General features: G+C 67.6%; 50 protein-coding genes and 1 tRNA gene (2 of these 51 running past the window's edge). 29 read left to right on the forward strand and 22 right to left on the reverse strand.

Annotated features, from left to right (window positions below):
* Position 1 carries a 1-nt sliver of a dienelactone hydrolase family protein gene (locus C265_RS05020; protein ID WP_010813648.1) on the forward strand. Its footprint begins 878 nt before the window's first position, so just 1 of its 879 coding nucleotides falls inside the window; the start codon falls outside the window, past its left edge; only part of the stop codon is in view: it crosses the left edge, with 1 base visible at position 1.
* Between the two features lie 121 nt (positions 2-122).
* Positions 123-1,013, forward strand: a complete 891-nt coding sequence (locus C265_RS05025; RefSeq protein ID WP_037023601.1) for a ZIP family metal transporter — start codon at positions 123-125, stop codon at positions 1,011-1,013.
* A gap of 2 nt (positions 1,014-1,015) precedes the next feature.
* On the opposite strand, the gene C265_RS05030 is transcribed toward C265_RS05025, so the two are convergent.
* The 3 genes from C265_RS05030 to C265_RS05040 form a co-directional block, all read right to left on the reverse strand.
* On the reverse strand, positions 1,016-1,873 hold the full coding sequence (locus C265_RS05030) for a sulfurtransferase (protein ID WP_010813646.1): 858 nt from the start codon (positions 1,871-1,873) through the stop codon (positions 1,016-1,018).
* Positions 1,874-1,922: 49 nt separating this feature from the next.
* Positions 1,923-2,846: a DMT family transporter gene (locus tag C265_RS05035; RefSeq protein WP_010813645.1), complete on the reverse strand. Its 924-nt coding sequence runs from the start codon at positions 2,844-2,846 to the stop codon at positions 1,923-1,925.
* A gap of 209 nt (positions 2,847-3,055) precedes the next feature.
* A complete protein-coding gene (locus C265_RS05040) occupies positions 3,056-4,159 on the reverse strand; it encodes an SRPBCC family protein (protein WP_010813644.1) in 1,104 nt (367 codons plus the stop codon).
* A gap of 380 nt (positions 4,160-4,539) precedes the next feature.
* On the opposite strand from C265_RS05040, the gene C265_RS05045 reads away from it, so the two are divergent.
* From C265_RS05045 to folE2, 4 genes are all read left to right on the forward strand, one after another.
* A complete protein-coding gene (locus tag C265_RS05045) occupies positions 4,540-4,848 on the forward strand; it encodes an exodeoxyribonuclease VII small subunit (protein ID WP_010813643.1) in 309 nt (102 codons plus the stop codon).
* Entirely contained in the window at positions 4,845-5,729 is an 885-nt protein-coding gene (locus C265_RS05050; RefSeq protein ID WP_010813642.1) for a polyprenyl synthetase family protein, read from the forward strand. The genes C265_RS05045 and C265_RS05050 overlap by 4 nt, the downstream gene beginning before the upstream one ends.
* Positions 5,730-5,754: 25 nt before the next feature.
* Complete coding sequence (gene dxs / locus C265_RS05055; RefSeq protein ID WP_010813641.1) at positions 5,755-7,671, forward strand: 1-deoxy-D-xylulose-5-phosphate synthase; 1,917 nt, start codon at positions 5,755-5,757, stop codon at positions 7,669-7,671.
* 217 nt (positions 7,672-7,888) lie between these two features.
* A complete protein-coding gene (gene folE2, locus C265_RS05060; protein ID WP_010813640.1) occupies positions 7,889-8,692 on the forward strand; it encodes a GTP cyclohydrolase FolE2 in 804 nt (267 codons plus the stop codon).
* A 60-nt stretch (positions 8,693-8,752) separates the two neighbouring features.
* Here folE2 and tsaD read toward each other — a convergent pair whose 3' ends face one another.
* Complete coding sequence (gene tsaD / locus C265_RS05065; protein WP_010813639.1) at positions 8,753-9,787, reverse strand: tRNA (adenosine(37)-N6)-threonylcarbamoyltransferase complex transferase subunit TsaD; 1,035 nt, start codon at positions 9,785-9,787, stop codon at positions 8,753-8,755.
* Between the two features lie 157 nt (positions 9,788-9,944).
* Between tsaD and C265_RS05070 the strand changes: the two genes are divergently transcribed.
* From C265_RS05070 to dnaG, 4 genes are all read left to right on the forward strand, one after another.
* The gene (locus tag C265_RS05070; protein ID WP_010813638.1) at positions 9,945-11,210 is read left to right on the forward strand and encodes an NAD(P)/FAD-dependent oxidoreductase; all 1,266 of its coding nucleotides are present in this window, start codon (positions 9,945-9,947) and stop codon (positions 11,208-11,210) included.
* A gap of 136 nt (positions 11,211-11,346) precedes the next feature.
* Positions 11,347-11,559, forward strand: a complete 213-nt coding sequence (gene rpsU, locus C265_RS05075; protein WP_010813637.1) for a 30S ribosomal protein S21 — start codon at positions 11,347-11,349, stop codon at positions 11,557-11,559.
* A 128-nt stretch (positions 11,560-11,687) separates the two neighbouring features.
* Complete coding sequence (locus C265_RS05080) at positions 11,688-12,137, forward strand: GatB/YqeY domain-containing protein (protein ID WP_010813636.1); 450 nt, start codon at positions 11,688-11,690, stop codon at positions 12,135-12,137.
* Between the two features lie 201 nt (positions 12,138-12,338).
* Complete coding sequence (gene dnaG / locus C265_RS05085) at positions 12,339-14,150, forward strand: DNA primase (protein ID WP_010813635.1); 1,812 nt, start codon at positions 12,339-12,341, stop codon at positions 14,148-14,150.
* A gap of 95 nt (positions 14,151-14,245) precedes the next feature.
* Here dnaG and C265_RS32760 read toward each other — a convergent pair whose 3' ends face one another.
* Positions 14,246-14,641, reverse strand: a complete 396-nt coding sequence (locus tag C265_RS32760) for a hypothetical protein (protein WP_231881360.1) — start codon at positions 14,639-14,641, stop codon at positions 14,246-14,248.
* On the opposite strand from C265_RS32760, the gene rpoD reads away from it, so the two are divergent.
* Positions 14,631-16,907: an RNA polymerase sigma factor RpoD gene (rpoD, locus tag C265_RS05095; protein ID WP_037023603.1), complete on the forward strand. Its 2,277-nt coding sequence runs from the start codon at positions 14,631-14,633 to the stop codon at positions 16,905-16,907. The two genes, C265_RS32760 and rpoD, sit on opposite strands and share 11 nt — an antisense overlap.
* A 10-nt stretch (positions 16,908-16,917) precedes the next feature.
* Positions 16,918-16,996 (forward strand) — tRNA-Ile (locus tag C265_RS05100).
* 61 nt (positions 16,997-17,057) lie between these two features.
* On the opposite strand, the gene C265_RS05105 is transcribed toward C265_RS05100, so the two are convergent.
* Entirely contained in the window at positions 17,058-19,304 is a 2,247-nt protein-coding gene (locus tag C265_RS05105; protein ID WP_010813632.1) for a phosphocholine-specific phospholipase C, read from the reverse strand.
* Between the two features lie 363 nt (positions 19,305-19,667).
* Positions 19,668-20,177, reverse strand: a complete 510-nt coding sequence (locus C265_RS05110; protein WP_010813631.1) for a nucleoside deaminase — start codon at positions 20,175-20,177, stop codon at positions 19,668-19,670.
* 292 nt (positions 20,178-20,469) lie between these two features.
* On the opposite strand from C265_RS05110, the gene C265_RS05115 reads away from it, so the two are divergent.
* Positions 20,470-21,387, forward strand: coding sequence for a LysR family transcriptional regulator (locus C265_RS05115; protein ID WP_010813629.1), 918 nt, complete (start codon positions 20,470-20,472; stop codon positions 21,385-21,387).
* A gap of 78 nt (positions 21,388-21,465) precedes the next feature.
* On the forward strand, positions 21,466-21,819 hold the full coding sequence (locus C265_RS05120; RefSeq protein ID WP_010813628.1) for a DUF1428 domain-containing protein: 354 nt from the start codon (positions 21,466-21,468) through the stop codon (positions 21,817-21,819).
* A 528-nt stretch (positions 21,820-22,347) separates the two neighbouring features.
* Here C265_RS05120 and C265_RS05125 read toward each other — a convergent pair.
* Positions 22,348-23,127 carry an IclR family transcriptional regulator C-terminal domain-containing protein gene (locus C265_RS05125; protein ID WP_010813626.1) on the reverse strand — a complete coding sequence of 260 codons (780 nt, stop codon included), beginning with the start codon at positions 23,125-23,127 and terminating at the stop codon, positions 22,348-22,350.
* Positions 23,128-23,307: 180 nt separating this feature from the next.
* Here C265_RS05125 and C265_RS05130 point away from each other — a divergent pair, with 180 nt between their 5' ends.
* Positions 23,308-24,936 carry an acyl CoA:acetate/3-ketoacid CoA transferase gene (locus C265_RS05130; protein ID WP_010813625.1) on the forward strand — a complete coding sequence of 543 codons (1,629 nt, stop codon included), beginning with the start codon at positions 23,308-23,310 and terminating at the stop codon, positions 24,934-24,936.
* 152 nt (positions 24,937-25,088) lie between these two features.
* On the opposite strand, the gene C265_RS32465 is transcribed toward C265_RS05130, so the two are convergent.
* On the reverse strand, positions 25,089-25,235 hold the full coding sequence (locus tag C265_RS32465; RefSeq protein ID WP_010813624.1) for a hypothetical protein: 147 nt from the start codon (positions 25,233-25,235) through the stop codon (positions 25,089-25,091).
* Positions 25,236-25,553: 318 nt separating this feature from the next.
* Between C265_RS32465 and C265_RS05135 the strand changes: the two genes are divergently transcribed.
* Positions 25,554-27,056 (forward strand): DEAD/DEAH box helicase, encoded by a 1,503-nt coding sequence (locus C265_RS05135; RefSeq protein WP_176844223.1) that lies wholly within the window; start codon positions 25,554-25,556, stop codon positions 27,054-27,056.
* 61 nt (positions 27,057-27,117) lie between these two features.
* Here the strand turns inward: C265_RS05135 and gluQRS are convergent, their stop codons facing one another.
* Together gluQRS and C265_RS05145 are read right to left on the reverse strand one after the other, a co-directional pair.
* On the reverse strand, positions 27,118-28,050 hold the full coding sequence (gluQRS, locus tag C265_RS05140) for a tRNA glutamyl-Q(34) synthetase GluQRS (protein ID WP_010813622.1): 933 nt from the start codon (positions 28,048-28,050) through the stop codon (positions 27,118-27,120).
* 11 nt (positions 28,051-28,061) lie between these two features.
* Positions 28,062-28,982 (reverse strand): LysR family transcriptional regulator, encoded by a 921-nt coding sequence (locus C265_RS05145; RefSeq protein ID WP_010813621.1) that lies wholly within the window; start codon positions 28,980-28,982, stop codon positions 28,062-28,064.
* A 152-nt stretch (positions 28,983-29,134) separates the two neighbouring features.
* Here C265_RS05145 and C265_RS05150 point away from each other — a divergent pair, with 152 nt between their 5' ends.
* Together C265_RS05150 and C265_RS05155 are read left to right on the forward strand one after the other, a co-directional pair.
* Positions 29,135-29,833, forward strand: coding sequence for a pirin family protein (locus tag C265_RS05150; RefSeq protein WP_010813620.1), 699 nt, complete (start codon positions 29,135-29,137; stop codon positions 29,831-29,833).
* Positions 29,834-30,011: 178 nt separating this feature from the next.
* The gene (locus tag C265_RS05155; protein ID WP_010813619.1) at positions 30,012-31,007 is read left to right on the forward strand and encodes a CobD/CbiB family protein; all 996 of its coding nucleotides are present in this window, start codon (positions 30,012-30,014) and stop codon (positions 31,005-31,007) included.
* Between the two features lie 25 nt (positions 31,008-31,032).
* Here the strand turns inward: C265_RS05155 and C265_RS05160 are convergent, their stop codons facing one another.
* From C265_RS05160 to C265_RS05170, 3 genes are read right to left on the reverse strand one after another with little or no spacing between them, the layout of a single operon-like run.
* Positions 31,033-31,338: a putative signal transducing protein gene (locus C265_RS05160; protein ID WP_010813618.1), complete on the reverse strand. Its 306-nt coding sequence runs from the start codon at positions 31,336-31,338 to the stop codon at positions 31,033-31,035.
* Positions 31,339-31,371: 33 nt separating this feature from the next.
* On the reverse strand, positions 31,372-32,343 hold the full coding sequence (rsgA, locus tag C265_RS05165; RefSeq protein WP_010813617.1) for a ribosome small subunit-dependent GTPase A: 972 nt from the start codon (positions 32,341-32,343) through the stop codon (positions 31,372-31,374).
* Positions 32,340-33,587: a M48 family metallopeptidase gene (locus C265_RS05170; RefSeq protein ID WP_010813616.1), complete on the reverse strand. Its 1,248-nt coding sequence runs from the start codon at positions 33,585-33,587 to the stop codon at positions 32,340-32,342. Before C265_RS05170 ends, rsgA begins: the two co-directional genes overlap by 4 nt.
* 227 nt (positions 33,588-33,814) lie before the next feature.
* On the opposite strand from C265_RS05170, the gene orn reads away from it, so the two are divergent.
* Both orn and C265_RS05180 read left to right on the forward strand, forming a co-directional pair.
* Entirely contained in the window at positions 33,815-34,441 is a 627-nt protein-coding gene (gene orn, locus C265_RS05175; RefSeq protein WP_010813615.1) for an oligoribonuclease, read from the forward strand.
* A 95-nt stretch (positions 34,442-34,536) separates the two neighbouring features.
* Entirely contained in the window at positions 34,537-35,418 is an 882-nt protein-coding gene (locus C265_RS05180) for an AEC family transporter (protein WP_010813614.1), read from the forward strand.
* A 48-nt stretch (positions 35,419-35,466) separates the two neighbouring features.
* Here C265_RS05180 and mog read toward each other — a convergent pair whose 3' ends face one another.
* Together mog and yjgA are read right to left on the reverse strand one after the other, a co-directional pair.
* Positions 35,467-36,105, reverse strand: a complete 639-nt coding sequence (mog, locus tag C265_RS05185; protein ID WP_010813613.1) for a molybdopterin adenylyltransferase — start codon at positions 36,103-36,105, stop codon at positions 35,467-35,469.
* Entirely contained in the window at positions 36,102-36,722 is a 621-nt protein-coding gene (gene yjgA / locus C265_RS05190; RefSeq protein ID WP_010813612.1) for a ribosome biogenesis factor YjgA, read from the reverse strand. Before yjgA ends, mog begins: the two co-directional genes overlap by 4 nt.
* A 49-nt stretch (positions 36,723-36,771) precedes the next feature.
* Between yjgA and pmbA the strand changes: the two genes are divergently transcribed.
* Positions 36,772-38,139 (forward strand): metalloprotease PmbA, encoded by a 1,368-nt coding sequence (pmbA, locus tag C265_RS05195; protein WP_010813611.1) that lies wholly within the window; start codon positions 36,772-36,774, stop codon positions 38,137-38,139.
* A gap of 66 nt (positions 38,140-38,205) precedes the next feature.
* Here pmbA and C265_RS05200 read toward each other — a convergent pair whose 3' ends face one another.
* The 3 genes from C265_RS05200 to C265_RS05210 all read right to left on the reverse strand — a co-directional run bounded on the left by C265_RS05200 (position 38,206) and on the right by C265_RS05210 (position 40,342).
* Complete coding sequence (locus C265_RS05200) at positions 38,206-38,706, reverse strand: dihydrofolate reductase (protein ID WP_010813610.1); 501 nt, start codon at positions 38,704-38,706, stop codon at positions 38,206-38,208.
* Complete coding sequence (locus C265_RS05205) at positions 38,703-39,497, reverse strand: thymidylate synthase (protein WP_010813609.1); 795 nt, start codon at positions 39,495-39,497, stop codon at positions 38,703-38,705. The genes C265_RS05200 and C265_RS05205 overlap by 4 nt, the downstream gene beginning before the upstream one ends.
* Before the next feature lie 143 nt (positions 39,498-39,640).
* Positions 39,641-40,342 carry a TerC family protein gene (locus tag C265_RS05210; RefSeq protein WP_010813608.1) on the reverse strand — a complete coding sequence of 234 codons (702 nt, stop codon included), beginning with the start codon at positions 40,340-40,342 and terminating at the stop codon, positions 39,641-39,643.
* 521 nt (positions 40,343-40,863) lie between these two features.
* On the opposite strand from C265_RS05210, the gene egtD reads away from it, so the two are divergent.
* A complete protein-coding gene (gene egtD / locus C265_RS05215) occupies positions 40,864-41,961 on the forward strand; it encodes an L-histidine N(alpha)-methyltransferase (protein WP_010813607.1) in 1,098 nt (365 codons plus the stop codon).
* Positions 41,962-42,105: 144 nt separating this feature from the next.
* On the forward strand, positions 42,106-43,362 hold the full coding sequence (locus C265_RS05220) for an SUMF1/EgtB/PvdO family nonheme iron enzyme (protein ID WP_010813606.1): 1,257 nt from the start codon (positions 42,106-42,108) through the stop codon (positions 43,360-43,362).
* Positions 43,363-43,443: 81 nt separating this feature from the next.
* Here C265_RS05220 and C265_RS05225 read toward each other — a convergent pair whose 3' ends face one another.
* Both C265_RS05225 and C265_RS05230 read right to left on the reverse strand, forming a co-directional pair.
* Positions 43,444-45,360 carry a DEAD/DEAH box helicase gene (locus tag C265_RS05225; RefSeq protein ID WP_010813605.1) on the reverse strand — a complete coding sequence of 639 codons (1,917 nt, stop codon included), beginning with the start codon at positions 45,358-45,360 and terminating at the stop codon, positions 43,444-43,446.
* Positions 45,361-46,180: 820 nt separating this feature from the next.
* On the reverse strand, positions 46,181-46,423 hold the full coding sequence (locus tag C265_RS05230) for a hypothetical protein (RefSeq protein ID WP_010813604.1): 243 nt from the start codon (positions 46,421-46,423) through the stop codon (positions 46,181-46,183).
* 475 nt (positions 46,424-46,898) lie between these two features.
* Here C265_RS05230 and C265_RS05235 point away from each other — a divergent pair, with 475 nt between their 5' ends.
* A complete protein-coding gene (locus C265_RS05235; protein ID WP_010813603.1) occupies positions 46,899-48,950 on the forward strand; it encodes a serine/threonine protein kinase in 2,052 nt (683 codons plus the stop codon).
* Between the two features lie 38 nt (positions 48,951-48,988).
* On the opposite strand, the gene C265_RS05240 is transcribed toward C265_RS05235, so the two are convergent.
* Positions 48,989-50,197, reverse strand: a complete 1,209-nt coding sequence (locus tag C265_RS05240; RefSeq protein ID WP_037023606.1) for a formylglycine-generating enzyme family protein — start codon at positions 50,195-50,197, stop codon at positions 48,989-48,991.
* Between the two features lie 294 nt (positions 50,198-50,491).
* On the opposite strand from C265_RS05240, the gene C265_RS05245 reads away from it, so the two are divergent.
* The 5 genes from C265_RS05245 to C265_RS05265 all read left to right on the forward strand — a co-directional run.
* Positions 50,492-50,917, forward strand: coding sequence for a DUF4399 domain-containing protein (locus C265_RS05245; RefSeq protein ID WP_010813601.1), 426 nt, complete (start codon positions 50,492-50,494; stop codon positions 50,915-50,917).
* A gap of 59 nt (positions 50,918-50,976) precedes the next feature.
* Positions 50,977-51,405 carry a DUF4399 domain-containing protein gene (locus C265_RS05250; RefSeq protein ID WP_010813600.1) on the forward strand — a complete coding sequence of 143 codons (429 nt, stop codon included), beginning with the start codon at positions 50,977-50,979 and terminating at the stop codon, positions 51,403-51,405.
* Positions 51,406-51,771: 366 nt separating this feature from the next.
* Positions 51,772-53,292: an efflux transporter outer membrane subunit gene (locus C265_RS05255; RefSeq protein WP_210401215.1), complete on the forward strand. Its 1,521-nt coding sequence runs from the start codon at positions 51,772-51,774 to the stop codon at positions 53,290-53,292.
* A gap of 227 nt (positions 53,293-53,519) precedes the next feature.
* Positions 53,520-56,132 (forward strand): FHA domain-containing protein, encoded by a 2,613-nt coding sequence (locus tag C265_RS05260; RefSeq protein ID WP_010813598.1) that lies wholly within the window; start codon positions 53,520-53,522, stop codon positions 56,130-56,132.
* Positions 56,129-56,533 carry the start of an HlyD family efflux transporter periplasmic adaptor subunit gene (locus C265_RS05265; protein ID WP_010813597.1) on the forward strand. It continues 975 nt past the right edge of the window, so the window shows 405 of its 1,380 coding nt (coding positions 1-405); the start codon lies at positions 56,129-56,131; its stop codon lies beyond the right edge, outside the window. The genes C265_RS05260 and C265_RS05265 overlap by 4 nt, the downstream gene beginning before the upstream one ends.

Below are 56,533 nucleotides of genomic sequence, written 5' to 3' on the forward strand. Positions count from 1 at the left end.
ATCCGGCCGTCCCGGCGCCGCGAGGCGCCTCTCGCCCGACAGCAGGATTGCAAAGTCCCGGCGGATACGTACAATGCGGCCTTTGAGTTATTGCAACATTGTTGCGTTAGCCGCCCGGCGCGATGCGGGCGGAACGGCGGGGCCGCCCGGTACCGCCACCCCGGGAGCCCATCATCCATTCGACGCTTTTGTATATCCTGCTCGCCGCCACGATCTCGGGGGTGGGCAGCATCTTCGGGGCGGCGCTGCTGTCGCTGACGGTGGCGTCCCGCGTGGTCGAGCGCATGGTGAGCTTTTCAGTGGGCGTGCTGCTGGCCACCGCGCTGCTGCATTCGCTGCCCGAGGCGTTCGAGTCCGGCGCCGACCCGCGCGCGCTGTTCGGCACGCTGCTGGCGGGGCTGCTCGGCTTCTTCCTGCTGGAAAAGATCTCGCTGCTGCGCCACTCGCACCACCACGAGGGCGACGGGCACCACCACCACCACGGCCATGACCGCGAGGAAGCGGGGCGCAGCGGCCTGACCATCCTGGTCGGCGACACCTTCCACAATTTTGCCGACGGCATCGTGATCGCGGCGGCCTTCCTGGCCGATCCGCATATCGGCGTGGTCACCGCGCTGGCGATCGCGGCGCACGAGATCCCGCAGGAAGTCGGCGACTTCATCGTGCTGCTCAATGCCGGCTTCTCCAAGGCCCGTGCCTTTGCCTTCAACCTGCTGTCGAGCCTGGCGGCCATCGCCGGCGGCGTGGTCGGGTATTTCCTGCTCGACCAGCTGAGCGGCTGGATTCCATACGTGCTGGTGATTGCCGCCAGCAGCTTCCTCTATATCGCGGTCAGCGACCTGATGCCCCAGATGCAGCGCAAGCCGCGCTGGCGCGAGTCGGCGATCCAGGTGGTGCTGGTGGCCGCGGGCATCTCGGCGATCGTCTTCATCACCAACGGCGTGCACGAGAGCCACAGCCACGGCGGGCACCGCCATATTGCGCCCGCCGCGCCCATTGCCTCGTCACGCTGACCTCAGGCGGCCCCGGTAGCGACCGGGCGCGCCGGATCGGCGCACCATTCGCTCCATGATCCCGGGTACAGCGCCGCGCCGCCCAGGCCGGCCGCTTCCAGCGCCAGCAGGTTGTGGCAGGCCGTGACACCGGAGCCGCACTGCATCACTGCCTGCGCCGGGGCGCGCGCACCCAGCACTGCGCCGAATTCCGCGCGCAGGGTCTCGGCCGGCTTGAAGCGGCCGTCCGCGCCCAGGTTGTCCTTGAAGAAGCGGTTGACCGCGCCGGGGATATGGCCGCCAACCGGGTCCAGCGTCTCGTTCTCGCCGCGGAAGCGGTCGGGCGCGCGCGCATCCACCACCAGCAGCGAGGCGCGCTCGAGGTTGTCCACCAGCGCGGCGGCGTCGACGGTCGGCGCCAGCGACTTGCGGCGTTGGAACTTGCCGGGCAATTCCGGCTCTTCCGTGGCATCGTGTTCGAGCGGCAGGCCGGCCTTGACCCAGGCGTCCTTGCCGCCGTCGAGCACGGCCACGGCATCGTGGCCGAGCCAGCGCAACAGCCACCACAGCCGCGCGGCGAACATGCCGCCCTGCGCATCGTAGGCCACTACCGGGGTGTCGTCGTCCACGCCCAGCGCCTGCAGGCGCGCCACCAGGTCGTCGGCGTCGGGCAGGGGGTGGCGGCCGTTGCTGCCGGTCTTGGGGCCGGACAGCTCGTTGTCCAGGTGCAGGTAGAAGGCGCCGGGCAGGTGGCCGGTGCGGTAGGCCTCGCGGCCGGCGGCCGGGTCGGCCAGGTCGAAGCTGCAGTCGATCACGACGCAGCCGCCGGGGGTGGCCAGCAGCGATTGCAGCGCGGTGACGGAAATCAGCGGTTTCTGCATGGGAATCCTGTTGCGATCGATGGAAAGGGGTCTAGTTCACCAGGGGATGCTACACCTCGGGATGGACTTCCGCCTCCGGCGACTTGACCGGCGTGGCCGGCGTGGGCTTGGCATCGGTGCCCTGGCGCGCGCGCATCAGCGTGGTGGCGATGCCGCTGGCGATGATCAGCCCCATGCCCAGCCACGACAGCCAGTTCAGCCGGTCGGACCAGATCAGCATGCCCCACACGCTGGAAAAGACGATGCCGGCGTATTGCAGGTTGGCGGTCAGCAGCGTGTTGCCGCGCTTGTAGGCGCGCGTCATCGCGGTCTGGCCCAGCGTGGCCAGGATGCCGATGGCCAGCAGCAGGCCGGCGCCGTACCAGGTATGCGCGCTGACGCCGCCCAGCAGCATCCACACCAGCCCGGCGATCATGCCGACCAGCGAGAAATAGAACACGATGCGGCCCTCGGGCTCGCCCAGCTGGCCGAGCTGGCGCACCTCGACATAGGCCAGCGCCGTGAACATGCCCGAGATCAGTCCGACCAGGCCGCCGGTCAGCTGGTCCTTGCCGACCGAAGGCTGCAGCAGGCAGATCACGCCGGCAAAGGACAGCAGGATCGCCAGCACCAGGCGCCGGTCGGCATTGCCGCCGGTGCCGGCCAGCGCCGCGCCGGCGCCCAGGATCAGCGCGATCCACACCGGCGACATGTAGTTCAGCGTCATCGCGGTGGCCAGCGGCAGCAGCGAGATCGAGGTGAACCACAGCATCAGCGCGGTCACGCCGAACACGCTGCGCTTGATGTGCGACAGCATGTAGGGCGTGCGCACCGGGATCCCGCGCGAGGACAGCAGCACCCACATGATGACCACGCTGATCAGGCCGCGGTAGAAGACGATCTCGCCGGTGGTGTAGAGATCGGATGCCAGCTTGACGCCAACCCCCATCAACGAGAAGGCGAAGGCGGCGAACAGCATCCAGAGCGATTGCATGGCGAGGGGCGCGGTGAAGCGAAACGAAGCGGGAAAGAGAGGCGTCCGGCGCGCGGGCGGGCTTCGTGTCTGGCCTCGTCGCGCAAGCGGTGTGGCTGCCGGCACCGGACAATGATTCTAGCAGCGCACTTCGCGTCCCAAAGGAAAGCGGACCGCCAGGGCGGTCCGTTCTTGCGTGCGTTGTGCGGTTATCGCACTAGTCCGCCGGACTAGCCGGCGTAAGCCATGGCGCGGCGATACCACTCATGGAAATGCTGCATGCCGTCTTCCATCGGCGACTGGTACGGTCCGACTTCGCTGGTGCCGCGCTTGAGCAGCGCCAGCCGGCCGGCATCCATGCGTTCGGCGATCTCGTCGTCCTCGATGCAGGTTTCCATGTAGGCGGCGCGCTCGGCCTCGACGAACTCGCGCTCGAACAGCGCGATTTCCTCGGGGTAGTAGAACTCCACCACATTGCGCGTCTTGCGCGGGCCGACCGGGTGCAGCGTCGAGATCACCAGCACGTTGGGGTACCACTCCACCATGATGTTGGGGTAGTAGGTCAGCCAGATCGCGCCGTGCTTGGGCAGCACGCCGTCGTTGAAGCGCAGCACCGCGTCGTGCCATTTCTGGTAGGTCGGGCTGCCGGGGCGCTTCAGGCCGGCATGCAGGCCCACGGTCTGCACGCTGTGCCACTCGCCGAACTCCCACTTGAGGTCGTCGCACGAGACGAAGCTGCCCAGCCCCGGGTGGAACGGCACGACGTGGTAGTCCTCCAGGTAGACCTCGATAAAGGTCTTCCAGTTGTAGTCGCACTCGTGCACCTCGACGTGGTCCAGCATGTAGCCGTCGAAGTTCAGGTCCTGGGCCACGCCCAGCCTGGCCAGGTCGGCGCGCACGTCGCGCTTGCCGTCGAACAGCAGCCCATTCCAGTTTTGCAGCGGCGAGCGCTTCAGGTGCAGGCAGGGTTGCTTGTCGAAATGCGGCGCGCCGAGCAGCTCGCCCTTCAGGTCGTAGGTCCAGCGGTGCAGGGGGCAGACGATGTTGTGCGCATTGCCGCGGCCGTTGAGCATGATGGCCTGGCGGTGGCGGCAGACGTTGGACATCAGTTCGATGCCGGCGGCGTTGCGTACCAGCATGCGGCCTTCGTCCTCTGCCCTGAGCGTGTGGTAGTCGCCGACTTCCGGAACCATCAGCTCGTGGCCGATATAGCCCGGGCCATTCCTGAACAGCAGTTCGAGTTCTTGTTGATGCAGCGCTTCGTCGAAATAGACGCCGACGGGCAGTTGCGAATCAGCCGGCGCCAGGTTGAGCGCGGTGCTGAGATTGGACATTATCCCCACTCCCAGATGAACAGGTGAAAGCAGTGAACAACCCAACCATCGAAAATTGAATCGATTTGGGAAAGACTTCCGCCAGGTCGGCAAGGTCCGGTAGCCCCCTGGCGGCGAGGGGGAGATTGTACCCGACCCAAAAAGTTAAGGGACTGATTTTTTTGCCTTTTTAGCGAAAAAGTCGACCCGGGTCGTCATCGGGGTGCCGTACCGGGCGCATTCGGAAAGACGACCCGAGCGCACAAGTCACTTCTGTGGTTTGTGCACCCCGATAGGTCCACGCCGACCGTGCGCAAGGATGGGGCAAGCTCCCGCTTTGGCGTAAAATCCGGGCTTCCCCATCCGGGTTTCCCCCGGGGTCCTTGATTCCAGGTCCTGATATGCCAAAAACGACGACCGCTCCGGTCCAGACCGACAACACCGCCGACACCAGCGCATCGGCGCCGCCCGCTTCCTACGAAGCGGCGATGGCCGAGCTGGAAACGCTGGTGGCCAGCATGGAAAGCGGCGAACTGCCGCTGGAGGCATCGCTGGCGGCCTACCGCCGCGGCGCCGAGCTGGTGCGCTACTGCCAGCAGAAGCTGGAGCGGGTCGAGCAGCAGGTCCGCGTGCTGGAAGGTGACGTGCTCAAGCCGCTGGCCGGCGAGGGCAATGGCGCCAACGGTGCACTGGGGGCGGACGAGGCATGAGTGACTTTGCCCAATGGATGCAGGCCCAGGGCGCCCGTACCGAGGCCGCCCTGCAGGCGGCGCTGCCCGCTGCCGAGACCGTGCCGCATACGCTGCACGAAGCCATGCGCTATGCTGCACTGAGCGGCGGCAAGCGCGTGCGGCCGCTGCTGGTGCATGCCGCCGGCGAGGTCAGCGGGGCGGCTCCGGCCGCCTGCGACGCGGCGGCCTGTGCGGTGGAGATGATCCACGCCTATTCGCTGGTGCACGACGACATGCCCTGCATGGACGACGACGACCTGCGCCGCGGCCGGCCCACCGTGCACAAGGCCTATGACGAGGCCACCGCATTGCTGGTTGGCGACGCGCTGCAGACCCAGGCCTTTATCGTGCTGGCCGGTGCCGGGGCGATCGCGCCCGCGGCGCGGCTGCAGCTGGTGGCCGAGCTGGCGCTGGCGTCGGGCTCGACCGGAATGGCCGGCGGCCAGGCGATCGACCTGCAGAACGTGGGCCGCGCCATGACGCGCGAGGCGCTCGAGGCCATGCATCGCATGAAGACCGGCGCGCTGTTGCGCGCCAGTGTGCGCATGGGTGCGCTATGTGGTGAAATCGACGCCGAGGGCCTGGCCGCGCTGGATCGCTATGCGGCGGCAGTGGGATTGGCGTTCCAGGTGGTTGACGATATTCTGGACGTCACTGCCGATACCGCCACGCTGGGCAAGACCGCCGGCAAGGACGCCGCCCATGACAAGCCGACCTATGTGTCGCTGATGGGGCTTGACCCGGCACGCGCACTGGCCGGGACGCTGCGCGCCGACGCACACGAGGCGCTGGCCGGCTTTGGCGAGCGCGCGGACCGCCTGCGGGACCTGGCGGACCTGATCGTGCTGCGCACACACTAAACAGAGAGCCGGCCGAACGGACATCATGACCTACGCACTCCTCAACAAGATTGACGCCCCCGCAGACCTGCGCAAGCTCGACCGGCGTGAGCTCCGGACCCTGGCGGACGAACTGCGCGCCTATGTGCTGGAGTCGGTCTCGCAGACCGGCGGCCACCTGTCGTCCAACCTGGGCACGGTCGAGCTGACCATCGCGCTGCACTACGTCTTCAACACCCCGGACGACCGGCTGGTGTGGGACGTGGGCCACCAGAGCTACCCGCACAAGATCCTGACCGGACGCCGCGAGCGCATGGGCACGCTGCGCCAGTGGGGCGGCATCTCTGGCTTCCCGCGCCGCAGCGAGAGCGAATACGACACCTTCGGCACGGCGCATTCGTCGACCTCGATCTCGGCCGCGCTGGGCATGGCGCTCGGTGCGCGCACGCTGGGCGAGAAGCGCGTCTCGGTGGCGGTGATCGGCGACGGCGCCATGACCGCGGGCATGGCCTTCGAGGCCCTGAACAACGCCGGCGTCTACAAGGACCTGCCGCTGGTGGTGGTGCTCAACGACAACGACATGTCGATCTCGCCGCCGGTGGGCGCGCTCAACCGCCACCTGGCGCGGCTCTTGAGCGGCCAGTTCTACGCGGCCACCAAGAAGGGCATCGAGAAGGTCCTGTCGGTGGCGCCGCCGGTGCTGGAGTTCGCCAAGCGCTTCGAGGAACATGCCAAGGGCATGATGGTGCCGGCCACGCTGTTCGAGGAATTCGGCTTCAACTACATCGGCCCGATCGACGGCCACGACCTGAACTCGCTGGTGCCGACGCTGCAGAATATCCGCGAGCGCGCGCTCGAGGGCGCCGGCCCGCAGTTCCTGCACGTGGTGACCAAGAAGGGCCAGGGCTACAAGCTGGCCGAGGCCGACCCGATCCTCTACCACGGCCCGGGCAAGTTCAACCCGGCCGAGGGCATCCGCCCGGCGGCCAAGCCGGCGCGCAAGACCTACACGCAGGTGTTCGGCGACTGGCTGTGCGACATGGCCGCGGCCGACAAGCGCCTGGTCGGCATTACCCCGGCGATGCGCGAGGGCTCGGGCATGGTCGAGTTCGAGCGGCGCTTCCCGGACCGCTACTACGACGTGGGCATCGCCGAGCAGCACGCCGTGACCTTTGCCGGCGGCCTGGCCTGCGAGGGTCTCAAGCCGGTGGTGGCGATCTACTCGACCTTCCTGCAGCGCGGCTACGACCAGCTGATCCACGACGTGGCGCTGCAGAACCTGCCGGTGGTGTTCGCGCTGGACCGTGCCGGCCTGGTCGGCGCCGACGGCGCCACGCACGCGGGTGCCTACGATATCGCCTACCTGCGCTGCATCCCAAACATGATGGTGATGACGCCGTCCGACGAGAACGAGTGCCGTCAGCTGCTGACCACGGCGTTCCACCAGGCGTGCCCGAGCGCCGTGCGCTATCCGCGCGGCTCCGGCCCGGGCGCGGCCATTGCCGCTGAGCTCACCACCGTGCCGGTCGGCAAGGGCGTGATGCGCCGCGAGGGAGGTGCGCGCGCGGGGCATCGCGTGGGCTTCCTGGCGTTCGGCTCGATGGTGCACCCGGCCCTGGGTGCCGCCGAGGCGCTGGATGCCGCGGTCGCCGACATGCGTTTCGTCAAGCCGCTCGACGTGGAGCTGGTCAAGCGCCTGGCCGCGGAGAACGACTACCTGGTGACCGTGGAAGAGGGCAGCGTGATGGGCGGCGCCGGCAGCGCCGTGCTGGAGGCACTGGCCGAGGCCGGCATCGACAAGCCGGTGCTGACGCTGGGCCTACCCGACCGCTTCGTCGACCACGGCGACCCGGCCTATCTGCTGCAGCAATGCGGCCTGGATGCGGCCGGCATCGAGCGCTCGGTGCGCGAGCGCTTCGGGCTGGACCAGCCCAAGGTCACGGTCGCCTCGCGCGTGGCCTGATCACCTGCTGTCCCGAAGGGGATTCGGCCCTCGCACCACGAGTGCGTCCGAATTCCCTTAAACTCCCCTTTTTTGTGTTCGCAGCTGCGGGCCGGCGTGCCACTTGCCGGATCCCGTGGTTTCACACTCGTTGCGCGGCATGGATGGACTGCGAAATTGCCGCGACCGTAAGGGCTCGTGCCGTCCCCCTTGGGCGCGACCCTGGAGGAAACCGTAGATGAATGACATCAATCCCGCCTTCGTCATGCCCGACGTCCAGTCGAGCCCCGACACCCGCCAGATCCCCATCCAGCGTGTCGGTGTCAAAGGCGTGCGTTACCCCGTGACCCTGAAGACCCCGGCCGGCATCATGCCGAGCGTGGGCACCTTCAATCTCGACGTGCACCTGCCGGCGGACCAGAAGGGCACGCATATGTCGCGCTTCGTCGCGCTGCTGGAAGAAGAGCGCGCACCGCTGGAGCTGTCCAGCTTCCGGCTGATGCTGGACAAGATGCTGGAAAAGCTGGAAGCCGAGGCCGGCCGCATCGAGGTCACCTTCCCGTACTTCATCAGCAAGACCGCGCCTGTGTCGGGCGTGGAGTCGCTGCTGGACTACGAGGTCACGCTGACCGGCGAAGTGCGCGACGGCGCCGCGCGCGTGTTCCTGAAGGCGCTGGTGCCGGTGACCAGCCTGTGCCCGTGCTCGAAGAAGATCTCGCAGTACGGCGCGCACAACCAGCGTTCGCATATCACCATGAACGTGGAACTGGCCGGCGAGCTGCCGGTGGAAGCGCTGGTGCGCATGGCCGAGGAAGAGGCCTCGTGCGAGCTGTGGGGCCTGCTCAAGCGCCCCGACGAGAAGTTCGTCACCGAGCGCGCCTATGAGAACCCCAAGTTCGTCGAGGACCTGGTGCGCGATATCGCCATGCGCCTGAATGCGGATGATCGCATCGTGGCCTATGTGCTGGAGGCGGAGAACTTTGAGTCGATCCACAACCACAGCGCGTATGCGGTGATCGAGCGGGACAAGCGGGTCGACTGACCGCGTTGTCGCTGCAATAGAAATAGCCACCGCATGCGGTGGCTATTTTTTTGGTCCGGTTCAGGCCGCCGAAGGCAGGCGGATATCCGCCAGGTCCCAGCGCGGCGTCACGCCGTAGCCATACTCGTGCCGCGCCAGTTCGGGCGCTGCCTGCAGGCGCATGGCGCCGGCAAACGCGATCATCGCGCCGTTGTCGGTGCAGAACGCCAGGTCCGGGTAATACACGTCGATCTTGCGCTGCTTGCCCATCTGGTCCAGCCGCTCGCGCAACTGGCGGTTGGCACCCACGCCTCCCGCCACCACCAGCCGCTTGTGGCCGGTCTGCTTGAGCGCTGCCATCGACTTGGCGGCCAGCACGTCGACAATGGCATCGACAAAGGCGCGCGCCAGGTTGGCGCGATCCTGCTCGCAGGTGTTGGCGAGCTTGCGTGTTTGCGTCAGCACCGCGGTCTTCAGTCCGGCGAAGGAGAAATCCAGGTTGCCCGAATGCAGCATCGGCCGCGGCAGCGCAAAGGCGCCGGGGATACCGAATTCGGCCAGCCGCGACACTTCGGGGCCGCCCGGATAGCCCAGGCCCAGCAGCTTGGCGGTCTTGTCGAAGGCTTCGCCGGCGGCGTCGTCCAGGGTTTCGCCCAGCAGCGTGTAGTCGCCGATGCCGCGCACTTCCATCAACTGCGTATGCCCGCCCGACACCAGCAACGCCACGAACGGGAAGGGCGGCGGCTCGCGCGTCAGCAGCGGCGACAGCAGGTGGCCTTCCAGGTGGTGCACGCCCACCATCGGCACGTTCAGCGCAAAGCCCAGTGCATTGGCCACCGAGGCGCCCACCAGCAGTGCGCCGGCCAGCCCGGGGCCCTGGGTGAAGGCGATGGCGTCGATGTCCTGGCGGGTACGGCCGGCATCGGCCAGCACCTGCTCCAGCAGCGGCAGCACGCGGCGGATATGGTCGCGCGACGCCAGTTCCGGCACCACGCCGCCGTAGTCGCGGTGCATGGCGATCTGCGAGTGCAGCGCGTGCGCGAGCAGGCCGGCGCCGGTGTCATAGAGGGCGAGGCCGGTTTCGTCGCAGGAGGATTCGATGCCGAGGACAAGCATGGGAAGCGCATAGGGCCGCCTCCGGTCAGGGAAACGGCTGTCGAAACAACAGGTTGCAGGAAGCGCGCAGGGTAGCACAGCAGCGCGCGGCGTGCTTTTCGCTACAATCTGCCCTTTCTCTGGCGGTGGCAATACACATGGATGCGCGAGGCGTGCAATGAGCGGGGCAACATCGGCCCGGACGGGCCGGTATGACGTGGCCGTGCTGGGTGCGGGCGCGGCCGGCATGATGTGTGCCGCCGTGGCCGGCCAGAACGGCGCGCGCGTGGTGCTGATCGACCATGCCACCAAGCTTGCCGAGAAGATCCGCATCTCGGGCGGCGGGCGCTGCAATTTCACCAACCTGCAGGCCGGGCCCGCCAACTACCTGTCGTCCAATCCGCACTTCTGCCGCTCGGCGCTGGCGCGCTACACGCCGCAGGATTTCCTTGGCCTGATGCGCCGCTACGGCATCGACTGGCACGAGAAACATCGTGGCCAGCTGTTCTGCAACGACAGCGCCGAAGACGTGATCGCCATGCTGCGCGCCGAATGCGACACCGGCCATGTGCGCTGGCACACCGGCTGCAGCGTGGCCGAGGTCCGGCGCGAGGGCGACGACTTCCTGCTGCTCACCGCTACCGGCACGGTGCGGGCCGGGGCGCTGGTGGTGGCCACCGGCGGCCTGTCGATCCCCAAGATCGGTGCCACCGACTTTGGCTATCGCATCGCCCGGCAGTTCGGGCTGGGCATCGTCGAAACCCGGCCGGCGCTGGTGCCGCTGACCTTCGATGGCAAGGACTGGGTGCCGTTCGCGCCGCTGGCCGGCGTGTCGCTGGAAGTGGATATCGCCACCGGCAACGGCAAGGCGGCCGGAGCCTTCCGCGAAGACCTGCTGTGGACCCATCGCGGCCTGTCCGGACCCGCCGTGCTGCAGATTTCCAGCTACTGGCGTCCCGGCACGCCGATCGCCATCGACCTGTTTGATGGAGAGGATGCCGCCGCCTGGCTGCTCGAGCAGAAGGCCGGCAGCCGCAAGCACCTGGGCAACCTGCTGGCGCAACGGTTGCCGGCGCGGCTGGCCGATGCCTGGTGCGCGGCCTCGGGCGTGGATGCCGCCATGCCGCTGCATGATGTGACCGACAAGGCCCTGCGCAAGCTTGGCGCCACGCTCAACGGCTGGCGCATCGTGCCGTCGGGCACCGAGGGCTACCGCAAGGCCGAGGTCACGCTTGGCGGGGTCGACACGCGGGCGCTGTCGTCAACCACCATGATGGCGCGCGAGGTGCCGGGCCTGTATTTCATCGGCGAGGTGGTGGACGTGACCGGCTGGCTGGGCGGCTACAACTTCCAGTGGGCGTGGGCGTCCGCGGTGGCGGCGGGGCAGGCCGCGGCTGAGGCATCGCGCACCGCTTCGGCAGGGCAATCGGTAGCCCAAGGGTAGACTGGCGAGAGCTGGAAGGGCGGTGGGCGGCACTCGGCAAGTGTCCGTTGCACGCCACTTCCGCGCTCGATTGTTGGTGCTACAATCCAGAACTTCGTAGAGCCGCTTATCCCGAAAATTCTCATTTTCTGGCCAAATGACCACGATCCGTCTCAAGGAAAACGAGCCTTTTGAAGTTGCCATGCGCCGTTTCAAGCGCACCATCGAGAAGAACGGGCTGCTCCCGGAATTGCGGGCACGCGAGTTTTACGAAAAGCCCACCGCCGCGCGCAAGCGCAGGAAGGCAGCCGCCGAAAAGCGCCATTACAAGCGCATCCGCAGCCAGATGCTGCCGAAGAAACTGTACTGACCCCGGCGCTCCCGCTTGTATCCGACCCGCTGTGGCCTACGCTTCGGCGGGTTTTTGCATTCTGGGCCTTGCAGCGGGCGGTCATCGCCGCCACCTGTGAGTGTCCACCCACTTTCTGGAAGATCACGATGTCCCTCAAAGCCCGTATCAGCGAAGACATGAAGACCGCCATGCGCGCGCGCGAAACGGAGCGCCTCGGCACCATCCGCCTGCTGCTGGCCGCCATCAAGCAGCGCGAGGTCGATGAGCGCGTGGAACTGGACGATACCGCCGTGCTGGCCGTGGTCGAGAAGCTGATCAAGCAGCGCAAGGATTCGATCTCGCAGTTCCGGCAGGCGGGCCGCAATGACCTGGCAGACAAGGAGTCGGCGGAAGTCGAAGTGCTGCAGGCCTACATGCCCGCAGCACTGTCGGACGAGGAAGTCGCCGCCGAGGTCCAGCAGGCCGTTGCCGCCACTGGTGCCGCCGGTCCGCAGGACATGGGCAAGGTCATGGGCGTGCTCAAGGGCAAGCTGGCCGGCCGTGCCGACATGACCGCCGTATCGGCCCTGGTCAAGGCGGCACTTGCAGCAAAGTAAATACTGATTTAATCGGTTGCTGGCAAGATAAGCACCGGATCCGCGTGGTTCGGTGCAGTTGCACGGAGATGTCACGTAGTCCGGGCGGCCCTATCACGCTGCACTACAATATTCCGATAGCAGCCGGGCGCCGCACCGGTCACGCATTCCTAAAAGAAGCCGCCCGCCGCGGGACGGCCATGCCTCAGGACGGTCAGTCGGGTGATTCCGCAATCCTTTATTCAGGACCTGCTCAACCGTGTCGACATTGTCGATGTGGTGGGCAAGTATGTGCAGCTGAAGAAGGGCGGCGCCAATTTCATGGGGCTGTGCCCCTTCCATAACGAGAAATCGCCGTCATTCACGGTGTCGCCGACCAAGCAGTTCTACCACTGCTTCGGATGTGGCGCCCACGGCTCGGCCATCGGCTTCCTGATGGAGTTTTCCGGCCAGTCCTACCCGGAAGCGGTGCGCGAGCTGGCCCAGTCGGTCGGCATGAGCGTGCCGGAAGAGCGCGACCGGCTGCCGCCCGGGCAGCGCGCGGAGCAGCAGGCCCGTTCGGTGGCGCTGTCCGACGCCATGACCCGCGCCACCGATTTCTACCGCCGCCAGCTGCGAAGCGCGCCGCAGGCGATCCAGTACCTGAAGGGCCGTGGCCTGACCGGCGAGATCGCCGCGAACTTTGGCCTGGGCTACGCGCCGGATGACTGGCAGGGCCTGGAGGCCGTATTCGGCAGCTATCGTGATGACAACGTGTCGGCGCCGCTGGTCGAGTGCGGCCTGCTGATCGAAAGCGACAAGCGCGATGCGGACGGCAAGCCGCGCCGCTACGACCGCTTCCGCGACCGCATCATGTTCCCTATCCGCAACACCAAGGGGGCCGTGATCGGCTTCGGCGGGCGCGTGATGGGGCAGGGCGAGCCCAAGTACCTGAACTCGCCCGAGACTCCGCTGTTCAGCAAGGGCACGGAGCTGTACGGGCTGTTCGAGGCCCGTCACGCGATCCGGGAAACCGGCTACGTGCTGGTGGTCGAAGGGTATATGGACGTCGTGGCGCTGGCCCAGCTCGGTTTTGCCAATGCCGTTGCCACCCTGGGCACGGCGTGCACCCCTGTGCACGTGCAGAAGCTGCTGCGCCAGACCGACGCCGTGGTGTTCTCGTTCGACGGCGACTCTGCCGGGCGCCGCGCGGCCCGGCGCGCGCTGGAAGCCTGCCTGCCGCATGTGGCGGACAACAAGACCATCCGCTTCCTGTTCCTGCCGGCCGAGCACGATCCGGACAGCTATGTGCGCGAAGAGGGCACCGAGGCCTTTGCCACCCAGGTGCGCAACGCCATGCCGCTGTCGCGCTTCCTGCTGCAGTCGGTCACCGAAGACCTGGACCTGCGCCAGCCCGAGGGCCGCGCCCGGGCCCAGTACGAGGCCAAGCCGCTGCTGCAGGCCATGCCCGCCGGCGGCCTGAGGCTACAGATTGTGCGCGAACTTGCCGATGCCACGGGAACGACACCCGCGGAGATCGAAGCCATCTGCGGCCTGCGCAGCGACCCGGCCCGCGTCGGCCGCTTCGCCCAGCCGCGCCCGCGCACGCGCCGCCAGGCCCCGACCGGGCTGGAGCAGCGGGTGATCCAGCTGCTGATGTGCTATCCGGCACTGTCGGCGAGGCTGGACGAGGATGCGCGCGCGCTGCTGCTGGGCGGCGAGAGCAGCGACAGTGAAGTGCTGGCGCACCTGGTGGAGGCGTGCGACAGCGTGCAGGGCGAGGTCAATTTTGCGGCCTTCAGCGAACACCTGGCCCAGTCGCCCTATGCCGAGGTGTATGCCGTGGCGCGTGCCGCGGTGCTGCGAGAAGAGATCGAAGAGGCACCCGCAATACAGGATTTCGATGCGGCCATTACCAAGCTGCTGGCCGAGCCGCTGCGGCGCGAGCTCGACGGCCTGCAGGCGGAGGTAGTGGCCGGCACGGCCGATGAAGCGGCCAAGCAGCGCATGCGCTGGCTGGTGGGCGAAATCCACCGGCGGCGCCAATTTGGCTGAGGTGCCTGTGTGCGCCCTGGTCATCAACCAGGAGGTGGCAGTAAGCGTTGGATAAGGGACTGGGCCCGGCCCCGCCGAGCTTAAGCCTTGATTTTTCAGGTGAAAACCTCACCTGATAGGGAGCCGGCTATGCGTGGCGTGCTACAATAGCCGGTTTGGATTGCGAAATCTTTCTCTCCAGTTCTGGTGAAAGTGAGCGTGCCAATGGCAAAGGCCAAAGCAACCGAAAGGGTTACCTCTAAAGCTCCCCAATCAGGGAGCGGCAAGGCGTCTGTGAAAACAACGGCGGCGAAGACATCGACCGCGTCAGTCAAGACACCAGCCCGGTCTGCGCCATCAAAGTCCGTGCGTAGCGCGCAAGCGCCCGCCGTGACGACTCCCGCCAGGACTCGCACATCCGAAAAGACAAAGGCCTCGACTTCGGCACGCGAGAGCGGCAAGAGCGCCAGTACGAGCGGCAAGGTCGCCGCATCTGCACCAGTGAAAGGCAAGAGTATCACCGTGGCGAAACAGCAGAATACCGAAGTCGAGAGCAAGCGAGCGGCAGCCGCCGGCGCCAAGAGTGGGGAAGCCAAGGCTGGCACCACCACTACGGCAACCAAGGCGCGTGCCGCGACACCTGCATCCGTTGCATCCGAGCGTCCCGCTGCGCCGGCAATCAAGCCGGAGCCGAAAAAGCGTGGCCGCAAGCCCAAGGCCGAGATGCAGCACGACGACAGCACAACAGACGACGTGACTGAAGAGTTTTACGAGAACGATGCGCGCCCGGCGGCAACCCCGGCCGCGGCGCCGAAGACCGAAAAGCAGAAAGCCAAGGACCGCAAGGCCAAGGAAAAGGCCCTGCTCAAGGAGTTCGCCTCGACCCAGCAGGGTACCGAGGAAGAGCTTGAGCTGCGTCGCCAGAAACTCAAGGCGCTGATCAAGCTGGGCAAGTCGCGCGGCTACCTGACCTACGCGGAAATCAACGATCACCTGCCGGACGACATGGTCGATTCGGAAACGATCGACACGCTGGTCGCCACGCTGAACGACATCGGCATCGCTGTCTACGAACAGGCGCCGGATGCCGAGACGCTGCTGCTCAACGACAACGCCCCGTCCGCCACCAGCGAGGAAGAAGCCGAGGAAGAGGCCGAAGCGGCCCTGTCCACGGTGGACTCCGAGTTCGGCCGCACCACCGACCCGGTGCGCATGTACATGCGCGAAATGGGCACGGTCGAGCTGCTCACGCGCGAAGGCGAAATCGAGATCGCCAAGCGCATCGAGGCCGGCCTGAAGGACATGGTGATGGCGATTTCGGCTTGCCCGGTCACCATCTCCGAGATCCTGGCCCATGCCGAGCGCGTGGCCAACGACGAGATCAAGATCGACGAATTCGTCGACGGCCTGATCGACCCGAACGCCGACGAAGCCCCGGAAGCGCCCGCAGCCCCGGCTGCAGCGGCCGACGACGAGGATATCGAGTCCGACGACGAAGAGGAAGGCGACGAGGACGATGACGACGAAGGCGGCGCCGGCGCCGGTGCCTCCGCGCGCCAGCTGGAAGAACTGAAGCAGAACGCGCTGGAGAAATTCCGCGTGATCGCCGAGCAGTTCGACAAGATGCGCCGCGCGTTCGAAAAGGAAGGCTACAACTCCAAGCCCTACGTCAAGGCGCAGGAAGCCATCCAGGCCGAGCTGATGGGCATCCGCTTCACCGCCCGCAATGTCGAGCGCCTGTGCGACACGCTGCGCGGCCAGGTCGACGAAGTGCGCAAGCTCGAACGCTCGATCCTGAACATCGTGGTCGACAAGTGCGGCATGCCGCGCTCGGAATTCGTCGCCCGCTTCCCGGGCAACGAGACCAACCTCGAGTGGGTCCACACCATCGTCGCCGACGGCAAGGGCTACAGCACCATCGTCGAGCGCAACGTGCCGGCCGTGCATGAGCTGCAGCAGAAGCTGATCGACCTGCAGTCGCGCGTGGTGCTGCCGCTGAAGGAACTGAAGGGCGTCAACCGCAAGATGGCCGAGGGCGAGCGTCGTGCCCGCGAAGCCAAGCGCGAGATGACCGAGGCCAACCTGCGTCTGGTGATTTCGATCGCCAAGAAGTACACGAATCGCGGCCTGCAGTTCCTCGACCTGATCCAGGAAGGCAACATCGGCCTGATGAAGGCGGTGGACAAGTTCGAATACCGCCGCGGCTACAAGTTCTCGACCTACGCCACGTGGTGGATCCGCCAGGCCATCACGCGCTCGATCGCCGACCAGGCGCGCACCATCCGTATCCCGGTGCACATGATCGAGACCATCAACAAGATGAACCGCATCTCGCGCCAGATCCTGCAGGAAACCGGCAACGAGCCGGATCCGGCAACGCTGGCCGAGAAGATGGAGATGCCGGAAGACAAGATCCGCAAGATCATGAAGATCGCCAAAGAGCCGATCTCCATGGAAACGCCGATCGGTGACGACGACGACTCCCATCTGGGCGACTTCATCGAGGACACCAACACGCTGGCCCCGGCCGAAGCCGCGCTGCACGGCTCCATGCGCGACGTCGTCAAGGACGTGCTGGACTCGCTCACGCCGCGCGAAGCCAAGGTGCTGCGCATGCGCTTCGGCATCGAAATGAGCACCGACCACACGCTGGAAGAGGTCGGCAAGCAGTTCGACGTCACGCGTGAACGGATCCGCCAGATCGAGGCCAAGGCACTGCGCAAGCTGCGCCACCCGAGCCGCTCGGACAAGCTGAAGAGCTTCCTGGAAGGCAACTAAACGCTTCCAAGGGCCTCTAGCTCATGCCTGGTTAGAGCAGCGGACTCATAATCCGTTGGTGCCGTGTTCGACTCACGGGAGGCCCACCAATGTGAAAAGGGACTGCAGGTTGATACCTGCAGTCCTTTTTTTTTTGCCTCGAACTACCGCTCAATCCTGCGCCGTCACCATCCCCATCGCCGGATCGCTAACCGTATGCCTGCCGTTCTCCACCCGCCCCGCAAAGCGGCGATAGAACGCCGGGTCGCTGTCGCACGTCACCGCGAAGTCATACCACTGCCCGCTTTCCTCCAGCGACCAATGCACGGACTTGCTGTCATTGGCGCCGACAGTGACCGGCCACGGGCCATCGGTTCGGTACGCGAGCGCCTGGATGCTGAAGTGGCAGGCCTTGCGGCCGGCGTTGATCAGGTCGACATAGACGTCGCCATTGGCAATGTCGTAGCAGACGCGGATCTCCGGTGCGATACCGGTGTCGCCGATGCGGTTGGTATCGCCGCGGAAATGGCGGTGGAAGCCGTTGGGGCCCAGTACCCACAGGTCGTATTGCCCGGCGTTGTCCTGGAACACGTTCCAGGTGTCGCTCAGGGACTTGCGGGCTTCCACGACATAGCGGCGCGGAATGCGGCCCAGCTGGTGGCGGTCGTAGACGTGGAACACCGCGGCTTGCGTGCCGGTGTTGGCGAATACCAGTTCGACCTGCCCCACGGCGCTGCAGCGCGCGCTGGTGTGCAGCTCGTACGGCAGCGCGCGTGACGGGCGGGTGCCGGTGGCTTGCAGCGGCAATTGCATGTCGACCGGCAGCGGCACCGCGGGCAGTGCCTGCTGGGCCTGGCGCAGCTGGTCGGCGCCGCTGCGCGTGGTGCGGCCACTCAGCGTGGGCAGGGCTTCCGAGTTGGGCGTCTTGAAGTTGAACGCGCTGGTCAGGTCGCCGCAGACGGCACGGCGGAACGGGCTGATGTTGGGTTCGGCCACGCCGAACCGCGCTTCCAGGAAGCGCAGCACGGAGGTGTGGTCGAACACCTGGGAATTGATCCAGCCGCCGCGGCTCCACGGCGAGATCGCGTAAAGCGGCACGCGCGGCCCGGGACCGTAGACGCGGCCGTCAGCAGCGGGCTGGGTCCGGCTGCCCGGTGGCGCCGGATGGTTGAAGTATTCGGCCTGCATCTCGGCATCGCTCAGCGTCGCCTTGCCGGCCAGCGTCTTGTCGGGGTTCACCGACGGCGCCGAGGGGGAAGGGACGTGGTCGAAGTAGCCGTCGTTCTCGTCGAAGTTGACCAGCAGCACGGTCTTGCTCCAGACCTCGGGCACGGCGGTCAGCGCGTCCAGCACTTCCTGCAGGAACCACGCGCCCTGAACCGGGCTGGACGGGCCGGGATGCTCGCAGTAGATCGACGGTGCATTGATCCACGATACCTGCGGCAGCCTGCCTTCCTTGATGTCGCGGCGGAAGGCGTCGAGGTATTCCTCGGGTCTGGTGCCGGGCAGGGTGTTGGCCACGCCCTTGTACAGCGGATTGGCGGCATTGTCGGTGGCCGCATCGTAGGCGTGGTACGGCAGTGGCTGGCCGGTGTTGGCATAGGGCGCGCCCGGCGCGCCGCCGCTGGATACCGGAAAGCCCGAGGCCAGGTTGGCCTTGCGGAACTGCTGGAACGCGCCCAGCATGTTGTCGCCCCATTCGTCCGGCATGTTCTGGTAGCAGATCCAGCTGATGCCGGCTGCTTCCAGCCGCTCGGCATAGGTCTTCCAGGTGTAGCCGGTGTTGGCCGAGGCGGGCAGGCCGTCGATCGCGTCCCACTCATTGTTGACGAAGGCGACGTTGGCTGCGGTCGGGCCGTTGGTGCCGGTCAGGTGGAATGAACGGTTCGCGTCAGTGCCCGTATGCATCGAGCAGTGGTACGCGTCGCACAGCGTAAACGCATTGGCCAGTGCGAACTGGAACGGGATCTCCTTCTCCTTGAAGTAGCCCATCGAGGTATTGGTCTTGTACGTCGGCCAACTGGCCATGCGGCCGTGGTCCCAGGCCTGCTGGCTGTCCACCCACGCATGCGGCGTGCCGGCCGCGCGCTGCGCGTTGTTGTTGGTGCCATCCAGGTGATACGGGGTCAGCACGGCGCCGTTGGAGCGCTGTTGCTGCCATACCTTGCGCGCATTGGGCAGCGGGATGGTGAAGCGGTCGCCGAACCCGCGCACACCCTTGAGCGTGCCGAAGTAGTGGTCGAAGGAACGGTTCTCCTGCATCAGGATCACCACATGCTCGACATCCTTGATGGTGCCGGTGGCATTGTTGGCCGGGATGGCCAGGGCCTTGCGGATGCTGGGCGGGAACGCGGCCAGTGCGGCGGCGGCGAAGCCGGTGCCGGCTGCGGCTTGCAGGAAGTTGCGGCGAGAGACCATGGTCTTGTCGGATGGCGTCGGGACTTGCGTTGTCAGGGGGCGCAGCGGATCACGGGGTCGGGCCGCCGGTCCGGCTTCTTGCCCGGCTGTTCCGGTTGTGCGTTCGGCGTGACAGTCGCACTCGGCGACAGGTTGCCGCCGCCGTCATCGCCACCGCATGCGGTGAGCAATGCCGCCGCGATCAGGGTCGCGGCCAGGGTTCTTGGAAGTTTGCAGGGGAGCATCGGGTTCGCCTGGCTGGGTGGGTGTGGCGGCTGCTGGGAGCCGGAGCCAGGCGAGTGTAGGAAGGCGGGGTGACGTGTCGATGACAGAATGTCCAACGCCGATCGGTGCCGTCCGTCGGGCGGACGGCAGGCAGGATGGCTACTTCCAGAAGCCCGCGTGCGGTGCCGCGGCTTCGTCCTCGAGCACCGGCCCGACCACATCCACCTGGCGCTGCCCGCGCGCGAACACTTCGCGGCAAGGCAGCGAGAGGGTGGGGTTCTCCGGGTGGTCGCCGGTCAGGCCCAGCAGCTTGTGTTCTGACAGCGCATAGACCACGCGCCCGATGCCGGTCCAGTAGATCGCGCCGGCGCACATGCAGCACGGCTCCGCGCTGGTGTAGAGGGTGCAGTCGGCCAGTTGCTCCGGCGGCAGCGCACGCGCGGCCTGCGCGGCGGCGACCAGTTCGGCGTGCTGGGTCGGGTCGCCCTCCGGCGGCATCGAGTTGTTGCCGGCGCTGGCGATGATATTGCCGGCCTGGTCGGCCACCAGCGCGGCGAACGGATGGCGGCCGCGAGCCCTGGATGCATCGGACAGCGCGATCGACTGGCGCAGCAGTTCCAGGTCGAGCGGCGACAGTTCAGCGCCGGACGGGTTTGTGATTCGGGTCATGCTTGGGGTCTCCGGTTGGGGAAAGGGATCAGGGCGTGCTGCAGGCCGAAGCTCGCCAGCTGGCGCAGCGGCAGGATTTCATCGACCGGGTGTACCGGTGTCGGGGTCTTCATGGGCTTGTCTCCTTTTTCGATGGAAGCCGCTTCCGCCTCTGGCAGGGCGGATTGGGCAGCGCCGGCCGGGATTGCCGGGATTTGTGATCCCTCGGCCGTTGCGGCATCATCTCCGCAACTTCATCGGTACAACAAATCAATACCTATCGATCCAGTCGATGGGTCGCGGGAGGGTGGCCATGCGTTTTTCGCTGGACCAGTTGCAGGTATTCGCACTGGTGGTTGAGACAGGCTCCTTTTCCGCTGCCGCGCGGCGCCTGGGCAAGACCCAGTCCACGGTCAGTGCGGCGGTGGCCAACCTGGAGATCGACCTCGGCGTGCCGCTGTTCGACCGCAGCAGCCGCAATCCGGCGCTGACCGGGGCCGGCCGCAAGCTGCTGACCGAGGCCGAAGCCGTGCTGGAGCGTTGCCTGTTGCTGCAGGCCCATGCCGCCAGCCTGGCCGATGCCAACCCGCCCGGGCTGACGCTGGCGATCGAAATCCCGTACCACGCGGTGATGCCGGTGCTGGCCGAATTCGAGCGGGAGTTTCCGTATGTCGACCTGACCATTCGCAATCCGGTCTACGGCGATGTCAGCGAACTGGTGCTGCAGGGCGAGGCCGAGCTCGGCATCGCCTTCGCGCAGCCGCACTACGCGCCGGAACTCGCCTTCGTGCAGTTGGGCAAGCTGATCATGGTGCATGTGGTGCACCCGGGACACCCGCTGGCCGGGCGCGAACAGGTCTCGTTTGCCGACCTGCACGCCTATCGGCGCCTGGCCTTCAGCGTGCATGCCGACAAGCTGCCCACCAGCGAATACCTGCGCGCGGCGCGGGTGTGGCGCGCCGAAAGCTACCTGGCGCTGGTCGAAATGGTGAAAAGCGGGCTGGGCTGGGCCACACTGCCGCGGCAACTGGTGCGCGCGGCGCTGGAGCGCGGCGAACTGGTGGAACTGGACCTGGCGGCCTATCCGTACACGGACTGGCTGGTCAGCGTCGACCTGATCTGGGCGAAGTCGGGCCGGCCGCAGGGCCGGGCCGAGCAGTGGCTACGGCAGCGCTTCCGGGAAAACATGGTGTTCGAGGTCGACCGGCGCGGGCAGCGGACCACCCGCTGAGGGCGCGGCGATGGACTATGGTAGTCATCGCGCGTTTGATCCGATTCGCACGATTCAATCTGACCAGGAGTGAAGCCCATGTCCTATATCGACGGATTTGTACTGGCCGTTCCCCAGGCCACTCGCGAGACCTATCGCCAGGTGGCGCAGAAGGCAGCCGCGGTGTTCAAGGAGCACGGCGCGCTGAAGGTGGTGGAATGCTGGGGTGACGATGTGCCGGAAGGCAAGGTCACGTCCTTTACGATGGCGGTGCAGCGCAAGGAGGATGAGGCGGTGGTGTTCTCGTGGATCCTGTGGCCGTCACGCGAGAAGCGCGACACTGGCATGAAGGCGGCGATGGCCGACCCGCGCCTGAAGGAAGGCATGGATCCGATGCCGTTCGACGGCCAGCGGATGATCTTTGGCGGCTTCGAGGTGATTGTCGACGAGTGAGCGCGCCGGGCGCCGGCGTGGCAGCGCCGGCGCGCAGCAAGCGAGTTCAGATCAGGTGGAAGACCATGCCCAGGGCAATCGCGCCACCCAGGGTTTCCACTGCTGCGAGGGCGAGAAGGTTCTTCAGTACGAAAGCGTCTTCTTTCTTCGTCACCATGGTCTGTCTCCCGGTCATTGGACTTGTTCTGAGGCACCATCGGCTGCGGCGATCCGGCGTTTGCGGTGCCAGGCCGTCGATGTGAGTCCAGTAGACCGCATCCGGACGTTGGCCGGAAGCTGGCGAAAACCCGCTCGGCGAAAACCCGGATTCCTTCAGGAATGTGACAGGGCCATGATTGACAGGCTTCGCAGGGCGCGTTTGCGGCCTGCCGGCAACGCGGCATGGCAATGGCCCACATTTGGGGGATGTCCGCCGTGGCGCGATGCGCCAGGATCAAGGCGTGGGTGGTCGAGCAGATTGCCCCGCTACCATTTGAGCCCCGCTGCCTCCCCGGCATGCGGGGCTTTTCTACATGGGCCGCGGGCGCCTCAGCGCGCCTGCAGGATGGTTTCGATGCGGGCGGCGGCCTCGCGCAGCGGCCCCAGGAAGCGCGTCTCCAGCTGGGCCTGGTCGCGGCTGCCCAGCACCATGCTGAAGCCCAGCCCGGCCACCGCCTTGCCGGCCTGGTCGCGCAACGGCACCGAGATCCCGGCGTAGCCGTCCACCAGCTCGCTCACCAGCACACAGTAGCCGTCGGTGCGCACCTGCCGCAGCGTGCGCGCCAGCGCCGTGCGCGAGCTGACCGTGAACGGCGTCAGCTTGCGCAGCGTGGCGCCTGCCAGGTAGGCCTCGAGCGCGTCATCGTCCAGGCCGGCCAGCAGCACGCGGCCAAGCGAATGCGCATAGGCCGGCATGCGCCGTCCCAGCGCCATGTCCACGCGCAGCAGCTGGCGCGGCTCCTCGCGCGCCACCAGCACCACGGATTCCGCATCGAGCACGCCCACCGAGCAGCTTTCGCCCAGGGACTCGCACAGCCCCTGCAGGTAGGGCCGCGCCACCTGCGGCAGGCTCATCGAGGCAAAGTAGGCATAGCCGAGCTCTATCACCCGCGGCGTCAGCGCAAAGTGGCGGCCGTCCTGCGCCACGTAGCCGTTGTGCTCCAGGGTCAGCAGCAGCCGGCGCGCGGCGGCGCGGGTCACGTCGAGCTGCTCGGCGACGTCCTGCATGGTCAGGCGTTCCGCGCCGCCGGCGAACAGGCGCAGCAGCGCCAGGCCCTTGCTCAGCGATTCCAGCAGTTCGTCTTTCTTGGCGGCTTCGGCTTGCGGCATTTCGGCTTAATACGGGGAAATGAAGGGGAGATCATATGGTTCTCCATGCCGCGCCGGACTTGCGCCAGCGGCCGGCATGTCCGTATGATAGCGTTTTCCGAACAAATGTTCGCAAAACAAAATTCACGGAAAAACGTGCCGCCACCGATGCGGGACGGCACAACGAAACCGGAGACAGCAATGAAGGTGATCACCGCACGCGAAGCGGCGGCACTGGTGCAGGACGGCTGGACCGTGGCCAGCGCGGGCTTTGTCGGCGCCGGCCATGCCGAGGCCGTGACCGAGGCGCTGGAGCAGCGCTTCCTGCAGAGCGGGCTGCCGCGCGACCTGACGCTGGTGTACTCGGCCGGGCAGGGCGACCGCGGCGCGCGCGGCGTGAACCACTTCGGCAATGCCGGCATGACCGCCAGCATCGTCGGCGGCCACTGGCGCTCGGCCACGCGGCTGGCCACGCTGGCCATGGCCGAGCAGTGCGAGGGCTACAACCTGCCGCAGGGCGTGCTGACGCACCTATACCGCGCCATCGCCGGCGGCAAGCCCGGCGTGATGACCAAGATCGGCCTGCACACCTTCGTCGACCCGCGCACCGCGCAGGATGCGCGCTACCACGGCGGCGCCGTCAACGAGCGCGCGCGCCAGGCCATTGCCGAGGGCAAGGCATGCTGGGTCGATGCGGTCGACTTCCGCGGCGACGAATACCTGTTCTACCCGAGCTTCCCGATCCACTGCGCGCTGATCCGCTGCACCGCGGCCGACGCCCGCGGCAACCTCAGCACCCATCGCGAAGCCTTCCACCATGAGCTGCTGGCGATGGCGCAGGCGGCCCACAACTCGGGCGGCATCGTGATCGCGCAGGTGGAAAGCCTGGTCGACCACCACGAGATCCTGCAGGCCATCCACGTGCCCGGCATCCTGGTCGACTACGTGGTGGTCTGCGACAACCCCGCCAACCACCAGATGACGTTTGCCGAATCCTACAACCCGGCCTACGTGACGCCATGGCAGGGCGAGGCAGCAGTGGCCGAAGCGGAAGCGGCGCCGGTGGCTGCCGGCCCGCTCGACGCGCGCACCATCGTGCAGCGCCGTGCGGTGATGGAACTGGCGCGCCGTGCGCCGCGCGTGGTCAACCTGGGCGTGGGCATGCCGGCAGCGGTCGGCATGCTGGCGCACCAGGCCGGGCTGGACGGCTTCACGCTGACCGTCGAGGCCGGCCCCATCGGCGGCACGCCCGCGGATGGCCTCAGCTTCGGTGCCTCGGCCTACCCGGAGGCGGTGGTGGATCAGCCCGCGCAGTTCGATTTCTACGAGGGCGGCGGCATCGACCTGGCCATCCTCGGCCTGGCCGAGCTGGATGGCCACGGCAACGTCAATGTCAGCAAGTTCGGCGAAGGCGAGGGCGCATCGATTGCCGGCGTCGGCGGCTTTATCAACATCACGCAGAGCGCGCGCGCGGTGGTGTTCATGGGCACGCTGACGGCGGGCGGGCTGGAAGTCCGCGCCGGCGACGGCGGCCTGCAGATCGTGCGCGAAGGCCGCGTGAAGAAGATCGTGCCTGAGGTGTCGCACCTGAGCTTCAACGGGCCCTATGTGGCGTCGCTCGGCATCCCGGTGCTGTACATCACCGAGCGCGCGGTGTTCGAGATGCGCGCTGGCGCAGACGGCGAAGCCCGCCTCACGCTGGTCGAGATCGCCCCCGGCGTGGACCTGCAGCGCGACGTGCTCGACCAGTGCTCGACGCCCATCGCCGTTGCGCAGGACCTGCGCGAAATGGATGCGCGGCTGTTCCAGGCCGGGCCCCTGCACCTGTAATCCTGTCATTCGCGGCCGGCCGGGCAAGCACCGCCGCCATATGCATCAGTCAGACGGGCCGGCCATGACCGGTTCGCGAGGAGGCTCGCCACGATCTGTCATGACATTACTGAACCGCTGTCGCTTCATCCCGGCGCGGCACTGAGCCGCGCTCAGGCGGGCTGCTGCCCTTGCGCCTGGCTGGCCGGCAGCGCCGGCAAGGGCAGCGCCGGCTGGCAGGCGGCCGCGGCCAGGCCAAGGAACTGGCTGGAGGTGCGCAGGAACTGCTGGCAGGTCTGGCGGAAAAGCTCGAAGTCCATGTAGGTCTCGGTGAGTTGGGGTGGCGCGGTCCGGCCGTGGCCGCCGCGCCGCCGGCATCTTGCGTGGTGGATATGACAGTTTCTTGAAATCCCGCCAGCCTGTGCCGCCATCTGTCGCGCCAGTCGCACGGCGCTGCCAGAATGCCCACTGTGCTGGCAGAGGTGCTAAAATGTAAGTCTTTGATTCTCTTGGCCAAATGCTGCAGCCAGCATGGCCGTGCCGGAACCCTCCCGGCGCCAGGCGAGAGTCAGGGCGAGATGAGTTCCAGACGCGTATCCGTTTGTGCCGGGTTCGCCTCCCGCCAGACACCGATACCCATGACCACTACGAACGCACCAGAAGCCACTACCGCGGGGCAGACCGCCGTGCAGACATTCGACAGCTTTGGCCTGGACGCGCGCATCCTGCGCGCCTTGTCCGAGCAGGGCTACACCACGCCCACCCCGATCCAGGCACAGGCCATCCCGGTCGTGCTGATAGGCAAGGACATGATGGGCGCCGCGCAGACCGGCACCGGCAAGACCGCGGGCTTCGCGCTGCCGATCATCCAGCGCCTGCTGCCGCTGGCCAATGCCAGCGCCTCGCCGGCGCGCCACCCGGTGCGCGCGCTGATGCTGACCCCCACGCGCGAACTGGCCGACCAGGTCTATGACAACGTCGCGCGCTACGCCAAGCACACCGACCTGCGCAGCACCGTGGTGTTCGGCGGCGTCGACATGAACCCGCAGACCGACGCCCTGCGCCGCGGCGTGGAGATCCTGGTGGCAACGCCCGGCCGCCTGCTGGACCACGTGCAGCAGAAGTCGGTCAACCTGTCGCAGGTGCAGATGCTGGTGCTGGACGAAGCCGACCGCATGCTCGACATGGGCTTCCTGCCGGACCTGCAGCGCATCATCAACCTGCTGCCGGCGCATCGCCAGACGCTGCTGTTCTCGGCTACGTTCTCGCCGGAAATCAAGCGGCTTGCCTCCAGCTACCTGAAGCACCCGGTCACGATCGAAGTGGCACGCAGCAACTCGACCAACGAGAACGTGCGCCAGATGGTGTACCTGGTCGAAGACGGCCACAAGCAGGCGGCGGTCGTGCACCTGCTCAAGCAGCGCGCCGAGCAGGGGCTGTCGCGCCAGTGCATCGTCTTCGTCAACAGCAAGATCGGCTGCTCGCGCCTGGCGCGCCATTTGGAGCGCGAGGGCATCAACGCCGCCGCCATCCACGGCGACAAGACCCAGACCGAGCGCATGCAGACGCTGGAAGGGTTCAAGAGCGGCACCATCGACGCGCTGGTCGCCACCGACGTGGCCGCGCGCGGGCTGGATATTCCCGACATGCCGTGCGTGGTCAACTTCGACGTGCCGTACAGTGCCGAAGACTATGTGCACCGCATCGGCCGTACCGGCCGGGCCGGCGCCAGCGGCGATGCGCTGTCGATCTACGTGCCGGGCAATGACGAGCGCCTGCTGTCCGATATCGAGAAGCTGATCAAGCGCAGCATCCCGCGCGGCAAGCTGGAAGGCTTCGACCCGACCGGCGAGCGCGCCCGCCAGGGCGATACCGAGCGCCGCCGCGAGCGTAGCGACGTGCGTCGCGCGCGCGGCAACGGCGAGGGCGAAGAGCGTCCGCGCCGCCACGAGCACAGCGCCAACCGCCAGGTGTTCCGTGCCTCGGATGATCCGTTCTTCTCGCGCCCGTACGAGCCCAGCGCCGCCAGCGTCGCCCAGGCCAAGGCGGCCGATGAAGTGGCTGCCGCGCTGAGCCGCGGCCGCCAGGCGCCCAAGCGGCCGGTGGCTGCCCTGCTGGGCGGCGTGCCGCGCAAGTCCTGATCTGATCCTGCCGTAGCTGAAAATGGCCCGCCTGCGCGGGCCATTTGCTTTTGGGGGGGCGCTATCCGTGCGGGGGTCGCGGCAGATCGGCCAGCAACTGGCGCCACCCGTCGGTGGCGCGCGCAAGCCAGTCCTTCACATTTTCCGCGCGGTTCGACAGCCCCAGGTGAGTGCCGGCTTCGCGCAGCGCGTCCAGCGGTGCGGTGGTGTCGATTGCCTGCGCACCGCTTTGCTTGCTCAGCTTCTCGCCGGTTTCGTTGACCACCACTGGCACGTGCAGGTACGCCGGCGTGGGCAGGCCCAGCAGGTGCTGCAGGTGGATCTGGCGCGGCGTGGAGTCGAGCAGGTCGGCGCCGCGCACGATATGCGTGATGCCCTGCAAGCCGTCATCCACCACTACCGCCAGTTGATACGCCCACAGCCCGTCCGCGCGGCGCAGCACGAAGTCGCCCAGCTCGGTTTCCAGGTCCTGGCACTGGCGGCCCTGCCAGCGGTCGTCGAAGCACAGGGTGGCGGCCGGGCCGTCCGGCACGCGCACGCGCCAGGCGCGCGGCAGCTTGCCGTTCAGGCCGTGGCGGCAGGTGCCGGGATAGCCCAGGGTCTGGTGCCGCTCGCGCACGTGCACCAGTGAGTCGGCGATCTCCTTGCGCGAACAGCCGCACGGGTAGAGCTGCCCGGCGGCGTCGAGGCGGCGCAGCGCATCGGCATAGAACGGCTCACGCCGGCTCTGCCATACCGGCGGCTCGTCCGGCGCCATGCCCAGGCGTTCCAGCGTGAGCAGGATGTCGTCGTCCGCGCCGCGCACGCAGCGCGGCATGTCGATGTCCTCGATGCGCACCAGCCACTGGCCGCCGTGCGCGCGCGCGTCCAGCCAGCTCGCCAGCGCGGTGACCAGCGAGCCCATATGCAGCGGCCCGGTGGGCGAGGGGGCGAAGCGGCCGCGATAGCCGGTCGCGGCAACCGTCGTTGCTGCCGTCGTTGCTGTCACTGCCATGAGACCTGCCCTCAGCCGGCGAAGTCGGGTTGCTGCAGCAGTGCCTGCGCCAGGCGCGGGTCTTCCAGCTTGCTGGCCCACCACTGCAGCGCCTTGCCGCGGTTGCTGGTGCGCCAGGCTACCTTGAAGTTGCCGGGCGCGCGCACCTCGACGGTCTCGCGCGCCTGCAGCACGCCGCTTTCGATATGGGGTTGCGCCATCGGCGCCGGCAGCCAGCCGCAGCCCAGCCCACGGATCTGTGCCTCGAGCTTGTCGCGCATGGTGGGCACCACCAGCACGTCTTGCCCGGCCAGCACGCCATGGGTACGCGCCGGCAGGTTGCGCGAGGTGTCGCCCACCGCGACGATGCGGTGCCTGGCGATCTGGATGGTGGTGAGCGGGCCTTCCTCGGTGGCCAGCGGATGGTGCGCGGCAACCGCGAACACGAACGGCATCGAGCCCAGTGGCCGGATCTGGAAGCCCTGCGTGCTGGGCGCATCGTAGGCGCCGCCGATCACCAGGTCGGCGCGGTTGTTGACCAGCGCATCCCAGGCGCCGCCCAGCACTTCCTTGGAAAAGCGCAGCCGGGTGGCGGTGTTCTCGGCGTAGAAGTCGTGGATCACCGGCAGCAGCGCGCGGAAGTTGATCAGGTCGTCGACCACGATGGTGAGGGTAGCCTCCCAGCCGGTGGCCAGGCGCTTGACGCGCCGTGCCAGGTCATCGGCGGCATGCAGCAGGTGGCGGCCCTCATCGAGCAGGGCGCGTCCGGCCGGCGTCAGCTCGGCGCGGTGGCGGCGCCGGTCGAACAGCAGCACGTCCAGGTCTTCTTCCAGCTTGCGCACCACGTAGGTCAGCGCGGAAGGGACCTTGCCCATCTCGTGGGCGGCGGCGGCAAAGCTGCCCTTGCGTTCGATGGCGTCGAGGACTTCGAGGGATTCTAGCGAGAGGGCCATGTTCAGAAATTCTGAATGACTGCTTCTAAGTCGATCCCCGTAAATATACGCCTCAAGCCCTAAACTTCCTAGCATCAAAGCGAAAACGTATGCCGCGACACGGTTACCAAGCCAGTGCTTGCGGGCAAACAGGCTCAAGGAGGGCCATCAAAATGATTGAAATCAGAAAGTCTGCAGAGCGTGGTTACGCCGATCATGGCTGGCTGAAGTCCTTTCATTCGTTCTCGTTCGCCGACTACTATGACCCGCGGCATGTGCAGTTTGGGCCACTGCGAGTGATCAACGAGGACCGCGTCGCGCCGGGCATGGGCTTTGGCACGCACGGCCACCGCGACATGGAGATCATCAGCTACGTGCTTGAGGGCGAACTGGCCCACAAGGACAGCATCGGCAACGGCAGCGTGATCCGCCCTGGCGATGTGCAGCGCATGAGCGCCGGCACCGGCGTGCGCCATTCGGAGTACAACCACGCCGCGCACGACACCACCCACTTCCTGCAGATCTGGATCATGCCGGCCGAGAACGGCATCGAGCCCGGCTACGAGGAAAAGCATTTCGACGCAGCCGACAAGCGTGGCCAGCTGCGCCTGGTGGCCAGCGCCGATGGTGCCGAGGGCTCGGTGGTGGTCCACCAGGACGTGCGCCTGTACGCCGGCCTGTTCGATGGCGACGAGGCTGCCACGCTGGCGCTTGCGCCGGGCCGCCGCGCCTATATCCACGTGGCGCGCGGTCGGGTGACGGTCAACGGCAAGGCGCTTGAAGCCGGCGACGCGGCGAAGCTGGAAGCCGAGGGCGAGGTCGCGCTGTCCGGCGGCGATGGCGCCGAAGTGCTGGTGTTCGACCTGCCCTGAGCATCGTTCATTGCCGCATGCGAGAGCCCGCCTTCGGCGGGCTTTTGCTTTTTGCATTGCGCGCCGGGCTCCGGCAGGTACCGCTGTGCTATCTTCTCGCTATGCATTGCGCCTGCGCCGGCACATCGCCGGCAAGCCCGGAAGGGCCAGGCGTGCCCTTGGAACACCCCGTACCAAGATGACCTTTGTTTCCATTCTCCTGGCGCTGATCGCTGAACAATTCCGCGCCCTGGGCCGCAACAACCCGATCCACGAGATCGTGCGCGCACTCGGCGACCGCGCGGAACACGCCTTCGACACCGGCCGCCCGCGCGATGCCGCGCTGGCCTGGCTGACCGTGGTCCTGCCGCTGACCCTGGCGGTGATCGTGGTGCACTACCTGCTGGCCTCGATCAGCGTGGCGCTGACGCTCGCCTGGAATGTGCTGGTGCTGTACATGACGCTGGGCTTTCGTCAGTTCAGCCACTACTTCACCGACATCCACGAGGCCCTCAACCGCGATGACGTCCATACCGCGCGCACGCTGCTGCACGAGTGGACCGGCCTGGACACCGTCGAGATGCCGGTCTCCGAGATCGTGCGGCACACGCTGGAGGCGGCCATCATCGCCGTGCACCGGCATGTGTTTGGCGTGTTCTTCTGGTTCCTGGTGCCGGTCGGCCCCGGCGGGGTGGTGCTGTACCGCACCGCCGAATACCTGAGCCGCCACTGGAACCAGCCCTCGACCGAGCGCAGCCCCGCGCTGGGCCGCTTTGCGGCGCGCGCCTTCTATTTGCTGGACTGGATTCCGTCGCGGCTGACGGCGATCGGCTTTGCCATCGTCGGCAACTTCGAGGACGCGGTCTACGCCTGGCGCAACCATGCGCGCAAGTGGAACGATGCCGTCAACGGCATCCTGCTTGCCAGTGGGGGCGGGGCGCTGGGCGTGCGCCTGGGCACGCCGCTGGCCGAGGATGATTCCACCGTGGTGCTGCGCGCCAGCGTGGCTGGCCCGGCCGTGGACTATGCGCCCGGCATGGAAGAGGAAAACGGCGGCCCGGAACCGGTGCCGCCCGAATTCGGCACCGAGCCCGGCGTGCGCACGCTGCAGTCGGCCGTGGGCCTGGTATGGCGCGCGGTGGTGCTGTGGATGCTGCTGCTGGCGATGCTGTCGCTGGCGCTCTGGGTCGGCTGACCAGCGTTAAAAAGGGGGCGGCGCGCTAGTCGCGGGCCGCGCCGCAGCGCCAGCAGGCCCCGAACTGGGCCTCGTGCCACTCCAGGCAGTGGCGGCATTGCCAGCTCGGCCCCGGCGCCGGGTTGGCGGCGGCATTGAGCACCGCCCACGCCTGCGCTTCCATCTCGTCATCGACCAGCCACACCTGTGGCGCACTCTCCCGGAACGGGATCTCGCCGGTCGCGCCGGCCAGCCAGGTATTGCGCAATTCCGCCCGGATGCCGGCCGCCCGCAGGACGTTCCGGCAATGGGCTGCATGGACGAGGGAAGTGGCGGACAGCAGCAGTTTCATGGCAGCGCACCGGGTAACCCAGGTGCGCTTACCTTACCACGGCTTCTGCTGGTTGGATTCGTGCAGCAACTGCATGTAGAGCTGGTGGCGGCGCTCGGAGATCGCTCCCGAGGCGACCGCGGCCAGCACGCCGCAGCCGGGCTCGTTGACGTGGTGGCAGTTGTAGAAGCGGCACCCGGTCAGCAGCGGGCGGAACTCCGGGAAGGCGCGCTCCAGCATGCCCTCGCTCAGGTGGTACAGGCCGAATTCCTGGAAGCCCGGCGAATCGATCAGCGCACCCTGATGGCCGTCCACGGTGCCCCATTCGGCCGGCAGGTGATAGAGCCGCGTGAAGGTGGTGGTGTGCTTGCCGGAGTCGAGCTTGGCCGAGATCTCGCGGGTCTGCGCATCCACGCCCGGGATCAGCAGGTTCAGCAGCGACGACTTGCCCATGCCCGATTGCCCGATCAGGATGCTGGCCAGCCCCGCCAGGCGCGGCTTGAGCGCGGCCAGCGCCTGCGCCGGGTCGGCGCGCACCGACAGCTCCAGCGTGTCGTAGCCCAGCCCGCGGTACAGCGCCAGGCGCCCTCGCGCTTCTTCGAGCCGGTCGGGCAGGTCGGTCTTGTTGAGCACGATCAGCGGCCGGATCTCCATGGCCTCGGCCGACACCAGTGCGCGGCCGAGCAGGTCTTCGGAGAAGCCCGGCTCGGTTGCCAGCACGATCACGACCTGGTCGATATTGGCGGCCAGCAGCTTGGACTTGAACTGGTCGGAGCGGTGCAGCAGGTTCTTGCGCGGCGAGGCCGCGGTGATCACGCACTGGTCGGCGGCGGCGCGTTCCACGCTGACATGGTCGCCCACCGCGCAGTCGCTCTTCTTGCCGCGCGGGAAGGCATGCATGCGCGTGCCGTCGCCCAGCTCGACCACGTAGTGGCGGCCATGGGCGGCGATGATCAGCGCGGATTCGGTGGCCGTGCCGGCATGGCTGCCGCCGCCGGCGTTGCGGTGACGCGTGGCGCGGCTCATGCGTGCGCCAGCAGGCGGTCGATCCGCTGCGCGGCGGGCGGATGCGAGTAGTAGAAGGCGCTGTAGAGCGGATCCGGCGTCAGCGTCGAGGCGTTGTCCTTGTACAGCTTCACCAGCGCCGACACCAGGTTGCCGGCATCGGTCTGGTCGGCGGCAAAGGCGTCGGCCTCGAACTCATGGCGGCGCGACGACAGGCTCGACAGCGGCCCCAGCAGGAAGGTGAACACCGGCAGCGCCAGGAAGAACAGCACCAGCGCCAGCGCGTTGTTGGACACGCCCAGGTTGGGCACCACGCCCAGCCCGGTGTAGAACCAGCTGCGCGTGGCCAGCCAGCCCAGCAGCGCCAGGAACACCAGGCTCAGCGCAAAGGTGACGACGATGCGCTTGGTCACGTGGCGGCGCTTGAAGTGGCCCAGCTCATGTGCCAGCACCGCCTCGATCTCGTCGCCCGACAGGCGCTCCAGCAGCGTGTCGAAGAAGACAATGCGCTTGGCCGCGCCGAAGCCGGTGAAATACGCATTGCCGTGGGCGCTGCGCTTGCTGCCGTCCATCACGAACAGGCCCTTGCTGGCAAAGCCGCAGCGCTTCATCAGGGCCTCGATGCGCTGGCGCAGCGATTCGTCGGTGAGCGGCTCGAACTTGTTGAACAGCGGTGCGATAAAGGTCGGGAACACCACCAGCAGGAACAGGTTGAAGGCCATCCACACCAGCCAGGTCCAGACCCACCACAGCGAGCCGGCGCGCTCCATCAGCCACAGCACCGCCAGCAGCAGCGGCAGGCCCAGCGCGCAGGCCACCACCAGCATCTTGGCCATGTCGGCCAGCCACAGGCCGAACGTCATCTTGTTGAAGCCGAAGCGCTGCTCGATGCCGAACTGGCCGTACAGCGAGAACGGCAGGTCCACCAGCCCGCCGATCAGCGCCACGCTGGCCACCAGCGCCACGCCATAGGCATAGCCTGGGCCGAAAGTGTCCAGCCAGGACTGGTTGAGCCACTGCAGCCCGCCCAGCATGGTGAAGCCGATCAGCACCGCGGCCCCGGCCAGCACCTCGAGCATCGACAGCCGGGTGCGGGCGATGGTGTAGTCCGCGGCCTTCTGGTGCGAGGCCAGGCTGATGGTGTCGGCAAAGCGCGGCGGCACCGCATTGCGGTGCTGCGCCACATGCCGGACCTGGCGGGCGGCCAGCCAGAGCCTGGTCAGCACCATCAGCACCAGGGCGGCGAGAAAGACAATCGTGAACATCGGCAAGAGCCTTGTTGTGGGTGCGGGCGCCCCGCATTGTGCGCGGCGGGCGTCCGTTGGAACCGCCGAGCCCCGGGGTGGGGCAGGCGGTGGTCCGGGATATCCGGAAAACACCCCGGCGCTGGTGCGCAAACGGCCATTCCGGACGGATATGCGAGAATTATAAATTGTTCGCGCCCGCCCCCGCCGCGGCCGCTTCCCTGAAATCCCTATCTTCCGCAGTCCCGATGACAAGCCAAGCCACCGCCAAATCCGTCAAAAGCGAAAACAACCTGATCTGGCTGGACATGGAAATGACCGGCCTGCAGCCGGATACCGATCGCATCATCGAAATCGCGATCGTCGTTACCGACTCCGAACTCAATATCCTGGCGGAAGGCCCGGTGCTGGTGATCCACCAGAGCGACGCCGTGCTCGATGGCATGGACAACTGGAACAAGGGCACCCACGGCCGCTCGGGCCTGATCGACAAGGTCAAGGCATCGACCCTGACCGAAGAGCAGGCCGAGGCCGAGCTGCTGGCCTTCCTCAAGCGCTGGGTGCCGGCCAGCAAGTCGCCGATGTGCGGCAACTCGATCTGCCAGGACCGCCGCTTCATGGCGCGCTACATGCCCAAGCTGGAGGCCTTCTTCCACTACCGCAACCTGGACGTGTCCACGCTGAAGGAGCTGTGCAAGCGCTGGGAGCCGGCCATCCACAAGGGCTTTATCAAGCGCCAGCTGCATACGGCGCTGGCCGACATCCTGGAATCGGTCGAAGAACTGCGCTACTACCGCACGCACTTTATCCGGCACACCGCGCCGGGCGCCGCACCGGCAGCGGACGCGCCGGCCGCCGGCACGCCCGCGCAATAAGCGGGGCCGGCTGCTCCCGGAACAACAACCCACTGCAAGCGACGGGCCGCCCGCACGGGGCGGCCGCCGCCGGGGCGCGTCCCGCCCGCCTGCCCATGCTTGAGCGCATCGTCTCCATCATCACGCCGGTCATCCTGATCATCCTGGTCGGGTGGCTGTACGGGCGCAAGGCCCATCCGGACATGGCCGGCATCAACCGCGCCACGCTGGACGTGATCGCACCGCTGCTGGTGGTGTCGGCCTTCGTCAGCAAGGATTTCGTGCTGGCCGACCAGCTGGTGCTGCTGGGCTGCGCGGTGGCGGTGGTGCTGGGCTCCGGCGTGCTGGCGTGGGCGCTGGCGCGGCTGCTGAAGGCCGATCCGCGCACCTTCGTGCCGCCGATGATGTTCAACAACTGCGGCAACATGGGGCTGCCGCTGTCGGTATTTGCCTTCGGTCCGGCGGGGCTGGCGCCGGCGGTGGCGCTGTTCGCGGCATCGAACCTGATGCACTTCACCATCGGCATGAAGATCGTCAACCGCCATGCGTCGATGGCGCAGATCGCGCGCAACCCCATGGTGCTGGCCACCGTGGCGGGCGTGGCGCTGGCGCTGGCGCGGCCATGGTTCACGCTGCCGGACCCGGTATACCAGTCGGTCAAGCTGCTGGGCGACGCCACCGTGCCGCTGATGCTGTTTGCGCTGGGCGTGCGCATGAAGGACGTGAGCCTGCGCAACTGGGGCATGGGCCTGGTCGGCGCCGCGGCCTGCCCGCTGACGGGAATCGCGGTGGCGCTGCTGCTGGCGCAGTGGGTGCCGCTGACCGAATTGCAGCGCGGCCTGCTCTTTGTGTTTGCCGCGCTGCCGCCGGCGGTGCTGAACTTCCTGGTGGCGGACCATTTCCGGCAGGAGCCGGACCAGGTGGCGTCGATCGTGCTGCTGGGCAACATCGCCGCGGTGGTGTTCGTGCCGGTGGGGTTGTATCTGGGCTTGCGCTGAGGCGCGGGGAAGGGGAGCCCGCAGGCGCGCGCCTGCGGGGATTGGCGATTACGCCGCGGGCTTGGCCCGCACGGCGTTCTTCGGGCGCCAGGCCTTGACCACGGCCTCATCGGTTTCCATGTAGGGGCCGCCGATCAGGTCGATGCAATACGGCACCGCAGCAAAGATCCCTTGCGCCACGGCCTTGCCATCGGCATCGCGCAGGCCCTCCAGGGTCTCGCGGATGGCGCGCGGCTGGCCGGGCAGGTTGACGATCAGCGCGGCGCGGCTGGCGGTCTCGCGGATCACCGCCACCTGGCGCGACAGGATCGCGGTCGGCACGAAATGCAGGCTGACCTGGCGCATCTGCTCGCCGAAGCCGGGCATTTCCTTGGTGCCCACGGCCAGCGTGGCCTCGGGCGTCACGTCGCGGCGCGCCGGGCCGGTGCCGCCGGTGGTCAGCACCAGGTCGCAGCCGGCCACGTCGACCAGGTCGATCAGGGTGCGCGAGATCTGCGCCTGCTCGTCCGGGATCAGCCGCTCCACCGCCTGCCAGGGCGTGGTCAGCGTGCGCCCGAACCACTCGCGCAGCGCCGGGATGCCTTCGTCCTGGTAGGTGCCGGCCGAGGCGCGGTCCGAGATCGAAACGAAGCCGACAACGAGTTCATCGGGATGGTTGCGGACTACCGGCTGCGTGGTCTGGGTCATGCCTCGGGCTCCGGGGTAGGGGGTTGGTCCGCGGCGGCGCCGGCCTTGCCGTCCTTCGCATCCAGCGCCGTCTTGATCGCCTGGAACAGCTCGCGGAAATAGCGCGGCGGCTTGCCTTGCTCCTTTTCCTTGCGCGCGTTGCGGATGGTATTGCGCAGCGCCTGCACGTCGATGCCGGGGTGCTCGGCGAGGAAGCGCGTCAGCGCCGCGTCGTCGGCCAGCAGCAGCTCGCGCCAGCGCTCGATCAGGTGCATGCGGGCGGTTTCGGCCTTGCTGGTGCCCTTGAAGCCCTCCAGCGCTTGCCGGATCACCTCGACCTCTTCGTCGTCGAGGCCGCGCATGATCTTGCCCACGAACTGCATCTGGCGGCGCTTGCCCTCGTGGCTGTTGATGCGGCGGGCCTGGTGGATGGCGTCGGCGAGCGCTTCGGGCATGGGCACGCGCGCCAGGCGGTCCTTGGCCAGGGCTTCGAGCTCGGCGCCAAGGTCCTGCAGGGCGGTCATTTCGCGCTTGCGCTGCGACTTGCTTTTCGGTTCGTCGTCTTCCGGTTCGGGCGCAAAGCCTCCGGGAAAGCGCGAGCCATTCGGATTACGGGAATTTCGCGTCATGCCCGGCATTTTATCTTGCTATGATTGCCGCTTGGACTTTTGATGACACCCGCCCAGCATGGACCAGATCGCAGAACAGACCGCGCACTTCACCTACACCCAGGCCCAGCTCAGCGAGATGGCCGCCGATGTGCTGCGCGTTGCACGCGAACTTGGGGCGACCGACGCCGCCACCGAGATCTCCGAAGGCAGCGGCCTGTCGGTATCGGTACGCAAGGGGCAGGTGGAAACCATCGAGCAGAACCGCGACAAGGTGGTCGGGGTCACGGTCATGATCGGCAAGCGCCGCGGCAATGCCAGCACCTCGGACTTCTCGCCGGCCGCGCTGCGCGCCACTGCCGAGGCCGCCTACAACATCGCCCGCTTCACGGCCGAGGACGATTGCGCCGGCCTGGCCGAGGAAGAACTGCTGGAACGCGCGCCGCAGGACCTGGAACTGTTCCACCCGTGGGCGCTGGACGCCGAGCGCGCCATCGACATTGCCACCCGCGCCGAGGCCGCCGCCTTCGCGGTGTCGCCGCGCATCCGCAACAGCGACGGCGCCAGCGTGTCGGCGCAGCATTCGCAGTTCGTGCTGGCGACCACGCGCGGCTTCTCGGGCGGCTACCCGTATTCGCGCCATTTCATCTCGTGCGCGCCGATCGCCGGCAGCGGCAGCGGCATGCAGCGCGATGACTGGTACTCGTCCAAGCGCTCGCCGCTGGCGCTGGCCGCGCCCGAGGACATCGGCCGCTACGCCGCCGAGCGCGCGCTGGCGCGGCTGCAGGCGCGCCAGCTATCCACGCGCCGCTGCCCGGTGCTGTTCGAGGCGCCGCTTGCCGCGGGGCTGCTGGGCGCCTTCGTGCAGGCGGTGTCGGGCGGCGCGCTGTACCGCAAATCCACGTTCCTGTGCGATTCGCTGGGCCAGGCCGTGTTTGCGCCGCATATCCAGATCCATGAGCAGCCGCACACCCCCGGCGCCATGGGCAGCGCCCCGTTCGACGAGGAAGGCGTGCGCACCCGTGCCCGCGACGTGGTCCGCGACGGCGTGGTGCAGGGCTATTTCCTGTCGACCTATTCCGCGCGCAAGCTCGGCATGCAGACCACCGGCAACGCCGGCGGCTCGCACAACCTGACACTGACCAGCTCGCTGACCGAGCCCGGCGACGACTTCCCGGCGATGCTGCGCAAGCTCGGCACCGGCCTGCTGGTGACCGAGCTGATGGGGCAGGGCGTCAACTACGTGACCGGCGACTATTCGCGCGGCGCCTCGGGCTACTGGGTCGAGAACGGCGTGATCCAGTACCCGGTGGAGGAAATCACCATCGCCGGCAATATGGCCGAGATGTTCCAGCAGATCGTCGCCATCGGCGCGGACTCGCTGGTGCGCGGCACCAAGGAAACCGGCTCGATCCTGCTCGAGCAGATGACGATTGCCGGCACCTGAGCGGCGCGCGCCACCCAATAAAAAAGCAGGCCTGACGGCCTGCTTTTTTATTGCCCGCGCAACGGCTTACGACTCGTCCGACGGCGGCCGCTCGTACGTGACGAACGCATAGTCGAAGCCATTGGCCTCCGAATGATGCGTCTCGCGCGCGGTCTCCACCCATTGGGTGCGGTCGATCGCCGGGAAGAAGGCATCGCCTTCCACATCCGCATCGATCTCGGTCACCACCAGCCGGTCCGCGCATGGCATGGCCTCGGCGTAGAGCTGCGCGCCGCCGATCAGGAAGATCTGCTCCGCGCCCACGCACAGGCGCTGGGCATCTTCCAGCGAGGCCGCCACCTCGGCGCCCTCGATGCGCAGGTCCGGGTTGCGGCTGACCACGATATTGCGGCGCCCCGGCAGCGGGCGGCCGATCGAGTCCCAGGTCTTGCGGCCCATGATCACGGGCGCGCCCATGGTGGTGCGCTTGAAGTGCGCCAGGTCTTCCGGCAGGCGCCACGGCAGCGTGTTGTCGCGGCCGATGGTGTTGTTGCGGGCGCGGGCGACGACCAGTGTCAGCAGCGTCATACGGCCACCGGTGCCTTGATGGCGGCGTGCGACTGGTAGCCGGCCAGTTCAAAGTCTTCGTAGCGGTAGTCGAAGATGCTGTCGGGCTTGCGCAGGATCTTCAGCTGCGGCAGCGCCAGCGGCTCGCGCGCCAGCTGGGTCTGCACCTGCTCGAAATGGTTGTTGTACAGGTGGCAGTCGCCGCCGGTCCAGACGAAGTCGCCCACTTCCAGCCCGGTCTGCTGCGCCATCATGTGGGTCAGCAGCGCATAGCTGGCGATATTGAACGGCACGCCCAGGAAGATATCGGCGCTGCGCTGGTAGAGCTGGCACGACAGCCGGCCATCGGCCACGTAGAACTGGAAGAACGCGTGGCAGGGCGGCAGCTTCATGCGCGGGATGTCGGCCACGTTCCAGGCCGACACGATCAGGCGGCGCGAATCCGGATTGGCGCGGATCTGCGCCACCAGGTCGGTGATCTGGTCGATATGTCGGCCGTCCGGCGTCGGCCACGAGCGCCATTGCGAGCCGTAGACCGGGCCCAGTTCGCCGTTCTCGTCGGCCCACTCGTCCCAGATGGTGACGCCGTGCTCCTGCAGCCAGCGCACGTTGGTCGAGCCCTGCAGGAACCACAGCAATTCATAGATGATCGACTTCAGGTGCAGCTTCTTGGTGGTCACCACCGGGAAGCCTGCGCGCAGGTCGAAGCGCATCTGGTAGCCGAACACCGAGCGCGTGCCGGTGCCGGTGCGGTCGGCCTTGTCGGTGCCATGCTCGTACACATGGCGCATGAAGTCGAGGTACTGTTTCATCGGCGCGGGGCGGGATCGGGAGTGACGCGGGTACTGGTCCCGCAAAGCTGGCATTTTAAAGCAAAAGGGCCATCCCTCAGGATGGCCCTTCAGAGGCATGGCCGGGGCGGGTGCCCCGGCCATGCCTGGCACGGCTTGCCGCCTTAGTGGCTGCCGGCCGGTTGCTGCACGCGGCGCTTCTGCACCAGGTAGCCGGCGCCCAGCACGCCGCCGACGATCAGCACGTACAGGCCCCAGTTGACCACCGGGTTGGCTTCGAAGAACGCCTTGATCATCGGCTCGTGCACGATCATCTTGACTGCCGTGAACGCCAGCACGCCTGCGCCCAGGTAGATGATGATCGGGAAGCGGCTCATCAGCTTGAGCACCAGGCTCGAGCCCCACACCACGATCGGGATGCTGATCAGCAGGCCCAGCACCACCAGCAGGAAGCTGCCGTGCGCGGCGCCGGCCACCGCCAGCACGTTGTCCACGCCCATCACCGCGTCGGCGATGATGATGGTCTTCATTGCGCCCCACAGGGTCGAGGCGCCCGAGCCGTGCCCCTCGCCGTCGCCTTCGTCGGACAGCAGCTTGTAGGCAATCCACACCAGCGCCAGGCCGCCGATCAGCATCAGCCCCGGAATCTTCAGCAGCCAGACCACCCCGATCGTCATGGCCGAGCGCACCACCACGGCGCCGACGGTACCCCAGATGATGGCCTTCTTCTGCAGGTGGGCGGGCAGGTTGCGCGCCGCCAGGGCGATCACGATGGCATTGTCTCCAGCCAGCACCAGGTCAATGACGACGATGGACAGCAGTGCCGTCAGGAACTGCATCGTGAACAGATCGGTAAACCACTCCATGAACTCTCCTCAGGGTACAAATCAGCGCAAGTGCGCGTATCGGGTTCGCCTGGTTTCACGTAGCACGGGAGCGTGGGGGCGCCTTTGCAAACCATGAAGTCCAGGTTGCAAAGGTCTTGCTCGACCACTGGCGCGGTATGCACGCCGGTAGTCAGCACAACCGGGGACAAGGGTCCCGGAATGACGATTGTGCTAAGGGCATGGGCCCCGGAGCTACTCCCCTTTGAGGGACACGACCCGTTTCGGGGCCGCGCTGGGCGGGATTATAAACGAACTGCAAGGGATATGCCCCATTAGGAAAGATACTGACTCAAAGTTCTTGATGTGCTGCGTGCGGCGCATCCGGCGATCGGCGGTGCGCGATCCGCCGGATGGGCCTATCCTTTAGGTTCGGCTTCGCCCGATGCGTCCCGGACGGCACAGGGAGGCGTTGCGGAGACCGGCGCGCACGACATGCACAGCGCGGCCTTGGGGAATACGCAGTGAAGCAGTGACCATTCGCGACCACACAAGGAAACGACATGCCGGCTGTCCCGAATCCGCCGAATACCCCCTTCCAGAAAAAAGCCCCGCAGACACCTCTCCCACCCCTGAACCACCACAACGGCCATGCGGCCGCACCGCCCGCCCTGGTCGCGCTGGCCAATGGCCGCGCGCACCGGCAGCCGCCCCAGCCGGAGTTCGTGCAGCAGTACCGCGAGGACAGCGGCGCGCTGCGCGAGCAGGTGCTGGCCGGGCTGCGTGCCGGGCAGGCCGCCATCAGCCCCAAGTTCTTCTACGACGTGCTGGGCTCGCGCCTGTTCGAAGCCATCACCGACCTGCCAGAGTACTACCCGACCCGTACCGAGGCCGCGATCTTTGCCAGCGCGGCGCCCGCCATCGCCGCGCGTGCCGGCAGCGGCTGCGTGCTGGTGGACCTGGGTGCGGGCAATTGCGAAAAGGCTGCCAGGCTCTTTGGCACCCTGCGCCCGGCGCAGTACGTGGCGCTGGATATCTCCATAGAGTTCCTGCGCGCGACGCTGTCGTCGCTGCAGCAGCAGCATCCCGACATCCCGATGCTGGGCCTGGGCGCCGACCTGTGTGCGCCGTTCGATCTGCCCGCCAACGTCAGGCGCGGCAGGCGGCTGTTCTTCTATCCGGGCTCGAGCATCGGCAATTTCGCCCCGGTCGAGGCCCTGGCGTTGCTGCAGCGCATGCGTGGCGCGGCCGGGCGCGGCGACGGCGTGCTGATCGGGGTCGACCTGCACAAGGACGAAGCCACGCTGGTGTCTGCCTATGACGATGCGCTGGGCGTCACCGCCGCGTTCAACCGCAACGTGCTGCGCAACGTGAACCGCATCGTCGGCACGGATTTCTCGCTGGACGACTGGCGCCATGTGGCGAGCTTCGACCGCGCGGCCTCGCGCATCCAGATGCACCTGCAGGCTTGCCGCGACGTGCGCGTGCAGTGGCAGGGCGGCGCGCGCGAGTTTGCCGCCGGCGAACGGATTCATACCGAGGACTCCTACAAGTACCGCCCGGAGGACTTCACGCTCTTGCTGGAAGCCGCCGGGTTTGACGACCCGGTGTACTGGACCGACCCGAGCGGCTGGTTCGCCGTGTTCCACGCGCGCGGCTGATCCGCCCGCGCGGGCGCCATCCGGCGGGGATGGCAGGTAGTGTCATAATGACCGCGGCCGGCCTGGCGTGCGAGCGCCGGGCCAGCAGTTGCCTGCTTCGGTCACTGCCTGTCCACTGTTCACTCCCCTGCACGGACTTTCCCGATGAGCGGCTTTCCCATGCTTCCCGATCTCTACTTCACCGGCGGCAAGGCGACCTGGTCCGACCCGCGCCGGCTGCCGCGTGAAGGGCTGGCGCAGGCGCTGGTCGATGCGCGCAACCGCACGCTGGCGTGGCTGGCACCGTTCGGGCAGACGCGCCGCGCCTGGGACGTGCCGCATCAGTACGATGCCGATCCGCCGTTGTGGACGCTCGGGCACGTGGCCTGGCATGCGGAGTGGTGGTGCCTGCGCGGCGTGCGCCAGGTGGACCGCGGCGGCGTGCCGGTGCCGGTGGCATCTGAGCCGTCGCTGCTGGACGGCGCCGACGAGTGGTTCGACCCGGACCGCATCGGCCCCGACGAGCGCTGGGAGGTCACGCTGCCCGACGTCGCGGTGGTCAAGCGCTACGCCGGCCACGTGCTCGACGGCGTGCTGCGCCGGATTGCGCTGCTGGCCGACGACAGCGACCTGACCCTGTACCCGTACCGCCGCGCGCTGCTGCATGAGGATGCCCAGGGCGAAGGCGTGGCCGCGCTGTTGCAGGCGCTGGGCATGGCTCCCGCGGAGGCCATCGGCGCCGGTCCGGTGCAGCCTGCGGGGCATGGCGGCACCCTGCATTTCCCGGGCGGTCGCTTCACACTCGGCTGGAGCGATCCCGACGGCTTTGCCTGGCCCGATGAGCTGCCGCCGCAGCCCACCTACGTGCCCGCGTTTGAAATGGACATGGCGCCGGTCAGCAACGCGCAGTTTCTCGAGTTCGTCGAGGACGGCGGCTACGAGCACCCGGCGTGGTGGTCGGCAGCGGGGCGCCAGTGGCTGATGACGCAGGAACGCTCGGCGCCGCGCTACTGGTCGCGCCATCCGGAATCGCGCGCCTGGATGGTGGAGCGCTTCGGAACGCGGCGCACGCTCAATCCGGATGAGGCGGTGCGCCATGTCACGCTGTACGAGGCGCAGGCGTGGTGCGTGTGGGCGGGGCGGCGCCTGCCGGCGGAATCGGAATGGGAGCTTGCCGCGACGCAGAACCGCGGCCTGCAGTGGGGGACGCTGCGTGAGTGGACTGCCACGCCCTATGAGCCGTACGCCGGGTTTGCCGCCGCGCCGTCAGACAGCGAGGTGGTGGGGCGCTTCGGCACGCACCAGGCGGTGCGCGGTGTGTCGTTCGCCAGCCCCGCGCGGCTGCGCCATGTGCGGGCAAGGTGGGCGCGGTTGCCGGAGGACGACCTGTCCTTCATCGGCTTTCGCACCTGCGCGCCGTAGCGGGCTGTACGCGACAACAAAAAAGAGCACCCGAGGGTGCCCTTTCTTCTGCCTGGTAGGTGCGCTTAGCGCACCACCGCATCAACGCTCGTAGCGCGAACGGCTGTTGCGGTTGCCGCTGCCATTGCCGCCGAAACTGCGATTGCCGTCACGGTTGCCGTCGCGGTTGCCGAAGCTGCGGCCGTCGCCGTTGCCACCGGTGTTGCCACGATAGCCGCCGCCAGTGCGGTCGCCGAAGCCACCACGGTTGTTGTCGCCAAAGCTGCGGGGGGCGGCGCCGTCGCGGTTGCCGAAACCACCGCGGTTGTCGTCGCCGAAGCTGCGGCCACCTTCGCGGTTGCCGAAGCCACGCGCACCGTCGTTGGCGCCGCGGTAGCCGGCGCCCTGGCCGCCCTGGCCCTGGCCACGGTAGCCGCCTTCACGATTGCCGAAGCCGCCGCGGTTGTCGTCACCGAACGGGCGTGCGCCTTCCGGGCGGTTGCCGAAGCCGCGGCTCTCGCCGCTGAACTTGCGCTCGCCGAAGCCGGTGCGGCTTTCGCCGCCGCCGAACTTGCGGTCGCCGAAGCTGCGTTCGCCGCCACGGTAGCCGCCGCCATTGCCGCGGAAGTCACCACGGCCGCCACCCGGCTTGCCGCCGAAGTTGGAACGCGGCTTGGGCGAACGGCGCGGCTCCAGGCCTTCGATCACCGAAGCGTCGATGCGCTGGTTGGTGAAGCGCTCGATGCGCTTCCACTGGAACATGTCGTTGTGGTTCACCAGGTTGATGGCGGTGCCCGAGCGGCCCGCGCGGCCGGTACGGCCGATGCGGTGCACGTAGTCCTCGGCCTGCTTGGGCAGGTCGAAGTTCACCACGTGGGTGATATCGGGCACGTCGATGCCGCGCGCGGCCACGTCGGTGGCCACCAGCACGCGCAGGTTGCCGCGGCGCAGCGCGGTCAGGGTGCGGTTGCGCGCGCCCTGGGTCATGTCGCCGTGCAGCGCGCCGGCCGAAAAGCCGGTGTCGGACAGGCGCTCGGCCAGCGAATCGGCATCGCGCTTGGTCGCGGTGAAGACGATGGCTTGCTTGAGCGTCGCGTCGCGCAGCAGGTGGTCCAGCAGGCGTTCCTTGTGCGACATGTCGTCGGTGAAGTGCAGGCGCTGCTCGATATGGCTCTGGTCGGCGCGGGCCGCGGCGATCTCGATGCGCTGCGGGTCGCGCAGCTGGCGCGAGGCCAGCTGGGCAATGCGCGCATCCAGCGTGGCCGAGAACATCAGCGTCTGGCGCGTGGCCGGGGTGGCATTGACGATGGCGTCGATGTCGTCGGCAAAGCCCATGTCGAGCATGCGGTCGGCTTCGTCGAACACCAGCATCTGCAGGGCCGACAGGTCGATGCGGCCGGCGTCGATATGGTCGAGCAGGCGGCCCGGCGTGGCCACCAGGATGTCAGGCATCTTGGCCAGCGCGGCCAGCTGCTTGGGGTAGGGCATGCCGCCCAGGATGCTGGCGCAGACGATGCGGCGCAGGTTGCGGCCGTACTTGGCGGCGGCCTCGGTCACCTGCAGGGCCAGTTCGCGCGTCGGGGTCAGCACCAGCAGTGCGGGCTGCGCCGGCGACGGGCGCGGGCGCTTGCCCTTCATGCGCTTGGCGGGCTCGGTCGCGCGCTGCGGCGCCGGCATTTCGCTGATGCGCTGGATCGCGGGCAGCATGAACGCGGCGGTCTTGCCCGAGCCGGTCTGGCTCGAGACCAGCAGGTCGCGGCCGGCCAGGAAGGCCGGGATGGCCTGGGCCTGCACCGGCGTGGGCGTGTTGTAGTTCAGTTCGGAGAGGGCGCGCAGGATGGCCGCATCGAGGCCAAGCGTGGCGAAACCGCTTTCCACGGCCGGGGCTTCTTCAACTGCCGGGCTGGGGTTGAGCAGGGCGTCGAGCTTGTCGAGCGGGCTCTGGGCAGCGTCGGAAGTGATCGAAGCGTCGGTCGCGGAGGCAATAGCTTGCTCCGCACGAATGTCGTGCTGGGTCATGTCGGAATGGTCAAATAAATGCATGGCACCCCGGCAAAGCAAAATGGGGTGGGCGCAGTGCAAAGTCTTAAAAAGGCTTCGGCGCCAATCGGTGAGGCCGTTACGACAGACACAGCTGGCAGTACGGCGGCAGGCAGGGCGGTGGCTGGTCCCGCTAGGCGGTCCGGCCGTATCCCTGGCAGGCAAACAGCTCAGGTTTCAGGCTGTTCAACAGGATCGGAGACGAGGCGACGTCAGGTGAGCGGTGCGTTCTGCTGGGCGGCTGGGGCCATGAAGTGATGACTAGGCGTCCGGCAGCGAGGAAACAGAGCTTGGGAGGGCAGCGGATTCGCCGCGGCAGGAAGCCGGGCGTTTGGCGGATCTCACAGTTGCGAAACTCACGGCGCGGATTATAGCAGAGTACGGAATTTTTGTTGCACTGCGAAAACGTAACCGGATATGTCAGGCGCTCGTCACCTTCCGGACGCGCCCCGCGCCACGCTGGTTGAAAGCCGAAAACCCCCGCCTATACTGGAGGCGCGAGCACACAGGATGCCCGCACGGGGCGGACGAAAACGCTCCCGCTTGACCTCCTGCAGCGGCATTGGGCCGCTGTTCGCGGCGAGCACTGCGGTCATTGACTCCACGCGCCAGACTTCCTGCGACTCTCCGGGTGGTCCGGATGGGCGTCCGCTTCATGCATCATGGGCGGAATCATGGGAAGCCTGCCTGGAACAGAATGACCGAACTGCTGACCGCGTGACCCAGGTGGTCCGGGCCCGTCCGCATCCAAAGCCCGCCAGCGATGGCGGGCTTTTCATTTGGCGGTTGTGGTTGCGGTTCAGTCTTCTGCATCCTTGCCAGCGGCCTTGCGCGGCAGCCGCCCTAGCGGCTGCTCCTGCGGCATCACATGGCGGTTGCCCGGCAATCCGCCCGGGTAGTCGACGATGCGCGCGGCGCCCTGGCGCCGCAAGCTATGCCATGCCTGGCCGCCGGCGGTACGCCCGCCGCCCAGGATGGCGGTCATGGCCTGCCGGTCGAGATCCATGCTGTCGGGCAAATCCTTGATGACGATCACTGCCATGGCTGTCTCCGGTCAAGCGGCGCCACGGCCATGCGGCCGCGGAACCGCTTCAGTATAGGCGAGGCGGTCCGCGGTCTTGCCCGCCGGACCGCCGCGCGGTGCGCTCAGATGGCGGCGCAATTGCCGGCCCATCGGGAGGTACTAACGCAGGGAATGTGCCAACGCCGTTGCCGGCCCCCGCCAGGCACGCGCAACTGCCTGAAAGCATGGGGGATTTATTTTCGATGTCGGCTCGCGCCCGCTGGCTGTAAGGCCTGCCGCATGCCGCGGGTGACGGGCCGCAGGCAACAGCCGGCGTGCTGGTGTTGGCGCGGCCGCGACAGTGGCGCGCTACAGGTGACGCGATTCGCAAAGAGCGCCCGCGCGCCGCGTTGCACGCCGGCCTCGCGCGGTTTGCGCATGCCATGGGTGCGCACTAGTATCCATCTCGAAGGCAGGGCATATCTGCACTGTGGGATGGGCCGTGCCAGCAACCATGTCGGGGCATCCCGTGGCCAGTCTCAAAGAACTGATCCGCAAGTTCCAGAACGGCGGTCTCTCCGACGACGAGTTTGTTGCGTCGTTCGAAACGGCGCTGGCGCAGGATCCCACCACGCCCAGCCAGGCCGCGCGCGTGGTCATCGAGGAAAACACGCGCTTCCCGTTCCCGCCCGCGGTCTATGCCGAAGTCATGCGGCGCATCGAGCGCCGCGGCGCCACGCAGTACGACGGCGCCACCGAGGCCACGCGCCTGGCCGGCACGCAGACGGGCTCGCTGTATGCGACCTCGCCCGAGCCGGGCACGCTGCCGCAGGCGGCGCATACCAAGGGCGTGGGCGATACGCTGAACGGCCGCTTCGTGCTGGAAGAATGCCTGGGCGTGGGCGGCATGGGCACGGTCTACAAGGCGCTCGACCTGCGCAAGCTGGAAGCCTCGGACCGCAAGCCCTATATCGCCATCAAGGTGCTGAACCTGCAGTTCAGCGGGCACCCCAAGTCGCTGATGGCGCTGCAGCGCGAGGCGCGCAAGGCGCAGACGCTGGCGCACCGGAATATCGTCACCGTCTATGACTTCGACCGCGACGGGCCGGTGGTCTTCCTGACCATGGAATACCTGTCAGGCTCTTCGCTCAACCATGTGCTCAAGGCCCCGGGCTTCACCGGCATGCCGATGGCGCGCGCCATGTCGATCATCAACGGCATGGGCAATGCGCTGGCATACGCGCACGAGCGCGGCTTCGTGCACTGCGACTTCAAGCCCGCCAACGTCTTCCTGACCGCCAACGGCGAGGTCAAGGTGATCGACTTCGGCATCGCGCGCGGCTTCCTGCCGCCGGCCGACGAGTCCGACCGGACCGTGTTCGATCCCGGCTCGCTGGGTGGCATGACGCCAGCCTACGCCAGCCCGGAGATGTTCGACCATTGCGAGCCCGACCCGCGCGACGACATCTTTGCGCTGGCCTGCGTGACCTATGAACTGCTGACCGGCAAGCATCCCTACCAGCGGCTCTCGGCCAACCAGGCGCGCGATGCCGGGCTCAAGCCGGCGCAGCCGCCGCAGTTGAGCCGCACGCAGTGGAAGACCCTGCGCGAGGCGCTGTCGCTCGACCGCGAGACACGCACGCCCACCGTCGCGCGCTTCCTGCATGGCATGAGCGCGGTGCCGGTGGTGTCCACGCGGCGCCCCTCGCCGCTGATGGCAGGCGGCGCGCTGGCCGTGCTGGCGGGCGTGTCGGCGATCGGCTACTACGCCTGGCATTCGCAGCGCCAGGCCGAAGCACCGGCTGGCGATGCGCGCGTCGAGGCCCCGGCTACCCCTGTGCCCGCAGCGCCGGTCATCCCGCCCGCACCGGCTGCCCGCCCGGCGGTGCTGTCGATGGCCGACGTCACGAAGATGCTGGCTGCGGTGCCGTGCTCGCTGCTCACCGCCACCCAGCAGGCGCAGACGTTGCGTGTGCGCGGCTTCCTGGCCGAGAGCGTCGGCGCCGTGCGGCTGCGCGAGCAGCTCAGCGCGTTGCCGGGCGTCAAGGAGCTCAAGGGCGTGTCGATCGACACCCAGCCGCTGGCCGCCGACAAGTGCGACGTGGCCACCCTGATCGCGCCGTACTGGTCGGGCCACCGCGAGGGTGACACGGCTTCGTCGCTGCGGCTGCGCGGCCAGGGCACGCAGCTGACCGAGGGTTCTCCGCTGGTGCTGGATCTGCGCACCCCGGCGCGCGACTCTTATGTCTATGTCGACTACTTCGCGGCCGACGGCAAGGTGGCGCACATGGTGCCGAGCGCGCGCGTGCCCGCCCACCAGGCGCCGCCCGGCCATGGCGCCACGGTTGGCGACGGTGGCGACTGGATCATCTCCAGGCCTTTCGGCACCGAGCTGGTGGTGTTGCTGACCACGCCTGCGCCGCTGTTCGAGGGCCGGCGCGCAGAGGTCGAGTCGCACAAGGACTACCTGAAGGCACTGGAAAAGCCGCTGGCGCAGATGGCACGCACCTATGGGCGGGACCGCATCAGCGCGGACCTGGTGCAGATCTCCACGCGCGCGCGCTGATTGCTGCCACCTGGCCGGCTTGCCAATTGCGCCAGCCGCTACTTCATGTCGCGCGCCACGCGAAAGCCGTTCTGCGACTGCCGCACGCTGGGGCTGTACTTGAAGCGCGTCGACGACACCATGTAGCTCGCCCCTTCGCGCCAGGAGCCGCCGCGGATCACGCGTGCGCCGCACGCGTTCTCGTTCCACACGCGCCCGTCGGCGGGCGCGCCCTTGTATGAGCTGTGCCAGCAATCGGCCACCCATTCCCACACGCTGCCGTTGACGTCGTGCAGGCCGTACGGGTTGGCCGCGAACGTCCCGACCGCGGCCGGCGCATCCTGGCTCCACGGGTCGCCGCAGTCCTTGCAGTTGGCATTGCCCTTGCGCATCTGGTCGCCCCACCAGTAGGCACTGGCGGTGCCGCCGCGCGCTGCGTATTCCCATTCCGCCTCGGTGGGCAGCCGGTAGGCCTTGCCGGTGGTCTTGCTGAGCCAGGCCACGTACTGCTGCGCGTCGTCCCAGCTGACATCACGCACCGGCGCGGTCTTCGGGCTGTCGGCGACGGTAGGGACGCGCTGGCAGCCGCCGGCGTCGGCGCAGGCATTCCATTGCTCGACCGTGACCTCATAGCGGCCGATGGCAAACGGCTGGCCGATGGTGACGTGATGCGGGGGCTTCTCGGCGGGATCGCTGGCACTGCTGCCCATGGTGAAGCTGCCCGCCGGCAAGGAAACCAGCACCGGGCAGGTCGGGCAATCGCGGATCTCGCCGGTGCGCAATGTGGGGCTGACCGCGCCGCCCGCCGCCGTGCCCGGGCGCGGCGATGCAGTTGCCGGTGGCGCAGCAGGCGGCGATGCCGGACGCGCTGCCGCGGCGGGCGCTGGGGGCCGCGTGACCTGGCCCGCGGCAGAGGTGCCGGAGCGGGGCGGCGGGGCGGGCGCGGGCGCCTGGGCCTTGGGTGCGGAGGCGGACGCCGCCAGCCGCTCCAGGCGCGCCCTGGCCAGCACCGCGAAGCGTCCGTTGGGGTACTGCTTCAGGTAGGCCTCGTAGTCGCCGGCGTAATTGCTGTTCTTGATCGATTCCCAGAAGCTCAGCTCGTACTGCTCGTCGGTGTTCTTGGGCATGATGCCGGCGAGCAGCAGCGGTTCCGTGGCCGCGGGGCCTGCGGCAGCGGCGGCCGCCTGCGCAGGCGGCGGCGCGCCGGCGAGTATCGCGGCCATGGCGGCCATGGCGGCCGCGCATACGACTGGTAGATTGCGCCACATCTTCACACCTCGCTGGAGCCGCGGCGATCCCGCTGCATGCCGGTAGCTGCCGGCACATGCGTCGGGGGCGCATTGTGGTGTTGCCGAGACGTCGACCGGGCTTGCTTCAAGATAGCACAGCGCTTGTGTCTCCGGCGGGGCATTGCCATGCCGCCGCGACGCGCCGGGTTCGCTTTTTCCGGGCTTGCGACCTAACCTGAATGACGAATCGCCGAGCGCTGACCAACAAGCAACAAGAATGGGCTTTCGGGACAACGTGATCGGGTTTCGGACTGTTTCCGGGAGGCGCCGCGTATGTCCAGACGATTCCTGTTCCGCCTGCTGGCGGCTGCCACCTTGGCCGCTGCGCCGTCGCTTTCGCTGTCGACGGCAGCCCCGCCCAATGCCGAGGCCTACATCATCTGGCCGCACGATGGCACGGTCATCAGCGGCGGCAAGTTGTGGGTGCGCATGGGCCTGCGCAATATGGGCGTCTGCCCCAAGGGCGTCGAGTCGCCGCGCTGCGGGCACCACCACCTGCTGGTCGACACCGAGCTGCCGCCGCTGGACAAGGAAATCCCTTCGGACAAGAACCACCTGCACTTCGGGGCGGGCGAGACCGACGCGCGCATTGAGTTGCCGCCCGGCAAGCATACGCTGCAGTTGCTGATGGGCGATGCCAAGCACGTGCCGTTCGAGCCGCCGATCTATTCGAAGAAGATTACGATCACGGTGAAATAGCGGTGCAGCGCGCGCCGCGGAAGCCGAACCAGGTCGATCAGGAAACAGGGGAGAGCACCATGTCCAGACTACTTGCCGCGGCTGTCTTTGCCGCCAGCCTGCTGCTGTCAGCGGTGGTGCAGGGTGGTTCGACGCCGGCGCCGCCCAACGCCTACCTGTATATCGGCTGGCCCAACGACGGGCAGACGATGCCCGCGGGCAAGCCATTCAAGGTGTGGTTCGGGCTGCGCAATATGGGGGTGGCGCCGAAGGATGTGAAGTATCCCAATACCGGGCACCATCATCTGCTGATCGATGCGGATCTGCCGCCGATGGACAAGGAAATCCCCAACGACCGCAATCACCTGCATTTCGGGGCGGGGGAGACCGAGACCATGATCGAGCTGCCGCCTGGCAAGCATACGCTGCAGCTTTTGATGGGGGATGACAAGCACATTCCCACCAACCCGCCGGTCTATTCGAAGAAGATCACGATCTACGTGAAGTGACCCGGACCTTGCGGTGACGGCGGCGCGCGTGTGCCGCCGTTTTTTTTTGCGCCGGCTCCGCAAGTGTCGCGTGCCATCCAACACCGACGCGCGATCTGTTGGTTGCGCCCCGCCAGTACGCCGTGACGCCAGCTCGCCGCGCATCCGCGGCCGGCGCCGGCTGCAATGAAAAACCCCCGTGTTTACAGGCACTTCCGTGATCCGCGCGGGCATGGCGCTGGAGCTGGCACGCTCCCTGCTGTTGTCCTTTCCAACCCGATGCTCGAGACCAACCCATAGACAACACCTCCCGCTGACCCCATGCATATCGGGGTTGGTGCGCGCGTCCGCGCGCACCACAATACAGACAGACTTCGCGGCCCCGGCATGCCATGGATAACTCAAGTGCATCCCGCCCGCCGCCGTCGCACGCAGGAACCCATCGTGCCCGAATCCATCATTGCCTCGCCCGGGGTTACGTCGACCGCCGCGCCGCACCGTACTGCCTGGCTGACCGCGCTGGCTGTCTGCACGGCGCTGCTGGCAGGCTGCGCCGACTTCCGGCCGCCGGTGTACCAGCGCCCGGAAACCCCGGCCAAGGCCGAATGGACGCGCCAGGGTTCGATTACGGTGTCGCCGGCCGAAGCGGTGCAGCCCAACTGGTGGCACGGCTTCAAGGATCCCTACCTGAACAAGCTGATCGAACAGGCACTGGGCGGCAACTATGACATCAAGGTGCTGGCGGCGCGCATCCGCGTGGCCAACGCGCAGATCGGCGAGGCCCGCGCGGGAGCGCTGCCCGTGATCGGTATCGGCGCCAGCGCGAACTTCCAAAAGACCACCGGGCAGAAGTCCACTACGATTTATAACGCCGCCGCCCAGCTGAACTGGGACATCGATATCTGGGGCAAGGTCGAGAAGGGCGTGCAGGCGCAGACCGCCGAGTTCAACGCGACCGAGGCCGACTGGCGTGCCGGCTACCTGACGCTGGTGTCCAATGTATCGACCACTTACTTCCAGATCCTGCAGTTCGACGAGCAGATCGAGCAGCAATCGCGCACCGTCGCCAAGAACGGGCAGATCCTGTCCACCTTTCAGGCGATGTACCAGAACGGCCTGGTGCCCAAGATCCGCGTGATGCAGCAGCAGGCGGAAATCAACCGTCTCAACAAGGACCTGCTCGAGCTGCGCCGTTCGCGCGATGTCGCCGAAAACGCGCTGGCGACGCTGGTCGGCGTGCCCGCGGGCAATCTAAAGGTTCCGGCAGGGCGCCTGCAGGACCGCGTGCAGCCGCCCGCGGTGCCGGCCGGGCTGCCGTCGCAGCTGCTGGCGCGCCGTCCGGATGTGGTGGCCGCTGAATACCGCGTGCTGGCGGCCTACAACATCGTCGGGCAGGCACGCCTGGCGCAACTGCCCACCATCAGCCTGACCGCGAGCGGCGGCACCGCAAGCTTTGCGCTGAGCTCCCTGCTCAAGTCCTTCACCTTCGGCTTGGCGCCCAGCATCAACCTGCCGATGCTCGATCCCAACGTGCGGGCGCGCGTGAAGACCACCGAGGCGCAGGTGGGCGTGGTGGAAAACGAATATGGCCGCACCGTGATGACCGCGTTCGAAGAGGTGGAGAGCGCGCTGGTCAACGTCGACGCGCACAAGAAGCAGCGCATCGAGTTGCAGCAGCAGGTTGAGCAGCTGCGCGTCGTGTCCGCGCAGATCGAGGCGCAACTGAAGGAGGGCGTGGTCTCGCAGCTGGAAGTGTTTGAGACCGAGCGCTCGCTGCTGGCCGCGCAACTGCAGTTGTTGGCGGTCCACCAACAGATCCTGGCCGACACCGTCACCCTGTACAAGGCGCTTGGCGGCGGCTGGCCCGATACCGATGTGCGCAACGCGGCCTCGAATCCAACGCAATAAGTGCTGCCAGAGGTTCCTTGGCGGTGTTCATGTGATACCGGCGTAAGCAACGCGTTGCGCAACGCGTCCATAGCCCTGGCCGCTTGCCCCGCTGCATGTGCCGCTCCCGTGCCAACCGCGCGTCCCGCGCCCGATTGACTAGCCTTAGCCGTCGCCTACTATGTTCTTAGTCGCTTCACTCCCCTGGCCTGCCGCCGCGGCAGCCGCGCTGTTGGCTCGCTGGAAACATGGCTCCTGACGAAGCACTGATCATGGAAATGCCGGTGAAAATGGCCCAGGGATTCACGCGGGAGTTCTCTCACGATCTGGCGCAGGAATTCGATGTATTCCTGACGCCCGTCGCGCGCCCCGAGCTGGGCGAAATCCGCATTGACGAAGACCTGTTCGCCGTCGGCCGCAGCGAGCTGCCGTTCGCCACCTACCCGGAAGACCTGGCCGCGCCGCTGTCGCGCCGGCATGCGCGCATCTTCGCCGAGCATGGCGCGGTTTATGTGGCGGATCTCGGCAGCAAGAACGGCACGCGCGTGAACGGCGCGGCGGTGGCGCGCCAGCCGGCGCAGCTCAGCGACGGCGATGAGGTGGCCTTCGGGCCCGCGCTGTCGTTCCGGGTCCGGCTGTTGCCGCGCGCGCCGCAGCCCGAGCCGCCGCGGGTGGCGGTGACGCTGGTGCCCGAACGCGGAGATGTCGGACTGCAGCCGCTGCACGTGGACGGCTTCCCGTACCTGATCAGCAAGGCCGACGATGCCTTCGCGCGCTACCGCGACAGTTATCCTCAGCAGGTCAACTACCTGTCGAGGCGCCACGCGCACGTGTACCTCAAGGGTGGCGTGCCGTTCGTTGAGGACCTGGGCAGCACCAACGGCACCTTCGTCAACGGCAAGCGCCTGGCAGACCACGGCGTGCCGCTGGACGACGGCGACCTGATCGCCTTCGGCGGCAACCACTTTGTCTACCAGGCGCAGGTCCAGCGCACGGGCGATGGCGATGCCACCGCGACGCGCTCGATGCTGCAGCCCGTCGCCGCGGCACCGGACACGCCGGCCGCTTCCCCGGCGCCGGCCGCGCGCGACGAGGATGACCGCACCACCTTTGTCGGTGCGGCCGATTCCTTCCTCGACATCTTCTGCGTCGACTACGCCGCGCAGCAGGACGACGAGGTCAACGCCGAGGCCGAGGCACAGGCCGCGGCGGCCACTGCGGCGCACGACGGCGCGCAGGCACGCCGCAAGCGCGGACGTGCCGCGCTGTTGCTGGCGGAGGGCGCCAGGCTGTTCGGCCTGGACGATCCCGCACGCACGCGGCGCGCGGCGCGATGGGGTGGCGCGTTGCTGTTGCTCGCAATACTGGCGGGCGCGGCCGTGTACTGGCGCGGTGCGGCGGAGCGCGAAGTGCAGGCCTTATTTGCCGCCGGCGATCACGCCCGCGCGGCGCAGGCCGCCGACGATTACCTGGCGCGTCATCCCGACGATGCCCAGGTGCAGGCCCTCGGCGCCGAGGCACTGATGCGCGCTTACGTGCCCGATTTTGCAGCCAGGCTGAAGGCCGGTGATGTCAGCGGCGCCGATGCCGCGCTGGCCCGGATGCGCAAGCCCAGTGCGCACAACGCCGATGCGCGGCCGCTGGTGGCCGAGCTCGACTGGATCGGCCGGCTCGAACGCTTCACCGCGCAGCGCGGCGCCGACGCGCCGATCCGCCTCTACACCGATGAGGCTCCGATCCGGCAACTGCTGGCGTACTGGAACCAGGACACTACCGCGCACCAGCGCGCACTCGGGCGCATCGCGGCCGATGTGCCGGCGTTCCGCGATCTCTATGCCGATGCGCTCAGTGATGTGCGCCGCCTGCAGAATGATGCCTCGGTCTACCTGGCGGCGATCGACCGGCTGAACGCCACCATCGCTGCCGAACTCGGCCGCGACCGCCCGGAGGCGTTGCAGCCGGTCATCGCCGAGTACCGCGAGAAGTATCCGCGCCTGGCCGGGCTGGACCGCGTGCAGTCAGACCTGGACCGCTACACCGCGCTGATGCAGGCACTGCGCGCGCGCCGGCCCGGGCCGCTGGTGGCGCGGCTCGCCGACAGCCGCTTCGCCACGCCGCCGTTCCAGGCACAGTTCAACAACCTGGCCGCGCGCCTGCCGCCGCCGGAGATGGTGCGTCAGTATGCCAGTGCGGCCAGGGCGTGGCAGCAGGGCGACAGCGCCGCTGCGCTGGCGGGGATCAAGCAGATCAGCGGCGGACCCTGGGCCGACGACCTCGCGCGCGACCTGTCGCACAAGCAGAAGGTGGCGGCGCAGTACGCCGAGTTGCAGTCCGCGCGCGGCAGCAAGGGCTATGAGGACCGGCTGCTGGGCTTCTACGCCATGCTCGATGCCGAAGAAGACGGCCACTTCGCCAAGGCGGTCGAGGCCGACGTCAACGGCGTGCGCGACAGCGCCCTGCGGCGCGCGCGGGAGCTGATGGGCAGCGCCGTCGCCGCATGGAAGCAATACCGCAGCAATGGCGTGATCGGCAGCGAACAGCGGCTCGAGCCCGGCATCTCGCCCAGGTTCCGCGCGCAGGCCCGGTTGCTGTCGCAGGCGCAGGGAGACGCGCGCCAGGGCATGCGCATCTTTACGCAACTGCGCGCGGGGGAAAGCGCCGACCTGGCACAGCTCGCCAAGATCGAGGAAGAGATCCGCGCCGAGGCCGACCAGCAGCGGCGCGCGCTGCACGAATTGCGCACCGTGCTCGATCCCGCCGTGCTCAAGACCAAGCTGGAACTGATCGGCGGTGAAGACACCGGCAAGGCGCCGGAGCCAGCCGCTGCTGCCGCGGCGCCACAGCAAGCGGGGCAGCCATGAAGGACGATGCCCGACAGGGCGGCCTCAAGCCACTCTCCGAGGCGCTGGAAGACCACAGCGCCGAGGGCGTTGGCCTGTTGAGTGCCGAGCCGTCGCGCCTGGGACTGCTGACCATCGTCACGACCTTTGCACTGGTGTTGTGCGGGCTGGTGTGGTCCTTCGTCGGGCATGCCGATGTCATTGTCACGGCGCAGGGCACGCTGGCGCCGGAATCCGAGGTGCGGCGCTTCTATGCCCCGGTGGACGGCGAGCTCGCCGACCTCTACGTGGCCGAAGGGCAGCCGGTGTCCAAGGACGACGTACTGGCGCGCCTGAATGCGCGCGGCGCAATCGAGGCCGCGGCCAATGCACTGGAGGCGCAGCTCAAGCTGGAAGACTCCGAGCGCGAGTGGAAGCAGTTC

The organism is Cupriavidus sp. GA3-3, from assembly GCF_000389805.1.
Classification (GTDB): Bacteria; Pseudomonadota; Gammaproteobacteria; order Burkholderiales; family Burkholderiaceae; genus Cupriavidus; species Cupriavidus necator_D.

Excerpts from the sequence above, each read along its gene's own strand:
- C265_RS05025 (WP_037023601.1), top strand. The coding sequence starts at position 123 with ATGCGGGCGGAACGGCGGGGCCGCCCGGTACCGCCACCCCGGGAGCCC.
- C265_RS05030 (WP_010813646.1), bottom strand. The coding sequence starts at position 1,873 with ATGCAGAAACCGCTGATTTCCGTCACCGCGCTGCAATCGCTGCTGGCC.
- C265_RS05035 (WP_010813645.1), bottom strand. The coding sequence starts at position 2,846 with ATGCAATCGCTCTGGATGCTGTTCGCCGCCTTCGCCTTCTCGTTGATG.
- C265_RS05040 (WP_010813644.1), bottom strand. The coding sequence starts at position 4,159 with ATGTCCAATCTCAGCACCGCGCTCAACCTGGCGCCGGCTGATTCGCAA.
- C265_RS05045 (WP_010813643.1), top strand. The coding sequence starts at position 4,540 with ATGCCAAAAACGACGACCGCTCCGGTCCAGACCGACAACACCGCCGAC.
- C265_RS05050 (WP_010813642.1), top strand. The coding sequence starts at position 4,845 with ATGAGTGACTTTGCCCAATGGATGCAGGCCCAGGGCGCCCGTACCGAG.
- dxs (WP_010813641.1), top strand. The coding sequence starts at position 5,755 with ATGACCTACGCACTCCTCAACAAGATTGACGCCCCCGCAGACCTGCGC.
- folE2 (WP_010813640.1), top strand. The coding sequence starts at position 7,889 with ATGAATGACATCAATCCCGCCTTCGTCATGCCCGACGTCCAGTCGAGC.
- tsaD (WP_010813639.1), bottom strand. The coding sequence starts at position 9,787 with ATGCTTGTCCTCGGCATCGAATCCTCCTGCGACGAAACCGGCCTCGCC.
- C265_RS05070 (WP_010813638.1), top strand. The coding sequence starts at position 9,945 with ATGAGCGGGGCAACATCGGCCCGGACGGGCCGGTATGACGTGGCCGTG.
- rpsU (WP_010813637.1), top strand. The coding sequence starts at position 11,347 with ATGACCACGATCCGTCTCAAGGAAAACGAGCCTTTTGAAGTTGCCATG.
- C265_RS05080 (WP_010813636.1), top strand. The coding sequence starts at position 11,688 with ATGTCCCTCAAAGCCCGTATCAGCGAAGACATGAAGACCGCCATGCGC.
- C265_RS05105 (WP_010813632.1), bottom strand. The coding sequence starts at position 19,304 with ATGGTCTCTCGCCGCAACTTCCTGCAAGCCGCAGCCGGCACCGGCTTC.
- C265_RS05110 (WP_010813631.1), bottom strand. The coding sequence starts at position 20,177 with ATGACCCGAATCACAAACCCGTCCGGCGCTGAACTGTCGCCGCTCGAC.
- C265_RS05115 (WP_010813629.1), top strand. The coding sequence starts at position 20,470 with ATGCGTTTTTCGCTGGACCAGTTGCAGGTATTCGCACTGGTGGTTGAG.
- C265_RS05120 (WP_010813628.1), top strand. The coding sequence starts at position 21,466 with ATGTCCTATATCGACGGATTTGTACTGGCCGTTCCCCAGGCCACTCGC.
- C265_RS05125 (WP_010813626.1), bottom strand. The coding sequence starts at position 23,127 with ATGCCGCAAGCCGAAGCCGCCAAGAAAGACGAACTGCTGGAATCGCTG.
- C265_RS05130 (WP_010813625.1), top strand. The coding sequence starts at position 23,308 with ATGAAGGTGATCACCGCACGCGAAGCGGCGGCACTGGTGCAGGACGGC.
- C265_RS32465 (WP_010813624.1), bottom strand. The coding sequence starts at position 25,235 with ATGGACTTCGAGCTTTTCCGCCAGACCTGCCAGCAGTTCCTGCGCACC.
- C265_RS05135 (WP_176844223.1), top strand. The coding sequence starts at position 25,554 with ATGACCACTACGAACGCACCAGAAGCCACTACCGCGGGGCAGACCGCC.
- gluQRS (WP_010813622.1), bottom strand. The coding sequence starts at position 28,050 with ATGGCAGTGACAGCAACGACGGCAGCAACGACGGTTGCCGCGACCGGC.
- C265_RS05145 (WP_010813621.1), bottom strand. The coding sequence starts at position 28,982 with ATGGCCCTCTCGCTAGAATCCCTCGAAGTCCTCGACGCCATCGAACGC.
- C265_RS05150 (WP_010813620.1), top strand. The coding sequence starts at position 29,135 with ATGATTGAAATCAGAAAGTCTGCAGAGCGTGGTTACGCCGATCATGGC.
- C265_RS05155 (WP_010813619.1), top strand. The coding sequence starts at position 30,012 with ATGACCTTTGTTTCCATTCTCCTGGCGCTGATCGCTGAACAATTCCGC.
- C265_RS05160 (WP_010813618.1), bottom strand. The coding sequence starts at position 31,338 with ATGAAACTGCTGCTGTCCGCCACTTCCCTCGTCCATGCAGCCCATTGC.
- rsgA (WP_010813617.1), bottom strand. The coding sequence starts at position 32,343 with ATGAGCCGCGCCACGCGTCACCGCAACGCCGGCGGCGGCAGCCATGCC.
- C265_RS05170 (WP_010813616.1), bottom strand. The coding sequence starts at position 33,587 with ATGTTCACGATTGTCTTTCTCGCCGCCCTGGTGCTGATGGTGCTGACC.
- orn (WP_010813615.1), top strand. The coding sequence starts at position 33,815 with ATGACAAGCCAAGCCACCGCCAAATCCGTCAAAAGCGAAAACAACCTG.
- C265_RS05180 (WP_010813614.1), top strand. The coding sequence starts at position 34,537 with ATGCTTGAGCGCATCGTCTCCATCATCACGCCGGTCATCCTGATCATC.
- mog (WP_010813613.1), bottom strand. The coding sequence starts at position 36,105 with ATGACCCAGACCACGCAGCCGGTAGTCCGCAACCATCCCGATGAACTC.
- yjgA (WP_010813612.1), bottom strand. The coding sequence starts at position 36,722 with ATGCCGGGCATGACGCGAAATTCCCGTAATCCGAATGGCTCGCGCTTT.
- pmbA (WP_010813611.1), top strand. The coding sequence starts at position 36,772 with ATGGACCAGATCGCAGAACAGACCGCGCACTTCACCTACACCCAGGCC.
- C265_RS05200 (WP_010813610.1), bottom strand. The coding sequence starts at position 38,706 with ATGACGCTGCTGACACTGGTCGTCGCCCGCGCCCGCAACAACACCATC.
- C265_RS05205 (WP_010813609.1), bottom strand. The coding sequence starts at position 39,497 with ATGAAACAGTACCTCGACTTCATGCGCCATGTGTACGAGCATGGCACC.
- C265_RS05210 (WP_010813608.1), bottom strand. The coding sequence starts at position 40,342 with ATGGAGTGGTTTACCGATCTGTTCACGATGCAGTTCCTGACGGCACTG.
- egtD (WP_010813607.1), top strand. The coding sequence starts at position 40,864 with ATGCCGGCTGTCCCGAATCCGCCGAATACCCCCTTCCAGAAAAAAGCC.
- C265_RS05220 (WP_010813606.1), top strand. The coding sequence starts at position 42,106 with ATGAGCGGCTTTCCCATGCTTCCCGATCTCTACTTCACCGGCGGCAAG.
- C265_RS05225 (WP_010813605.1), bottom strand. The coding sequence starts at position 45,360 with ATGACCCAGCACGACATTCGTGCGGAGCAAGCTATTGCCTCCGCGACC.
- C265_RS05230 (WP_010813604.1), bottom strand. The coding sequence starts at position 46,423 with ATGGCAGTGATCGTCATCAAGGATTTGCCCGACAGCATGGATCTCGAC.
- C265_RS05235 (WP_010813603.1), top strand. The coding sequence starts at position 46,899 with ATGTCGGGGCATCCCGTGGCCAGTCTCAAAGAACTGATCCGCAAGTTC.
- C265_RS05240 (WP_037023606.1), bottom strand. The coding sequence starts at position 50,197 with ATGTGGCGCAATCTACCAGTCGTATGCGCGGCCGCCATGGCCGCCATG.
- C265_RS05245 (WP_010813601.1), top strand. The coding sequence starts at position 50,492 with ATGTCCAGACGATTCCTGTTCCGCCTGCTGGCGGCTGCCACCTTGGCC.
- C265_RS05250 (WP_010813600.1), top strand. The coding sequence starts at position 50,977 with ATGTCCAGACTACTTGCCGCGGCTGTCTTTGCCGCCAGCCTGCTGCTG.
- C265_RS05255 (WP_210401215.1), top strand. The coding sequence starts at position 51,772 with ATGCCATGGATAACTCAAGTGCATCCCGCCCGCCGCCGTCGCACGCAG.
- C265_RS05260 (WP_010813598.1), top strand. The coding sequence starts at position 53,520 with ATGGCTCCTGACGAAGCACTGATCATGGAAATGCCGGTGAAAATGGCC.